Below are 55,720 nucleotides of genomic sequence, written 5' to 3'. Positions count from 1 at the left end.
CGGGGACGACAGCACGCTCTGATGCAGCCGCGAAGGCTCCGACGCCCAGGCGGGCATCCCGCGGGTCGGGGTGGGCCGCGCGGACGTCGGAGCCTTCGAGTTCGGCGGCTCAGGAGCTCCGCCGGTCGGCCTTCCGCCGGACGCGGCGGCCCGGCCTCTCATCCGTCGTGGCGACGGCGGGCGTCGAGGATGTCAGGGGCATGCTGTTCAGCCCATTCGCGCAGGGGGATGAGGGCTTGGAGCAGCGAGCGGCCGAGCGGGGTCAGCGAGTAGTCGACCCTCGGGGGCATGGACGGTGTCTTGGCGCGGTCGATCAGACCGTCATACTCCAGGGCTCGCAGCGTCTCGGTCAGCGCCTTCGAGGTGACACCGTCGACGAGCCTCTTCAGCTCGGTGAACCTCATCGGACCCTTGTCCAGGGCGGTCAGCACTGTCGGCGACCAGCGGGCCCCGATCCGGTCGAGCACCAGTCGGCTCGGGCAGCCGGCGGCCAGCAGTTCGTACGCAGCGCCCATCTCGCGGTCCCTCCGGGTCGGTTGCCTTGAAGATACAGGCATGCGGAGAGCTACCTTCGCCCCCGGGAACAGCCCGAACCACCCCCTCCGCAGCACAGAACGGAACACCACCCACATGACCGTCGTCTTCGTTCACGGCGTGCCCGAAACTCCCGCCGTCTGGCAGTCCCTCCGTCGCCAGGTGGACGGTGACAGCATCGCGCTGCGTCTGCCCGGCTTCGGCAGCCCCCTGCCCGACGCCTACCGCGGCAAGGATGACTTCGCGCAGTGGCTGACCGACGAACTGCGCGCGATCCCTGGCCCCTTGGATCTCGTGGGGCACGACTGGGGAGCCCATCTCGTGCTGCGAGCGGTGACCACGACGACGCTGCCGATCCGCAGCTGGGTCAGTGACGTCATGCATGCATGGCACCCCGCCTACACCTGGCACGGCATCGCGCAGCAACTCATCGCGGACACCGGCGAGCAGTTTCTGGCGGCCCTGCGCCCGCCGGCCGGCTCGCTCGGCCCGCTCGTCGCGCCTCTCGGCGTCGACACCGCCCTAGCCGCACAGTTCGACGCCGCCCACGACGCCGGGATGAGCCGGGCGATCCTCTTGCTCTACCGCTCGGCCCCCGCGGGGTTCGCCCCCGACTGGGGTCATGACCTGCCCGCCGCCGCGCGTATCCCCGGGCTTGTTCTGATCCCTCAGGCCCACCCGCTCGGCGACGAACCACTCGCCGCGAGCGCCGGTGAGCGAGCGGGTGCGGCGATCGTACGGTTGCCAGGGCTCTCCCACCTCTGGATGGCGCAGGACCCCGAAACCAGCGCCCGGGTCCTGACCGACTTCTGGAACACCCTCGAACCGTGAGCTCCCGCGCCCTAAGGCCGTGTCCTACATGGTCAGTTCGAGGAACCGTTTGTAGCAGCAGAGGCGCGGTGAGCTGATCGAGACCGCGTCCGGTGAGTTCCGCCAGCGATCTCCCCTGGTGCGGCCACACACCTCCGACCGGGTCGAACTCGCGGGTCTCCGACAGCAGTTGGGAGAAGGTCAGTGATGACCGGATGACGTCGATCAGCTCCTGAGCGGTGTGACCCCCGGGCGGAATCGCACGTCTTACGTTCGAGACCGCATCCCGACGGCCCCCAACGGAAGGTTCTTCGATGGACAGTCAGATCGTGAAGGTGAAGATTCACCCCGCCATCGGTGTCGCCAGGGTCGGCAACAGTGTCGAAGCACCCTTCCTCGGCCCGGAATCACCGGACCAGAAACCAGGGGACCCCGGCTCCTACAAGGACGGTTCCGGGGCGCTCCGCAGGCAGGCCGCACGGTTCCGTGTGTACGGATACAACGCTGCGGGGGAGGTGGTGAGGGAGCTGAAGCCGGGCGCCGAGGGGGTCTCCGAGATCCAGTGGACGGTGCATCTGGCCAACAAGAAGGCGGCCTGGTACCAGTTCCATCTGGCACTGGACATACCCGAGGGCAAGACGCTCGCGGCAGAGCAATACGCTCTGCGCAACGCCGACGTCGTGGGCGCCGAGAGGAAGAAGCTGGTCAACGACCCCGGAAGCCGCACCGTCCGCGGCTCGAAGACCGAGACGCAGAAGTTCGACACCGGCAAGATCATGGGCAAGGCGGTGTACCTCGGCGAGATCTCCACCCGTTCCGACGGCCGCCTGGTGGTGCTCGGTGGCCGGGGAAACTCCGCCTCCTACAAGAACCAGCCGATCACCGGGGTCGCCAACAACAACACCTGGTACGACGACGTGTCCGACGGCCCGGTGACGGCGACGGTCCGTATCGACGGCAAGGATCTGACCGCCGCCCCGGCCTGGGTCGTGGTGGGGCCTCCGCACTACGCCCCCGGCGTGAAGTCCATACGTACCCTCCACGACCTGCTCTTCGACGTCTTCGTCCAGGCCGGTTCGCTGACCCGCCCGCAGCAGATCTCGTTCACCGATCACATCGAGCCGATCCTCCGCCGGTTCTGCGATCTGCAGTGGGTCAACCAGGGATTCGCGGCACACTTCGGCTGGAACGGCCCCCACTTCTTCCTCTCGCCCGCCATGCGCAAGAGGCTCGCCGATCCGTCCGACCGGAACCGGGAACTGCGCCGCCAGACGTACGCCGCCCTGCGCGACTACGACCGGGACGGAATGTCCCCGCTGCCGTGGCTGTGGATCTACGGCGACGCCATGGCCAGCAAGCCCAAGTCCGTGCGTCAGCACCTGGTGCTGACGCCGACCCAGGACTGGATGCTGCAGCGCTGGGCGGACGGGGCTTTCCGAGCCGCAACCCTGCGGCAGCCGCGCCCCACGGTCGACGACGCCCCTGTCGGCGAGCAGCCGGGGCTGCTGGACCGGGCGGCCCTGGAGAACTGCGCCGCCGACGCGTTCCACCCGGGGTGCGAGGTCACCTGGCCGATCAGGCACGCGACCATGTTCAGTGAACCCTTCCGCATCCGGCACCGCGCCGCCGGCACCGCGGAACCCGACTACGGGCCCACCCTCACCCCGCAGGAGGCGCTCGCCGCAAACGGGCCCCTGTACGCACAGGGGCCCGGAGACCTCACTCGCTGGATGGCCGCCCCCTGGCAGGCGGACACCGCGAGCTGCCGCTCCGGCTATGAGGTGCTGGCCAACCTGGGGCCCCGGTACAGCCCTTACCTGCCGACCTTCTGGCCTGCCCAGGTACCCAACCATGTCCTCAAGCTGGAGGACTTCGAGAAGGTCAACACGCCGTCGACAGGGAGCGACGACAGCGCCCGTGAAGAGGCGTTCGAGCGGCGGGCGACCTGGCTGCGCGGCCTCAACGGCACCATGAACCAGCAGCGCACACAGATGATCAAGGACTGGGCCAAGCTCGGCATCGTCGAGGTGCGCCCCTACACAGTGGGCGACGGGAAGTTCCCGGAACGGATCCTGGTGGAGTCGCGCCCGGGACAACCGCTCGACAAGGCACCGGACACGGCGAACCTCGTCAACCTGCACGTGCCCGAGGCGGGTCCGCACGTGTTGTCCGCAGGGGCGGGCATCGGGACCGAGGAAAGGCTCTCCCCCGAAACCGCCGAGGCCGCCTCCGCGGCACGGGTGATCGGCGAGGCCGCCCGGGCGACCGGCTACCGCGAGGAGGAGATCACCGCCGGATATCTCGAGATACTCGACCCCTTCCGCGACGCGCGGTGAGCGCCGCACTCGCTCCCGGCACGGACACCTACGACGTCGTGGTGGCGGGCGGCGGTCCGGCCGGCTGCGCCGCCGCGCTCGTGCTCGCCCGCGCCGGCCGTACTGTTCTGCTGGCGGACGCCGGCACCGGGCCGCCCAAGATCAGCGAGACGCTCGTGCCCGCCGCGCGGGTTGTGCTCGGCGACCTCGGCGTCGCCGACCGTGTTGTCGACTCCGGGCATCTGCCCTGCTACGGCAGCCTCTCGGCGTGGGGTTCGGCCGACCTGCACGCCGTGGACTTCATCAACGACCCCCACGGCCATGGCTGGCACCTCGACCGGCGGTTGTTCGACCGGCGTCTGCGCGACGCCTCGCGCGCGGCGGGGGCCGAGGTCGCCGAGGGCTCGGCCGTACGCGACACCGCGCGGACGCCGGACGGCGGCTGGACCCTGCTCCTGCGCGGCGGCACCGGCCCTGCCGGCACCCGGTCCGGTGGCGAGCGTCTGGTGCGCTGCCGCTGGGTGATCGACGCCACCGGCCGCGCCGCCGCGATCGCCGTTCGCTGCGGGGCCCGGCGGCGGGTCGGGGACCGGCTGACGGCTCTGTACGTGCCCCTGGAGGCGGACCCGTTGGACACCGACCGCCGTTCCCTCGTCGAGTCCGACGAGGACGGCTGGTGGTACACCGCCCCGCAGCCGTCCGGCGGGCGACTGGTCGCCTACTTCACCGACGCGGACCTGCCCGCCGCCTCCCACACCGCACGCCACTTCCGCCGACGGATGACGGCCACCCGCCACGTGTCCCGATGGATCCACCGGGACGGACCCCCGCCCATGTCACCTGCCGCGCCCCGCCGGGCCGCCGCGCACACAGCGCACCTGGACACGGTGTACGGAGACGGCTGGACCGCCGCCGGGGACGCGGCGGTCGCGTTCGACCCGCTCTCCTCCCAGGGCGTGCTGACCGCTCTCTACACCGGGCTGGGCGCGGGCCTGGCCGTCGACACCCGCCTGGGGCGCGCCCCCTACGGCGCGGACTCGGCCCTCGCCGCATACGCGGACAAGGTCGCGGCCGCACGGAGCGCGTATCTGCGCGGCCACCGTGTCATCCACGCTCAGGAGGCCCGCTGGACCGACCGCCCCTTCTGGGCGCGGCGCCTATCCGACCTCCCCGAGCCGTCCTGCCGACCGCAGGAAGGGTCCAGCAGGTCATGAACACGGAACGGAGCGGTCAGCACGACGCGAGTGAAGCGTGACGATCGGCCAACGGCTGCTGCGGGTACGCGGCTCCTGAACATGCGGGCCGACCGGTCTCGCGACCGGAGAGCACAGGCGCGGCCCTTCTCGGGTGCCTGCCGGACCGTTCTGGCAGAGGTCGACTCGTGGTGTGCGGGTGCGTGTCGCGGGTGGTCTGCGCACGCTGCGGATATGCCGGACATGGCACTGAGATCGCGGCGGCTCGGCAGCGGGCCGCCCCTGCTGGTCGTCCTCCAGCTCGACCCGGACGGCTGGGCGTCTGTCCTGGAGCAGCTCGCCCGCGCGTACGAGGCGGTGGGCGTCGACCTCCCGGGGCTTCGGTGACAGCCCGGACCTCGGTCACCGACTCGGTCGCCGGCACCTTCACCGCCCGCTACGACGCCGACGGTGACCCGGCCACCCCAACCCTGCCCGGCGGCTACACCCATAGCGACGAGCAGGACACCACCGGCTCACCCACCGCGCGCACCTACACCCGCACCAGCGACGGCACCGTTCTCGCAGCCGACACCGTCAGCGAGAACACCCACAGCCAGATCGTCGCCCACGGAGTCACCCCCGGCGTCACCGGCTCCCAGGCCTACACCTACGACAACACCGGACGCCTGACCCAGGTCCAGGACACCGGCGCCGACGCCGTGTGCACCACCCGCACCTACACCTTGACAGGAACAGCAACCGCAAGTCCCTGGCCACCGCCACTGCCGGCGTCGGTCTCGACTGCACCACCACCGGCGCCACCACACCCACTCCACGTACGACAGCGCGGACCGTCTCGTCGACACCGGCGACGTCTACGACAACCTCGGCCGCACCACCGCCCTTCCCGGCGCCACCCTCGCCTACTACAACCACCTCCGGACAGGCCGTCATCTACGTCGACGGAACCAAGACCGCGACCGTCGACTTGAAGTCGACGATCACGGCCTATCGCAACGCTCTCTGGACCCAAACCTGGTCCTCCGCCGGCAAGCACACCGTCAAGATAGTCGTCTCCGCGACGAGCGGGCGCCCCGCCGTCACCACCGACGGCATCGCCTCCTGCGGTAGGAGTACGAAGAAGCAACCGCGCCCTCGGCAAAACCGAAAGGGCTCGTGTCCGACCTGGGTCGGACACGAGCCCTTTCGGCTCGTCGGAAGCTCAGGCACGAACATCACGACAACGTCCCGAGAACACCACTGCAGGTGACCTGGGATCAGCGCGGATCATGCGGTCGGTGTCGGAGGGACGGCGGTGGCGGTGACGTCGCCTTCGTAGACCAGGGCGGTGCGGTGGTTGTACTGAATGGTGTACATGGACTTGCCGCCGACGACGACGGTGCCGCTGGACTTGAAGTAGTCGTCGGTGGGAGCGGCGGCCGCGGTGGCGACGTAGGCCTGGCCCGCCGGGATGGTGTACATGCTCAACGGCGCCTGGGTGGACGGTGACAGGCCCGTGGGGTACTCGGCGGCGTCGGGGTAGCTGGAGCCGTAGACCTTGACAGGCGGGTCGGCGGAGGTGCGGCCGCCCTTGACGACGGTCACGCCGCCGGCCGGGACGGTGTTGACGCCGCCCGGGTTGTGGAACCACACCTTGCTGCCGCTGAACCAGATCGCGGTCCAGTCGCCGCTCTTCTCCGCGACGACGAACTGCTGGCCGGCCTGGGCGGTGCCGCCCCAGTCGTTGATGCGGTCGGTACCGGCGGCGCCGGGGTGGACCGCCTGGTCGCCGAAGAGCGGCGCCGCGTCGCTGGGAGCGGTGCGCAGACGGACGAAGTTGGAGGGCTGCTCCCCACGCGTGCACGCGGTGGTGGCCCCGGTCGGATCGTCGGCGGGGCAGACCTGAACGGTCTGCCGGTTGCCCGCGAAGCCGGGGGCGATGGTCACCACCGACCCGACGTCGCCGACCCCGTGCTCACCCGTGACGGGGGCGCCGACCAGGGCCATGAAGTGCTCCCAGTCCCAGGACGGCCCCGGATCCCAGTGCATTCCGGACACAGTCCCCGACGTCGGACCAACAACGTTGTCGTGGCCGATGACGTGCTGCCGGTCCAGCGGGATGCCGAACCGCCCCGCCAGATACTTCACCAGCTCCGCGGTCGCCTCGTACTGTGCCTCCGTGTACCAGGTGGCGCCGTGCGCGGCGTACCCCTCGTGCTCGATGCCGACGGTGTGCATGTTCGTCGAGTAGTTGCCTGCATGGAAGGCAAGATCCTTCAGGGGCACCATCTGCGTCACCGCCCCGTCCGACGCCCGCATCACGTAGTGAGCCGCCCCACCACCAGGGGTCTGGAAGGTGGAAACGGCTGAAGCGTAAGAGGACTCGGTGTCGTGGATGACGATCGAGTCGATCCTGATGCCGTTGGCCGGCCGGTTGGACACCTGACCGTTGGAGGCCGCCGCCGGCACGAACGTGCACTCCACCATCGTGGGACACTCGGTGCCCGCCACCGCCGCCGACGTCAAGTGCAGCCGGGCCAACTGGCCCCTGTCCGGGCTGACCTGAGGCTCGGCCGTCAACGTCACGCGCTGCCCGTCCGCAGTCGTGCGCCCAGCCCCCTTCTTCAGGGTGGCGAAGACACGGTCGGCGAAGGCTTGCGCGCCCTGCCGCTGGGGCGACTGACTGTAACGCGCCACGGCCGCGTACCAACGACCCGGATCAGCCGACAGCTCCTCGCCGCCCGCCCTCTGATACGACGCCAGCAGCGCCGCCCCACCGCGAATGTTCGCCGCTGCGTCAGCGCGCAGCGTCTGTTCCGCAAGCCCGGTCAGCCGGGCCGCCGCCTGCAATGTGTGCAGCGCCGGATCCGCGGCGGTCTTCGCCAGGTCCGCCCGTCCCGCCGCACCGGCGTCTCCGGCGGCCAGCATGGACGCCGTCACGTCCGTCAGATGCATCGGACCGTACCCGCCGCCGACGCTGTGGCCGCCGGCATGCGCGTCCCACGCCGACTCCTGATAGGCCACCGCCAGCAGCACTTGTTCCGGCACATCGAACTCCGCCGCCGCAGCCGCGAAAGCCTCTTGTCGTACCGTTCCGGCCGGGTTCTTCCCTGCCTTCGCCTGTGCTGCCGTCGGAACGGCGATGCTCCCGGCTATTGCGACTACCGCCGCCGCCAGCACGAGCGGCCGAGGCCAAAGGACGCCTCGCTCGCGCCGCTTTGCATCTGTCGTAATCAAGGATCCTCGAATCTCAACTGAAGGAGCACGACAGCCCCTCCTCGATAGGGCTGATTGACACGGCACAAGCCGTTCGAAGGTGTGCGGAGTCATCACACGAGATGTCTCTGCTGCCTGGTTACGCCGAAGTGCAGCCGACATCCGCCCATGCTCGGCCCAGGGCCGATCGCATCGCGAATCTAGCAGACAGAACTACTCGTGATCACCTGCACCCTCGCTCCAACTCTGCTGCGATCCCGCGGAGTTGGGCCGGATTGCGATGGCCGGGATGACATCGTCGCGGGTGTATAGGCCGAGCCATAGGCATCGCGGATCTGCTTGAGGAGCTCGTTTTCCTGCGGGCCGTCCAGGCCGACGCCGACGCCGAGGACCGCATCGCCAGGAGCATGGTCAGCGTGGATTCCTCATCCTGCCGGGTCCATGAGCAGCGGGCCGACGCTCGCTCGCGCCTGCTACGAGTGCCCGGCCGGCGAAGGACGGCGGCCGCGCACCCGACCGGACAAGGCCCTGGACCGATCAAGGAGCGGGCTGACCTGCAAGATCCATATGAGTGAGGACTGACTTCGTCCACTGGCAGCGCGTGGGAGACAGAGTCGATGCCCGGCGGGCGGACAGCAGCTCACGCCAGGGTGACGTGCATGCCGCCCTGGGCCAGGACATCCAGGACCACGCCGAACAGGTCGTAGGGCTGGCCGTCTGGTGTCAGGGCCTGAGCCAGGTGCTCGCGTGCTGTCGCGGCTTCGCGCCAGAGCAGGGTTGCGGGGGCGCTGTAACCGAAGGTGCCGCGCAGGCAGTCGTCGAGGGCGGCCAGACAGCCGCCGAAGTAGCCGCCCGGACCGTTCACCGACTCGCCGAGCGCCAGGTAGAGGCCCGGTTCGTCGGTGACATGTCGGCCGTCGAGTTCGTAGGCGTGACCGGCTGGCCGGTCACGGCGGGGGCGCCGGCAGGCTCGCTCTCGGACGAGGTCGAGCCAGGCTCCTCGGCGCCGGGTGTCAAGGCTGGCCCAGGCAGCCTGAGTGTCCGGCGGCCCGGCGAACCACCGCTCCCAGATGGGCCGGGCGTATCGGGGAACGGGCGTGAAGAGCTTTCCATCGAGTTCCAGGTCGATGCGATCCGTTCCGTAGGAGGATGGGTGCCAGGCGCTGACCCTGGCCCAGAGCAGGCGTTCGGTGAGCGGCTCGCCCTGGTCGTCCTGTATCTCCAGGGCGGCTTGCTCCAGATCCAGCGCCCGCCGGGTGCCTTTCATCAGGGCCGCCTGCAGCTGATCACCCGGAGCGAGCCCCCGCAGGACAAGCGGGGGCGCCGACTGTTTGGGCGGCAGAACGCGTCCGAATTCTCGGCAGGACCCCAGCCGACGGTGCCCGTCGTGCAATCGAACTCGGCCCCTGTGACCCTCGGGTGGGCCTTCGTAGTCGTCCAGGCCGGTGAGTACGAGACTGTCCGTCCCCAGGGGCCGGCCTACGCTCTCCGCGTCTTCCAGCAGCCAGGGATCGAGCGTCTCATCGTCCGGCACCAGCCACACTCGGTCGCCGACCCGACTGCGCACTTCTGCCTGGGGAACCCAGCCGAACAACTCGTAGGTCCCCCGCTGGGGCTCCCCGAACAGCCCTTCCACCTCGGCGCAGACGCCCCGGGCGTGCCCGTGCTCCTCCTCAACCAGCGTGTACCGCACGCGCTCGCCATGGCCATCGTCTTCATGCACGGTGGGAATCATGCCGGGACCAGGTTTCTACGGCGAAGGCATTTCTCGCGTAGGGCCGCCACGACCGCGGCCGGCGGACTCCTGGCGGCCAGGACCGCCCGCGCCACGAAGAGGTGACTGCAGGGATGGAACGAAGCCGCACGCAGGTCGCGGGCATCGGCGCGAAGTAGCATCGTCATCGGCGGACACCCTCCGCTGGGTAGGCAATCCTGACGGCTCCTGACGGCTCCTGACGGCTCCTGACGGCTCCTGACGGCTCCTGACGGCTCCTGACGGCTCCTGACGGCCCCACGGCCCCGTGCAGGCCACGCCGAATTCCGTAGCACCGCCCGCGTTCGCTCCCTGCAGTCGCCGCATGGCCACCCAGGACGAGGGCCCAAGCCAGCCCGACATCACCGCATTGGACGTGAGGCGCAGCGGCCGGTGTGCGCCCGCTGCGGGACGAAGTTCACCGACGAACGCTGGCAGGAGACCCAGTCCTCGTGGCGCGGCGAGTGGGTTCGGCTGTGCGGGCCGTGCGTGAAGGAGGCTGCCGACCGTGCGGAGGCTGAGCGCGTCGCGCGCCGCCGGGCGGAGGAAGCCGAACGCGCAGCGGCCGAAGCGCCAGCGGTGAAGCCTCGCAGCCGGTTCGGCATCGGGCGCCGCCGGTAGCCGGCGGCCTCGGAGGCGGGGGTGGTTGTCGGTGGCGGCTGGAAGGCTGGCCGGATGAACGCCGATGACGAGCAGCTGCTGCGCGGCCGGGCGTACGGCTGTGACGACGACGACCCCTACCCCCGGCCCGCTGCAGCACGAGACGTACGCCGCGCTGGTCGGCCGTCCGCTGGACGGGCTGCTGCTCGACATCACGGGCTGGCGGCCGGAAGAGACAGACGACGGCGTCGCCCTGATGACCGAGCTGGGGCGGTGGCCCGGCGGCCGGGCGCTGTACGACCCGTGCCCCGACGACCCGCGTCCATCGGGCGGCCCGGGTGTGGTGTGCCGCTTCCACTACTCCGGCGACACGCCTTGACGCCCGTCGGTCCCGGCGCCCGGCCTGTCCTCGGTCAGCTGGCTGGCGGTGTTCTCGATCCACAGCAGCGTCCACTCGACACCGGAGCGCCACCCGGGCTCCGCGCTGTCGTACCGGCCTTCGAAGGCGCCGGTACGCCTGAGCATCACCGCCAGGTCGAAGGGCAGCACCTGGACCGTCCCGCTGGAAGTCCCCGTCACCACCGAGGGCACCGCCTGACCCCACGGCACCCCGGTCTCGGGTGGCGCCGCACCCGCCTTGCCGTCCGCTCGGTCAGGCGTTGAGGGCCTGGCGGAGGGTGTCGTGGCAGTCGATCACGGCATCGACGCCGACGATCTGGATGGTGCGCAGCACGGCCTCGGTCGGTGCGGCCAGGCGCAGCCAGCGGCCTGCCTCGGTGAGGGCACGGTGGGCGGCCAGGAGGATGTTGATGCCGGTGGAGTCCATGAAGCCGACGCCGCGCATGTCGACCACGACACAGGGGCCGGGGACGCCGGTGACGTCCAGGGACTGCCGCAGCGCCTCGCCCGTGTGATGGTCGATCTCCCCGCTGAGCGTCACGACGCGGACGCCTTCGCTGGCGGTGGAGACGACCGATAGCTGGCCCGGCTGCTCAGCATGTTCGGTATCCGCCATCTCTCCCTCAACCATGTCGGTGAAACTGGCACACAGGATCTTCACCCCGGGCCGCCCAGCATCGAACGGGTGATCCCTTTGGATGGTGGAGCCAACAGCCAGGCGCGACGGGCGTGGACCCCGCCTGCGCGGGTACGTGCGCATAAGCGCCGGGACGCGCGGGAACGGCGAGTGAAGGCAGCAGATGAGGGAACCAGAGCCGCTGAGCGGTAGCGGCACAGGTCCGGCCGCCGGCCTCCCCTGGCAGACCACGGTTGCCCTGGAGGGCGACGGCGCCGACATCGCCCACGCCCGTCATCTGGCCGCCGGCTTCCTCGCCCGGAGCCAGACCGAGCACGGGCTGCTGGTCTCCCATCGCGGCATGGACCTGACGCAGCTGGTGGTCAGCGAACTGGTCACCAACGCCCGCAAGTACGCGCCGGGCCCCATCCTGATGGACCTGCGGACAGACGGCGACGCGGTCGAAGTGACGGTGTGGGACTCCGACCCGGTGCTGCCCGTCGCCCGAGCCGCGGACGCCGACCGGGTAGGCCAGCACGGGCTGGAAATCGTGATGGCCGTCGCCCAGGGCTTCGAAGCCCACAAGGAACCGGTCGGCAAACGCATCACCGCCCGCATCGCCCTCGCACATGAGCCTGTCACCGGCCCCGCCGCACGGCGGCTCTAGACCGCGGGCCGTTCAGAGCGCTGTCTCATCCGAATGTCAGCTCTGCCTGGCCGTCCGAACCTGCTCAGCGCAGCGCGGGGTGGCAGCTGGTTGCTGCCACCCCGTTGGTGCTCACAGGCCCGCAAAGGGAGCCTGCCGGCCGCTGTGTCCGTCAGTTGCAGGCGGCCCAGGCCTGCTGGTTGGAGTTGGTCTGGGCGGGGCAGGACGCGTTGCCCTGGTTGAGCTGGGCGGAGAAGGTGTTGACGTTGACGCCGCAGAACGTGGCGGCGACCGGCACCGACACGTTCTGCAGCACCCGCCAGGACGACGGCGGCGATGACCTTCTTCACCTTGAGCATGAGCGTTGTCCCTTTCCGAAGGATCGAACAGGACCTGCGGTGGCTGGCCGGCTGTCCGGGAACCTACCTGGTGGCTGGATTAGGCGACTATCGTCTCTTTGTTCGGAACTTCCGATATCTGCCAATCGAAGTGAGGGTCCGACTTGCAGTCAGCGAACCGCGATTACCTGCATATCGGGCATATCGATGGTAGGGGAAACGTCAATGCAGCCGACGAAAAAGCAATGGGCTAGGCCAGTGCCTCCCGCGCGGGCCCGCTCTTCTCAGCGGAATCTGTCCACGGGCAGATCGCCCTAGCGTCCGTGCCCGGCGTGGGTGTCCGCTTCTCGCGACACCGTTGCGCCCCGCACAACCGGCACGAAGGGCGCTCAACGGCATGGCACAGACGAAGTTCGACAAGCAGGTGGATGAGACCGCCGAGTCCCTCATGTCGGCATCGGCCGGTTCCCGGCCGGCCGACCGATGGACGGGGTGAAGCGGACCGACGCGACGTTCTGGCGATCAGTACCTGTTTCTGAGCCGCCTGACTCCGGTGCCATCACGTTCGGGTTGGCGCATTTCGGAGATCGATATTCCGTTTTCTGTCGGTATTCTGTGACAAATACAGGATCAAATTGCGGTACGCGCGTACGTACCGTGTTCCTGTCGTCTCCTCCCCCTCTTGCCTCGCGCCGAAGCACGCACGCCCCACGCAGTGCCGTTTCCAGCGCCGCCACGGCAAGGAGCGGCATGTGATTCCCAGTTCCACGGCCACTATTTCGAGGAGTTCTTCCATGCCCGTCGTGCAGGCAGGCCGCCGTCGCTCGCTGCTGGCTACCTCTGTCCTGGTGAGCGCCCTGGGCGCCACCGCCCTTCTGCCGGTGACAACCGCCTCTGCCGCTTCGGCGGCCCCCGCCGCCAACCCGGCTGCCCGCTACGCGGGCCAGTCCGTCGCCATCGGCCAGAACATGGTGGCCGTCCTGCGCAACGATCCCCGCGCCGGCGGCCCCGAAGCATGGATTCGCGCCGTGCAGCCTCACTGGCGGCAGGGCGACGCCTACATGTACCGCGTTCTGGTCAAGCTCGACGTCTCGCACCGGACAGACAAGGAGCGCGGCCTCTCCCTGAGCCTGGTGGGCGCCAAGGGCTCCGCCCCCGCGCTGCGGGTGACCACCGGCAAGAACCGAACCCAGACCTTCCCGCTCCCGAAGGTCGGCACCCCCGACGCGCGGGGCTGCACCATCATCAGCGAGCGCTTCATCGGGGCCGGCACCGTCGCCGTGCTGAGCAACGGTCCGAAGGGGCCGTCGGCCTTCTTCAAGGACGCCGGCGACGGCACGCGCGCCGGCGGCGTCGTGAACCGGGCGCACCCCGCGCTGCCGAAGAGCGCCGGCTTCGTCGCTCGCATCACCCACCCGTACGGGCCGGCCCCCAAGCTCATCACCAACATGGAGGGCGGCGGCCACCCCGCCAGCACGACGGCCTTCCCCGTCCCCGGCTGCACGAAGTGATTTGCTGGAAACGGAAGTTGTGTGCGGGCCACCGCCGACGGTCATCGCCACACATGGTTGTGTCGTTCAGGCCGTGAGCAGCTCCTACGGACGCTCGCTTGAGGTCACCCAGCCGAGCGTTGAGGGACCGCCGTGCCGACCTTCCACCAGGGCGTTCGCCCGGCGAGGCTCTTCCAACACCCCGCGGGAACGACGCAACGACTGCGGCTCGTAGAAGGTCCCGTCGTGGAGCAGCGCCGAGGACGCCCTGCTCACTGGAGGAGGGGCATGGCTCAGGCTGCTGCTGAACGAGGAATGCGGGACGTCGCGAACCGGCGTCCCGCATCGCCCGGTGGGGACAGAACCGTCGAACAGTGGTGCACAGCACGAGGATCACGCCGAACGACCGGTTGATCCACAGCAGCATGCTCCGGTCCGCGCGCGCAGCGCGCGATCGGCCAGTACGCGTGGCCGATCTGCCGGCTGGCGAACATCGCACCGGGAAGGCGGGCGTGCGGGCAGCAAGCAGACCACGAGTCGCAGGTACAGCGGTGCGACCGGCATGCAAGGCAGTGGCGACGTCCGTCTCCGTGAGCCACTCCCTCTTGCTGCTGCCACGCCGGGGACAGCAGATCGTCTCGAGACGGCTTCGTCGGCGGCGCAGTCACGGCGTGCGGGCCAGACGGGCTGCGCGGCACAGCGAGCACAGGAATCCAGTGCCCGTGAACCCGCGCCGAGCCGGGCGGGGGTCGGTGGTGGCCTCAGGCCGAAGCCGCGCAGGCCCCTCTCGGCGGTGACAAACAGGACTTCGCCGGGCCGCGCGGTGAACCCGCCGCGCGCGGAGGCGGTGCCGCCGGTGGAGAAGGCACCCCGACGCAGATGGAACGGGGCGCCGTCCGGTCCCGGCTTGAGCTCGGTGAACGCGGGCCGCCTGGTGCGTGGCTGGAGGGCGCTCGGCACGACCTCCAGGCCGTCCGGCCTGCCGCGGACCACCCCGTCTGCCTCAGAGACCGTCGACCGGGCGCAGCCGCCATGGCGCGCCCGGTCCCTCGGTTTCGCTCGACAGTCGTGAGGGCGGTGACAGCTGCGGTGCCCCGGGCGATCTGGCTGTCCCGCTCGGCTTTCAGCGCGCACGCTTCGGCGATCCGGTTGAAGGAGATCCCCACGTGGTGAGCCATGGCGAACACCGTGGTCAAGTCCCGCTCACGCAGGGCCCGGACGGACGCCGGGCCGGTCAACGGGCGGTGCGGCACTTGGGCGGGTGACGGCGGGTCGCGTGCGGGCTGGCCGACGCCGATGAGTGTGGGGGAGGCGGCGCCGGTCCAGTTGCCGTAGCCGAGCAGGTGCAGGCGCGGCTCGTCCACCGCCCGGGTGCCGGTCGTGGTGATGTGGCCGCGTCGGCCACGGAGCTTGAGCGGGGCCAAGTGGGACAGGGCGGGCCTGAACTCGGTGCCCCAGATGACCGCGTCGGCCTCGGCCCGGGTGCCGTCGGCTCACTCGACACCGCCGGAGTGGATCCGGGTGAACATCGGGCGCACGGCGAGTTGTCCGGCGTCGCGGGCCTGGCGTACGGGCTGGACGGCGACGATGTCGCCGAGCGACGCGACGCCCCCGACGTCCATACGCCCCTCATCAAGGGCCCGAGGGCGGGCAGTTGCCACGTCGAACAGGACACGGCCGTCGATGTGGTCGGCGAGGAAGCGGGGCGGCCGCTGGGGCACCTAGGTCGTGTTTTAGAAGTCGGTGACTCTGCGGGGTGGCCGGCCGGGGAAGCTCCGCCCGGCTATCCAGATGGTGAGGTCGTGGGCGATGTCGTTGATGCTGATCGCGGTGGTGACCTCGTGCTCGCGGCGTGAGCTGTCGCGGCGGACGATCTCGTAGCCGCCCTCGTCAAGCACGGCGACTGAGGCGAACCACACGGGGTCGTCCCCGTCTGGCTGGACGACCACGAAGGTGTTGTCGGTGTCGTTGAGGTCGTCGATCAGCATGAACAGCGCGTCCTCGGACGGGTCATCGATGCGGTCGCCGTTTTCGCTGTCGGCGCCGTAGTACTGAGCCGCCACCATGCCTCTCCCTCGCCTCGCTCGCTCTGGCCGCGTCAGCATGGCATGCGCGACCGACAGCTCAGGTCGGTCATAACCATTCGCCGATCGAGGCGATCAGGACGGCCGCTTCGAAGCGGACGGCGAGTTTGTCGAAGCGGGTGGCCACGGCCCTGTTGTGCTTGAGCCGGTTGATCCCGCACTCGACGGCGTGCCGGACCTTGTAGTCCTCGCGGTCGAAGGCCGGTGGCCGCCCGCCGGCCTTGCCGCGCTGTTTGCGGTGGGCGGCCTGGTCGGCGGGTTCCGGGATCGTGCAGCGGATTCCTCGCTTTCGTAGGTAGGCACGGTTGGCGCGGGAGGAGTACGCCTTGTCGCTGCGCACCCGCAGCGGCCGGACGCGGGGCCGACCAGGCCCCGTGCGAGGAACGCGGATGCTGTCCAGGACGGCGATGAACTGAGGACTGTCACCGCGTTGACCTGCGGTCACCAACAACGCTAGTGGCCGTTGACCCTGTTCACAGGCGAGGTGAATCTTGGTGGTGAAGCCACCCCTGGATCTCCCCAGTCCATGGTCGTCGGGCTCAACGCGGATGCCGCCTGGGGGTTCCTTCTGGGCATGGCTGTCGCGACGGGCGCCTGCGGCGTGTTGATGGGCCCGACAGATCGTGGGGTCGACGTTGACCTCCCAGGTGATCAGCCCGTTCGCATCCGCGCGGGCCTGCAGGCTAGTCAACAGCTAGCCCAGGTGCCGTCACGCTGCCAGCGTCGGAAGAGTCCGTAGACCGTCTGCCACGGCCCGTACTCCGACGGCAGATCCCGCCACGGCACACCGGTCCGCACCCGCCACCGGATCCCATCGATCAGCCTCCGTCGACCGATTGACGGCCTGCCCAACAGCGCGACCGGCAAAAGCGGTTCCAGCACCGCCCACTGCTCGTCCGAAAGATCCCCTCGCCCCACACCGAGATCATCACGGCGCGAGATGAGGGACCGGGTCAACTTTCAAAACACGACCTAGGTCAGGTCCGCGTCGTAGGTGAGGCTGGCGGCGATCTGGGTGCCGGAGTTGCCGCCGCCCACCACGATCACGCGCTGGCCTGCGAAGTCGGCGGGACCGCAGTACTCCACCGTGTGCAGCTGGCGTCCGCGAAAGCCCGACCGGCCGGGGACGGCGGGGAGGAAGGCCGGCACCAGGTGCCTGTCGCGCCGACCACCCCGCGGGCGCGCCAGGTTCGGGACTCCACGCGCAGGAGTTGGCCCTCCCGGTGGACGCAAGGACCCGTACGGGCCGCTCGACAGGGATCTCATAGCGATTCTCGTACTCGGTGAGGTACTCCACCACGTACTGCGCATCGGGGTACGTCTCGCGGGCTGCGCCGGCATGAGCCGTCCCGGGAGGGAGGAGAGCAGCAGCATGCGATCCACCACAAAACGTCGGCGCCATCTGGCCGTGCTCGCCCTGAGCCGACCACGGCCGTCACCGTCGCGGGCTGCGCGTCCAGCTCGGGATCCGACGCCTCGGAACCCCGGACCTCGAAGGCGGCATCCACGCCTGCACCGAAGGGCGTTGTGACGAAGGAGTTCGCCGAGTCGGCACTGTCTGCGTATGAGAAGACCAACAACAAGGCCAACAACAAGGCCAACGACCTGGCCAGCAAGGCTCGCACCGTACAGGCCAGGGAACTGCTCGGCAGGGTCGGGGGCGGTCAGCTCAACGAGCAGAGCCAGGCCGATTATGCGCATTGGAAGACGTGGTTCGCTAAGTGGTCGGCTCCGGAAATCCTTCGGGGGTTGATCAGGCGGCCAGGGCAACAGAGGATTCCTCTTGTCGGTCGGCGGGTGCGTACCGGTCGAGTCGGGCCAGCAGATCGTCCAGGTCGGTGGTGGTGAACTTCCACTGGAACGGCTGTGCCGTGGCGTTGTACCGGTCTTCGAAGGCGCGAAGCCGGTTCCGGACCTGGGACAGGTCCGTGAAGTCGTTGGGTTGGACGACCTTTCGCTGGACGATGGAGAAGAAGATCTCCATCTGGTTCGTCCAGGAGGCGTGTACGGGGGTGTGGACCATGACTGCGTTCGGAAAGGCCGTGGTGAGACGGTCGATGGCCTTCTTCCCCCCGTGGGAGGAGCCGTTGTCGACGATCCAGAAGACGTGTCTGGCGCTCGCGTAGGGCTCCTGGGCCATGACCTGGGTGACCAGGGCATAAAGGGCACGACTCCGGTCTTCGGCTCGCAGCGGCCGAAGACCTGCGCGCGGTGGACGTCGTAGGCGGCAAGGTAGGCCAGCGCACCGCCGCGGCCGTACTCGTGGTTGACCCGCATCGCCCGGGCCTGCCCCGGGGCCAGGGTTGGATGGCAGCGGCAGCGGGCTTGGACGGAGGTCTTCTCGTCGCTGGAGATGACATACTCGTTCGGCCCGAGCGGGACACCCTCGAACGTACGGGCGTACAGGTCAAGGACATGCCGGGCCATGGCGCGGAAGTCCGGGTCACGGATGAAGATCCAGGACCGACACTGCCAGGGCTTGAGCACGTCCTCGCGCAGCCAGCGGCGGACCGTGGATGCGGAGACTGTGTCGGTGATCCCGCGCGCGGTCAGCTCGGCGGCCAGTTCCGGGCAGGACCAGCGCGACAGCGGCACACCGGTCTCGGCGGGTAACTGGCATCTGCGCACGGCACCGCAGCCGGTGCTCGGTCTTGTGGCCATAGGCCAGCTTCTTCAGTCGCTCGCGCTCGGCAGCGGTCGGGACGATCGGGCAGGCCGGCGCAACGGGCATGTCAGACGGGCCGATCGGGAGAAGCGGAACACGACGGGTCGCAGCTCTCCGGGCCTGCGCCAATATCCAACAGACTCAGCTTTCCGCGACCGCCGACTCGATCAGGGACAGCGTCTGGTTGTCCGCGTCCACGTCTGCGCGGACGCCGAGAGGGAGCGGCAGGTTCGGCGAGGTGTGACCGAAGTCGACCTGTGCGAGAACCGGGATGTCACGTCCAGCCAGGACATCGAGTACCACGTCGCGTAGATCTGCGCGCTCTCCGCCGCCCTCGTGGGGCGTGACCTCGGTCGGGATGCCGACCACCATGCCCGCGATCCGGTCCAGCACACCCGACAGCCGCAAGGTATGCAGGTCGTTCCAGATCCGCGAGACCGGCCGCTGCAGCTCCTCCCAGAACAACACGGCGCCCTCGAACCGTTCGGCGGCCGGCGCGAATGGTGTCGCCTGCAGTAGGACCAGGCGGTTCAACAAGCCGCCGATCAGTGGTCCCTGCGCGCGGCCCGGCCGCCAGGTTTCCCAAGCCCCCATTGCCGGCAGCACGCCCGGCGCCTCGGCCTTGGTGAGCACACGGGTGTAGAGGTCGATGAGCTCGGAGCGGCGGGCCTCGTCGCCCAGCGTGTACCAATCGCTGCCGAAACCGTGGGTGACGATGTCGGCGTGGAAGCCGACGAGGCCGGTCTTGGCGTACAACGCCATGTGCAGCAGCGAGATGTCGCTGTAGCCGAGGATCGGCTTCGGGTCGGCCCGGATCGCGTCCAGATCGATCAAATCAAGATAGCCGATGGTCGCCTGTCCACCGGTATGCGCGACGATGGCCCGCACCTCCGGATCCCGGAGCAAAGCATTGAGGTCGGCGGCCTGCTCCGCCGGAGTGCCCGACGCCCACCAGCGGTTCCGCGCCGGGTCTACCATCGGGCTGACTCGTACGCGGAAACCCATCCGCTCCAGTATCGCCACACCGCGGGCGAGCAGTGGTTCCTCACCCGGCTCAAGCTGGGCCGAGGGTGCGGTAACGACCACGAGGTCGCCGGAACGTAGCGCGCGGGGCCGAAGGATCACAGACACGGGGCCTCCTTGTTGATCAACAATGGCGAGCAACAAGGCCAGTGCCGTCGATATTCCGCCTTCCCGACGTGATCAAAGCCCCGGAACTCCGGCTGGGCCCACAGACCGCCTCCACACCTTTGACTGTGCCTGACAGCCCCACTTCGCCACCCAGACCACCAACGGACCGATGTGGAATCACGCCCCGAAGTCAACCCCCGAAGGATTTCCGGAGCCGACCACCAAGGAACAGAGGGATGACGGCACCCCGTTCTTCTGTACCGATCGTCTGCGGGCACCGTCGCCGTTCACGGCACCGCCCACAGCCATCGGTTCATTGTGTTGGTGGCGGTCACGGAGGACTGTTCCAGCTCCGCGGTTGCCACCAGTGCGCGCTTTTGCTTGCGGTCAGTGTCCGAGTACGTGCCTGATCTTGTCGGGGAAGTCGGTGGTGAAGCCGTCCACGCGCAGATCACGCAGGCGGAGGGCCTGGGTGGAGGAGTTCACCGTGTACGGCCACACCTTCAGGGGTGTACCGTGCGGGCCCTTGAGGGCGTGTGCGCGGCGCACGAAGTCCGCAGTGGTGGCCGTGTGCTGGGGGTTGACCGCGTCGGCGAACCTCGCGTACGACGCCAGCTTGCCGGTCGACGCCCTGTCGTCGCAGATGCCGAGCTTGATGTCCGGCCTCTCCTTGCGGACGGTCTTCAGGGCGGCGGCCAGGAAGCTGATCACGTACAGCCGGTTGTGGACGTGATGGGCGTCCAGCCAGCCCTTGCGGCCGAGGACCCGCAGCGTGTCCTGGACGACTCCGGGGAAGTTGCCCGGCCACTTCAACTCCAGGAGGAGACCCTGGTTGTTGCGGTCGAGCCGGTCGAGGACCTGTCCGAGGGTGGGGATGCCCGCCCTTCCGTATCGGGAGGCCTTCCACTGCGGGGATGCTCCGGCGCGCAGCCTGTTCAGTTCCGCGTAGGTGAAGTCGCCCACCTTCCAGGGCGCGCGGTGCGGGAAGACCTTCTCGGCGTCGGTCGTCCGGACGAGGTCCTGGTCATGCATGAGGACGAGCACCCCGTCCTTGCTGCGCTGCACGTCCACTTCGACCCAGTCGATGCCCGCCCGGTCGGCCCGGTCGACGGCTTCCAGAGTGTTCTCGGGGGCCAGCCCTGCGGCCCCACGGTGACCGATGACGAGCGGGGTGGCGGGATCCGCGTGTGCTGGGGGAGCGAGCACGGACACGGACAGGGTGAGGGCGACGGACGTTGTGATGCAGGTGCGTTTGAGCATGGGTGTGGTGCCTTCCAAGGCTTTCGGGGAGGTTCACGACAAGCTTCGAGTGGTCGGCGAGCGCTTGCCCAGCGGTGCTGCTCCGTAGGGGAGGACGCGGGAACAATGGGGGACAGGCAGGGAAATATTGGCGAACATATGGAGAATTGCTGACTGACTCGAAGAGTGGTGGTTGCGGAAGCGGCTGGTCGGCTCGAGGGTGCGCGGGATCGCAGGGGCAAGATGTGCCAGGGATGGCGGCTGCCAGGATCCAGTGCGCTGGACCCCCACAGGCGCCGTACCTGCTCCCCCGCGAGGGCACGGCCACCTGGTTCGCGGTCGTCGGCAGGTCTTCGGGCAGCGACAAGGGCGAGGCGCTGATGATCTTCGACCGGGTGGACGGTACCTACAAGAGGGTGGCCTCGGCCTACGCCGAGTCGACACCGATTCCCGAGGTCGCCGTGGACCGCAACGGGCTCGCCACGGCCGTCGAACCGTCCCGGCGTGTGGGCGCCCTCGCGCCCGACGGCCCGGCGGTCGCCTTCGAGGACCTCTTCGAAACGGGCGGGAAGCGTTCCCGCGCCCAGTAGGCGTCCACTCGGCCGGCGAAGGTGAGCGTGGGCTCCTGCAAGGATCGCAACGACAACAACGGCGGGAAGGCGGCCACCGAGTTCACGTACGCCGACCCGGCGCACTCGAAGGCGTACGCCCTCAAACTGAAGAACGGGGGCGTGCTGACCATGTTCCCCCAGGGCGGATACGAACGGCACCCAGGCCGCACGGCTCAGCGCCAGCCGGGGACCTTCGGCGGCGTTCTTGGAGTCGCGGACGTGAAGGGGGGCGAGGGCTGTGGCTTCTCGACGCAGTCGCCCACATCAGGGCTGTTGCTGTAGCCGCTCTTGAACCAGCGGAGCTCACACCTCCCGTTCCTCTTTCAGACAGCGAGGCCGTCTCGCAACTCGCGTACGGCGTGCTCGCGGTGGTGCTGTGCGGGGATCGCCTGTTCGGCACGGAAAACCTTCAAGGTCCCGGGCGAGCCGTTCTTCCAGCACGAGGTGCACGGGCGCGACTTGATCGGGGGTGGTGTTGGCGCGCGGGTTCGTTGACTTTGTCCGCCCGCGGGACTGGCTGCGACGCCTGTGGACAGACGTTGGAGACCACCAGGCGGGCGCTCCAGCGGCTGGTGTCGCCGTTCCAGGTCAGGAGAGAGAGTGGCGACCGACCAACCCGAGGAAGAGGCCATCCAGGCACTCACCCAGCGCCTCACCGCCGCATACAGCACGACCCGCGATCCCCCGCCGAGGTCGAGGCTGCTGTCGGTCATCGATGGGCGGATCGAAGGGGGCCGTCACTCGGTGTCCAACCGGTGGTCTCCATAGTGGATACGGTGTTGCTGTTATGGTGCTGTCCGAGGAGGTGGACATTTCAGTGGCAGCAGCTGATCCTACGCAGGCGACCCCGGCATCGGGTCGGGGCCCGGGGCGTCCGCCAGTGCCGCTGGAGCGCATCGTCTCCACCGCCCTGCAGATCGTGGACGACGAAGGGGTCGACGCTCTCTCGATGCGGACGCTGGCCCAGCGCCTGGGCTCGGGCACAGCGACGTTGTACCGGCATTTCGACAACCGGACAGCGCTGGTCGCCCATGTCGTGGACCGCATGTTCGGCGCCGTGGAACTGAATGGCGACGAACTCCTCGCGATGGGCTGGCAGCAAGCGCTGCGGACGGTTGCGCACACCATGTTCGATGCCCTGGCCCGGCACCGGAACGCGGCGCGCCTGATGGTCGAAGAGATACCCCTGGGGCCGAACGCCATGGCGCTGCGGGAGCACTGTGTCGCGGCGCTGCTCGACAGCGGCTTCCCGCCGCGACTGGCCGCGCATGCCTTTGCCACCCTCGCCCGCTATGTCCTCGGATTCGCCATACAGGTCAACGGTCATGGCGGCGGGCAACTCGACGACGCACAACTGTCCGCCGTCTTCCAGAGCGTCGATCCCGCCCTGTTCCCGGCAACGAGCACCGTCGCCGGGTCGATGCCCGTTCCGATCGAGGACGAGTTCTCCTTCGGACTCGAACTCCTCCTCAGCGGGCTTGCCCACCTGCACGACGACGCCTGACCCGGCCAGGACGATGCGAACCTGAGCCGCCCGCCTCCGGAGTCATCTCGGCCGGCGCGCAGGCGTCCGGGGGCAACCGGTCGCCGGACAGGCAGGCCCACAGCTGTCGTGACCCGCGTGGCCGGCGCTTCGTCAGCGGAAGGCGAAGTGCTCGGCGTGGAGATGCCGGCGGGGGACGCCCTGGCGATGGAGGCCGCGAGTGAGGCTTTCGATCATGGAGGCGGGGCCGCAGAGGAAGACGTGCGTGTCGGGGGTGATCGGTCCGGCCTCGGCCTGGATTCTTTCGGCGGTCAGACGGCCGTGGCTGCGGCTGAACGTCGGGTGGAGCCGGAAGTCGGGGCGGTGCGCTGCCGCTGCGGTGAGTTCCGGGAGGAACGGTGCGTCTTCGGCGGTGGGTGCGCAGTAGAAGAGGTCAGTGCGGGGCGGCGCTGCACCGGGGTGGGTGAGCCAGCCGAGGAAGGGTGCGATACCGATGCCCCCCGCGATCCATATCTGCCGGGGTCCGCCCAGGGTGTGGTCGAACATGCCGTAAGGACCCTTGAGGGTTGCGGGATCTCCTTCGCTCACGTCCGTGTAGAGGCCGCGTGTACCGCGGCCCAGGGCACGGATGGTGAGGCGTACCGAACCGTCGGCCTGCGTTCCGGCGACGCTGAAGGGGTGTTCGTGCCAGCCGCCGACCCGCAGGTAGACGAACTGACCTCCTGTCACGGGAAGCGCCGTCTCGCCGGTGGGCGTGAGGGTGAGGTCGAGGATGTCGGGTGTCGGCCGCTCGACACGGTCGACGGTGTAGTCCGCCCGGGGTTCCCTGTGCCGTAGCACCAGTTCGTCGTAGGTGTAGGCGGTCATGCCGATGGTGGCCATGGTGACGTAGATCGCCAGGAGGGGCGTGGATCCGTTGATGATGAGATCGAGGAACCAGCCGTGCAACAGGGCCGACAGGAGCAGCAGGCCGGTGAGGCGATGCAGGAACAGCCAGCGCTCGTAGGGCAGTCGGAGGATGCGGCCGACCCGGCCGAGTGAGATGAGGACGAGCAGCAGCAGGCCGATGGCGGAGACGGCGCCGAGGAGATGGCCCATCCCTACCGAAGCGGTCCGGTGGGCGTAGCCGTACTGGCTCCCGTCGAAACCGGAGAAGAAGTGGAGGAGCAGGTGGGGGGTGAGCAGGAGTATGGACCGTACGGCGTACAGCTTGTGCTGACGGTACATGCGGTCCAGGCCGCCGAACCACTGCTCCAACCACATCAGCCGGGTGGCCAGCACCAGGGTGCAGGACATCAGGTAGACGGACAGGACACCGGCGAACTCGCCGACGAAATAAACAGCGCTGAGGCCCTCGGGCCTGAGCCAGTCCCAGGCCAGGTAGAGCATGACCGCTCCGGTCGTGACCGACAGGGGGCCGACGTGGCGCTTCTTCAGGCGCGCGTCCAAGGGAGCGCGCGCGATCCGGACAGCGTGGATCGCAATCACGATCAGGATGGGCATCGTCTACCCCTTGGGAGTCGGCACTGTGGACGAAGGGGCGCGGGGGAAGTCGGGCGGACCGTGCGGTCGCGGCTTGAGTGCCATCGGGCCCAGGTGGCTGCGGTTCCTGCCATTCTAATATTGGCTACACCGTAGCCGTTTATCTGCTTTCAGGGCGACTGCTGGCGCTACCCATCCGTGGAGGCGTGGACTCGATCCGCAGCGCTTCAGTCGAACAACGCCGCGAGGTATGAGGCGACAAGCACCGCGCACACGGCGGCGGGCACGAGTTTGGCAACCGGGTCGCCCTTGCGCAGGTGCACGACCACAGCTCCGGCGAGCAGCAGGAGAAGCCCGGCCCCCGCGAGGCCGCCGAGCGGCGGCACGGCGAGGCCGAGCGCCACGCCGGCGACTCCTGCCAGTTGGAGCACGCCGATGCGGCGGTAGGCGGCGACGGTCCACTCGTGTGCATTCGTCGCGCAGCGTGCCCCGCCCCGGCCCGGAGCCTGGGCGCCTCGATGGTTTCGCCGACGGCTGCGATGGTCTCGCCGTCGACGAGGATGTCGACGTGCTCGGCGGCCGGCCGGTGCGGCGTCATCGTGATGACGTGCGCTACGCGCAGCAGGGTGCGGCTCATTCGGTGGCCCCCGAACCGGGGTGGGTGTGGCTCGGCTGGGACAGCTGGGACATGGTGCGGCTCCTCGTCTGCGGCGTCATCGCCCGCACGGCGGCTTGGGTGGTGCTGAGGAAGTCCCGGGTGGCGATGTGCCCGATGTAGCCGTCGGGGCGGATCAGCAGCAGCGTGTCGCCGGTCAGGCCGTAGGTACTGCGCAGCGTGTTCCTGGGGTCGGAGAAGGCGCGGCCGTCGCCCGCGGCCGGTCCGACGGTCAGCCGCTTCAGCTGGGCGCCCGTCGTCGGCCAGTCGAGGAGTTCGAGGTCCCGGATGGCGCCGGGGCCGTAGGCGATGGCGGTGAAGTGCGGTCCCTGGAAGAGGTTGAACAGGCGGGTCTCGGCGCCGTCGGCGCCGAGCAGTCGGGCGTCCGGGGCGCGGTCGCCCACGTGCAGCGTGCCGGTGTCGCTGCTGTCGCCGTCGGCGGGGGAGAGCGGGCCGCCGTAGTAGGTCAGGGAGAGCTGCTGCTCGTCCTTGCCGCGCTTCATGCTGGAGGGGTCGAGCTTGGCGATGCCGCCCCATTTCGCCGTGGACAGGCCCAGGACCCCGGCGGCGATCGGCTGCCGCTCGGCCTCGTAGGTGTCCAGCAGGGCCGGGTCGGCTCCGGCGAGGACCTGGCCGAGCTTCCAGCCGAGGTTGTAGCCGTCCTGCATACCCGTGTTCAAGCCCTGGGCGCCGGCCGGGGTGTGGACGTGCGCGGCGTCGCCGACGAGGAAGACACGTCCGCGTCCGTAGTGCTTCGCAAGACGGATGTTGGGCCGGAACACGGACTTCCAGTGGATCTCGTGCAGCTGGATGTGCCGGTTGCGGGTGTGGGAGTGGATCCGGTCGACGATGGCGCCGATCTCCTGGGGCGGCTTCTCGTCGGGCGTGAGCCGGATCATCCACTGGAACATGTCGCTGTGGGGCAGCGGGCAGGCACCGATGAGCTTGCCGCCGAGGCCGGGCCACATGTGCCACCGGTTGCGGGCCAGGCCGCTGACGGAGGCATCCACGATCAGCACGCGGTCGGACTCGTCCGTCGTCCCCACGAAACCGATGTCGAGCTGCTTGCGCACCGCACTGGAGCCGCCGTCGGCCCCCACGGCATAGCGGGTGACGATCTCCTCGACCCCGTCCGCGCCCACCACCGTGGCGACCACCGTGTCCTCGTCCTGCGTCAGCTCGGTGAGTTCCTTGCCGAACTCGACCTCGCGGCCGAGCTCACTGAGCCGGGCGTGCAGGGCGCGGTCCGTGCGGAACTGCGGGATCAGCCAAGTGTTCGGGTGTGGGACGTCCGGGGTTGCCTCTTTGTGGGGGAACATCTTCCACGGCACACCGATGGGTCCTGCATGGAGCCCGAGCTTGGGATAGATGTCGCCGCCGGCCAGCACGTCGTCGAGAGCGCCGAGGTCTTCGAGGACTTCGAGGCTGCGGGGCTGGACGCCCTTGGCGCGCGAGCCGTCGAAAGCGTGGGGGGACCTGTCGACGATCCGGACGTCGAGTCCGCGGCGTACGAGGTCGATCGCCAACGCGGAGCCAGATGGGCCGGCACCGATGATCAGTACGTCGATGGCCTGCGGGCTGTTCATGAGTCGAGCCTTTCGGTGCGTGCGGACACGAACGGGACGAGCTGATCGGCGACGTCGCGAGGCCGTTCGAACGGGGCCATGTGCCCGCATCTGGTGATGACGTGATGGTGTTGAGGCTTCAGCAGGGCGCGCGCCGTCTCGAAGTGCACCGGCGGCGTGACGGTGTCCTCGTCGCCCCACAGCAGCAGCGTCGGAATGCCCAGCGCCCCCGTCCGCCGGAAGAGGTCGTCGCGGCCGGTGACCGGTAGGTGCTGCAGGGTGTCGAAGACCGCGTACAGCGAGCCCTCGAAGCGGAGGGTGCCGAGGACCATCTCGGTCAGTTCCGCGCCGAGCTCGGGGTCCCGGACGTTGTGCCCGAGGTGCCCCTGGAGCAGCTGAAGGCCGCGACGGCGGGCGACCACTCCGGCCAGCAAGTCGTTGCGCAGCAGCCGGTCGGGGGAGGCCAACCGCGGTCTCGCGAGACCGGCGGGCCCGACGATGGTGAGAGTGGACACCGACGAGCGGTACCGGGCGGCGTACGTCATGCTGACCAGCGCGCCCATGGAGGTGCCGACCAGGTGCAGGGGCCGCGCCGTCAGGCCGAGCCGGTCCGTCAGCTCGGCCAGCTGCCGCGTGAACAGCGTCTCGTCGTATCGCGCCCGTACCCGGTCGGAGTAGCCGCGGCCGTAGGCGCTGCAGGTCAGAGTGCGCAGCCCGCGGGCGTGCAGCTCGCTGACCAGGCCGTCCCAGTAGAACAGCGGGATGGTCAGACCGCCCGCCATCAGGACCACGTCCCCGTCCTCGGGCCCCGTCAACTCGTAGTGGGTGACGCCGTCGGACAGCTCGATGAAACTGCCGCGCAGCGCCTTGCGCGAGTCGGCGGTGAGCTTGAGGTTTTCGCCCGGGGCGACGAAGTACTTCATGGAACGGGCCTCCTTGCTCTCAGTTCGCGGGGGTGTCGGCGCAGGAGCCGAGGAACTTCGCGATCGCGTCCGCGACCCACTGCGGTTCCTCCTCCGGCAGCAGATGTCTGCCGTGGGGGTGGACGAGCTCCTGGGCGCCGGGGATGTCGCGGGCGAAGTACTGGCCGTCGATGCTCGCGCTGCGCAGCACCAGCGTGGGCACCGTGATGCGGGGGATCTGCGCGCTGCGGTCCGGCTGGTCGGTGTTGCAGAAGTCGACGAAGGCCGAGCGGTTACCGGGGCGGCTCATGAGCTGGTAGGCGCGGTCCACCATGGCGTCGTCCACGATCTGCGCATGCGGCCCGACGGCCTCGCGCAGGTTGCGCTCGATGGCCCTGCGCGGCATCACCCGCCTCAGCAGGGGCCGCACCAGCGGGTTGCGGGTCAGGCGCATCCCCGCGGGCACCGTCTTCTCCGGGTAGCCGGTGGCATTGACCAGCACCAGGCCGGTCAGCCGCTCCGGATGGTCCAGCGCGACGTTCCAGGCGATGTTGCCGCCCAGGGAATTGCCGGCCACCGCGTAGTGCGGCACGCCCAGCGCCTCCGTGAAGCCCGACACCGTCGCGGCGTACGCCGGGATGCGGTAGTCGCGGTCCGGGCGCGGGCCCGTCAGTCCGAACGCCGGCAGGTCGGGACGGATGACATCGAACGAATGCGACAGCAGATCCGTCGCGCGGTCGAAGTGCTGCAGGGACGAGGCACTGCCGTGCAGCAGCACGAGTGCCGGGCCGTGCCCGACGCGCTTGTAGTGGATCCGCAGGCCGTTCACGTCGACGAACCGGGAGTCGGGCTGGGGCTCAGACCAGGTGCTCATAATGGCTACACTGTTACCGATAAGGTAGTCGTGTCAAGAGGAGGCCTTCGTCGCGGGCGCGGCGCCCCGCCTCGGCCGACTCCTGCACGACAACTACGAACGCGGCGACGCCGAAGCGGCCGACCAGGTCGCCGAAGATCCGCTGCGGATGTTCGGCCTTCCCGGCGACGAGGCCCACGAGATCTGCCGGCAACCACTGCCCGACCTGGAGACCGCGGCCGACCGGCAGGGCACTACCCCTTGAAGCCGAGAACCGCGACCACCCGAACGAAAGGTGATCAGCACATGACACTCCGACGCGTTCTCAGCGGACTGGGCGCCGCAGCGACCCTCGGCGCTGCTGCGGCGATCAGCACACGTCGCCGCGCTCTGGCGGCAGTCCCCCGCGAGTTGCGGCACCCGGTGCTCTTCCTCCCGCTGAACTTCGGCAACCCAGTCACTCTGGCCATCGCCCGCCGCGTCGTGCCCTTGGCGGGAGCCGCCGTGAGGCCCGGCGTCCGCGTCGAGCGGCGCACGCTGCCGGCCACGACCGACGACCTGCCCGTCGAGGTGCTCACCTACCAGGCATCAGGCCAAGCGCCGCGCGCAGCGCTGCTCTGGGTCCACGGCGGCGGAACCGTCATGGGTGCCGCTCGGCAGGAGAACACCTGGTGCAGCCGTGTTGCCGACGAACTCGGCGCTCTGGTCGTCAGCGTCGACTACCGCCTCGCACCCGAAAATCCGTACCCCGCAGCTCTGGACGACTGCTTCGGTGCGCTCCGCTGGCTTCACGCCAACGCCGCCGCCCTCGGTATCGACCCCGCCCGCATCGCCGTCGGCGGCGAAAGCGCCGGAGGCGGACTCGCCGCCGCCGTGGTCCAGCGCGCCCACGATTCAGGAGTACCGGTCCGGTTCCAACTCCTCCTCTACCCCATGCTCGACGACCGCACGGCTCTACGCGTCGACCCTCCCAACAGCGCCATCTACACGTGGACCCCGGACTCCAACCGCTTCGCCTGGACCTCCTACCTCGGCCGCCCGCCACAGGACCGCGACGATCGCCCCTATGTTGCGGCGGCAAGGCGTAGGAACCTCGACGGGCTGCCGCCCGCGTGGATCGGCGTGGGCGACCTCGACCTGTTCCACGACGAAGACGTCGACTACGCCCGACGCCTGAGCGAGGCCGGCGTCGCCTGCGAGCTGCGGCTCGAATCAGGCATGTACCACGGCGCTGATGCCTTGCTCGACGGCAAAGCACCTTCAATGACCGCTTTCCGTACTGCCGCCCTCGACGCTCTGCGAACTGCCCTGTCAAAGCCCTGACCGCCCCGGACATGCCGAACCAGCCTCGGCGACCAGGCCAGCTCGGTCAGTCGAGAGCAGGAACGCCACGGCCAACGCCTTCTCGGCACCCACGCGCCCGAGCACGCGCGCCATCGCACCAGCAATCGCATGCCGCTCGAAGCTGATCTCCAACGAGCAGCGGGTGACAGAAAGGCTGAGCATCGGCCCCAGGTGACAAGAAGCGCGCCCAGATGGTGACAACCATCGTGCTTCAGATCCAGCTTCACCATGAGCGCTCAGCGCGCGTGGTGACAGCTATTGTGCTTCGGCACACCGCCCATCGACCGCGACAGGAGCCCGCTGTTCGACGCCGACCACGACCCGGTCCGCGTCGCCGACCCGCTGCGCCACAGCCCGCACTTCGCGGCCGCGGACGCCGACCCCGGCGGCGACACGGTGTGGTTCACCACCGAAGCCGGCATCAACTACACGCTGACTTTCAAGGAGGCGGAGCCCACCAGGACCAGGACGCCGAACACGGCCGCAGACTCGGCACGGTCAGCGCGCTCGCCCACCGGGTCGTCGTCCACGCCAGCGAGGCCGGCCACACCATCACCGCGGAGCTCTTCACCGACGCAGGCAGGACGCCATGAACCACGCCCAGTCCACGGTGTGTGTCGACGGCGGACGGGATGGGAGCTGGGGTGGTGGGTGGGTGGGTGCGAGTGAGATCATCACTTATGGCGTTGATTAAGTACATGACAAGAGCCAGAGATGAGCGATGGTGGATACAGGGCCTCGGGTTCATGGCCGCAGCGGCCTGGGCCGGCTTCCGCGCTCTGAGTAACGGACGACCGCCACTACCGCGGGTGGGGTTCGGCGTAGCAGCGATCGGCTTCCTGGCTGCAGCAGTGGGGCTCATCATCGACCGAATTCGGGCGACCACGCGAGGCCGCGGAGGTCGCACGGATGACACTGCCGCAAGCGAGCCGCAAGTTTGATCGCTGCCGGTTCAAGGGGGCCGCGAAGCGTGCCACTTCTGTGCCAGAACGGGCGGGGAGTCACGAGGAATCGGGGTACACCGAGGCGCGTGCCGCCGGACTCTGCTCAGGTCGCCGGCTGCCCTGTGGCTGCCCTCGACCCTCGAGTGGAGCCACGCGTCTATGAGCGTGACGGCTTTGCGGTCACACTATGGACCTACTACGAACCCGCGGCACCTCAAAAGGTCTCACCAGCCGACTACGCCCACGCGCTTGAGCGGCTGCACGCCGGCATGCGCAAGCTCGATGTCCCGACGCCGCACTTCACGGATCGAGTCGAGCAGGCCCAGCAACTCGTGGCGAACCGCGACCGCACTCCGGCGCTCGCCGACGCGGACCGGGAGCTGCTCGGCGACACGTTGCGAAGCCTGAGGCTTGTGATCGGCGAGCGCGGCAGCGCCGAGCAGATGCTGCACGGCGAGCCGCACCCGGGCAACGTGCTCACCATCAAGAACGGGCTGCTGTTCATAGACCTTGAGACTTGTTGCCGTGGGCCCGTCGAATTCGACCTCGCCCATGCCCCCGAAGAAGTCAGCGAGCACTATCCGGGTGTCGATCAAGACTTGCTGCGCGAGTGCCGGATCCTCGTGCTGGCGATGATCACAACCTGGCGCTGGGATCGAGGCGACCAGCTCCCAAACGGGCGCCAGTTGGGCACAGAGTGGCTCTGCCAGATCCGCGCAGCACTCGATCGAGGCGGCCTGGATACCCATGGCTGATCGCCGACCTTCGAGGCCGTAGCCGGTGGCGCACCAACTGCAGGGTGTGGATCACGCGGCCGGCCTCGCAGAAAAGCCGTGCAGGTGGCGTTTTTGTGCGAGCCAGAACGCAACCGCTCGCGCAGCGTCGCCAAAGAGATCGGGATCGCCACGCGCACCAGATCTCAGTGAGGCTCCCGAGAACTCAAGGAATGTCGAACAAGTGGCGTAACACCGAGGCCGATGGTCTCCTGCTGGCGGGACTGCTCCAGTTCTATGGACAACTCCGTGATGACACGCCGCAGGTAGGCGTTGGTATCGCGTTCACGTTGGAGGTCCGCTTTGACATCCTTCAGCTCAGTGTCGAGGGAGGCAGCGTGACCGGCGATTTTCTGGGCCGCTTCGGGAACGCCATGCCGGGCCTTGACCTGGGCTTTGAATTCGTCGACGAGATCACGGTGTTCGTAGACGACGTCACGCCGCAGCCCGGACTTGTTGATCAGCTCGGTCGAGGTGAGCTTGCCAGAGGCCGAGTGCAGTGGAGTGCCGGCCAGTAGTCGGTCCGCAGCAGCTTGGATGGCAGAGCGTTCAGCAGCGCGGTCGCGTGACGTGCGGTTCATCGTCGCGGGCGTGTACGTCCCCGTACACGCGGAGGTTCTCGTCCGTGGCCGGACAAGTCAGCTCCCTCCGGAAGTCATAGAAGTCGACCGTCCAGGAACCCGGTTTGTTGTCCAATGCAGTGCTCTCTCCGCCCCAGAACCGACAGTTCATGGAAGGCTAGAGAAGCGCTGGCCCGACGAGATCCGCGACTCTGCCGAGCTGCTCCCACCGCCGGTGGAGGTGGCGGAAGAGGAGATCGAGGGCGCGCTCGCCCTGATGGACACGATGAGTCGCGACGACCTCGAGGGCGAAGAGTTCCAGGATGCCTACACCGAGGCCGTCGCCAGGCTCGTCGAGGCCAAGCGCGAAGACAAGCCAATGCCTCAGGCTCCCGAGCCGGAGCAGCCGAGCCAGGTCGCCGACCTCATGGCCGCCCTCCAGCAGTCCGTTGCCAAGGTGAAGGCGTCCCGTGGCGAGGACGCCGACGTGCACGAGTTGCCGGAACGCAAGAAGTCCCCGGCGAAGAAGGCGACCGCGAAGAAGCAGCCGGCCAAGAAGACTGCGGCCAAGAAGACGGCCGCCCGCAAGCCGCGCAGCGCCTGACGTCAGCCGTTCAGGAAGCCGAGCTCGGTGTCCGGCCGACAGTGCCCGCACGCGGGAACACCCTCGGCGAGCCGCCGCAGCGCCTCCTCCCGGTTGACGCCGCGCGGCCGCTTGCCCGCCGGGGGGCAGCCGCCGGCGTGGACCTGCACCGGGTGACGGCCGCCTGGGCTCAGCTCCACCAGCCAGTCCGGGGCCGGCGGGCGGGCCTCGATGCCGCGCCGCCGCTCGGCGGCCTTCCGCTCCTCTTCGGCGATCCAGTCGTCGACCTGCGCGATCTGGTGCTGGAGGAATCCGCGGACGATGCGGAGCCGCTTTAGGCAGGTGGGCGGCCGCGACTCGGTCATGAGTTTGATATTAGGCTCGCGGTCGCACACCACAACCTCGGGGGCCGGATGAACGACCAGCGCTACCACCTGCTCCTCACCGTCGACGGCCGGCGTGCGGTGGCCGGCCGTGGTGGACCGGGCGCGGGAGATCGTGGAGAGCTACGAGGGCGGGGTCACGCTGCGCCAGGTGTTCTCTGCATGCTTTGAGGGTGTCTCACCGCTCGGGCGAGTGTGAGTCCCGTCAATCCATCGACGGACGGGACTCCCTTCTCAGGCGGCGCCGGCCTTCGCGGCCTCTGCGACGTTGGCCGCCTTGGCGGCGGCCGGTCGCGGCTTGCGGACGAGCGGGACCGTCGCGCATGCGGCGAGCAGGGACGCTGCGGCGACCGCGTACCAACCGTGCTGGAACGCGGCGACAACGTGTCCGGGGGCCGGGGTACCGAGGATGCCGACCAGAATCGCGACGCCGAGGACCGCGCCGATCTGGCGGCCCATCGAGGTGATGGCCGAGCCGGTGGCGAAGCGGGCCGGCGGCAGGGCGGCCGCCGACGCCCCGGTCAGGACCGGGAGCGTCATGCCGACGCCGAGGCCGGTCAGCATCATGCCGGGCAGGAGCGAGGCCGCGTAGGCCGAGCCGGTATCGAGCGTAGCGGCCCACCACAGGATGCCGGCCGCGAACAGGACGGTTCCCGCCAGCGCGATGCGGCCCGCACCGAATCTGGCGACGGCGGGCCCGATCCGCAACGCGACCGGCGGCACCAGCAATGGTCCCGGCGCGATGGCGAGGCCGGTGCGCAGAGCTGAGTAGCCCCACACGCCTTGGCACCACAGCACCGCGCCGAGCAGCATTCCGGCGAACGCGACGGTGAACAGCGTCAGGGCTGCCGCGGCGGATGCGAACGCCGGAACCCGGAGCAGCGGCAGTTCGACGATCGGCACGGGGTGGCGGGCCGAGCGCAGGACGAACCAGACGCCGAGCAGCACCGCGGCAGCCAGGCTGCCGAGGGCCCCGGCGCTCGTCCAACCCCAGTCAGGAGCCTTGACCAGGCCGAGCGCGAGCGTTGCGATCGATCCGGTGAGCAGGGCGGCGCCGAACAGGTCTGGCAGCGGACTCTTCTCCGCCCCAGCGCGTCCGGGCGACGGCAGCACCTTGACCCCGAGCGCGAACGCCGCGATCCCCACGGGCACGTTGACGAGGAACACCCAGCGCCATCCGGCCTCGGCCAGCAGCCCGCCTGCCACCGGCCCGAGTCCGGCGGCGATCCCGCCGATCGACGCCCAGGCCCGCACCGCCCCGGCGCGCTTCTCGGGCGCCGTCGTGTCGAGCAGCAGCGCAAGCGACGTCGGCATCAGCAGCGCAGCGCCGGCGGCCTGCACGAGCCGTGCCGCAACCAGCGTCCCGACGTTGGTAGCGAGTGCGCAGCCGGCCGAGGCGAGGGTGAACACCGCCAGTCCGGTCAGGAATACCGGCTTGTGGCCGGAGCGGTCGGCGACGCGACCGGCGACTATGAGGAGCGCCGCGAAAGCGATCGCGTAGCCGTTGAGGACCCAGGAGAGGGAGCCGAGGCCGCTGCCGCCGAACGAGCGGCCGATCGCCGGGAGGGCCACGTTGACGATGAAGAGGTCGAGGTTCGACATGAAGACCGCGGCCGTGACCGTCGCGAACACGGCTCGGGACACCCTTTGTGGGTTTGAAATTCCAACTGACATGGCCCGGAGGCTATCCGTGTGGGTTTGAAAACGCAACGGACTCGGGGGAGAATGGGGACGTGAACTCGAACGTGAAGCAGGGCAAGGACTCGGTTCCGCACCCCGAAGTGCCCGGTCGGCCGTGCTCCGTGGCCGCCGCGCTGCAACTCGTCGGCGAACGCTGGGCCCTCTTGGCGATCCGCGAGATCTTCTACGGCAACCAGCGCTTCGACCAGATCGTCCGCAACACCGGCGCACCCCGCGACCGCCTCGCCGCCAGACTGCGCGCACTGGAAGAGGCGGGCGTAGTCGAGCGCCGCGCCTACAGCGAGCGCCCATTGCGCTTCGAATACCACCTCACCGAGGCCGGCCGCGATCTCGCACCGGTGATGCGCGCACTGCTGGCCTGGGGCGACCGCTGGGCGGTGGACACGCCGCCGGTCGCCTTCCGCCATCGCGGCGGGCCCGGCTCGGAGCACGACACCGAGCACGACCTCGATCTGACGTCGACGTGCCGGACCTGCGGTGAGGAGGTCAGGTCGGGAGGTCTCACGATCGACGTGCGGGCGCCTGGATGGGATCGGGCCGGGCCGATCGAAGGCTCCTGAACCGAGCAGCGATCAGGAGTGTCGGGGGTGGGACCAAGCCTCACCGACTTCTCAGCGACTATCCGGGACTGGCCCCCGGTCCTCACACAAGGCTCATCCTTGTCTCGTGAGACAGGGGAACGGTGGAGAACAGGTGAAGTACCGGCTGGTCTCCGAGGGCGTGCTGCCGCACACCCCGTCGATGTACCGGCACCTGTCCTCCCACCTCGCCCAAGCCCGCCGCGAGGCCGCTTCCCGGATCTGATCGACACCCTGCGCGAGGTCCGCGTCCCGCCGGCCTGGCCGGACGTCGCCGCGTTCCTGCGCGAGGCCGTGGACTGGTTCGCTCCCGACCGCACCGAGGGCCAGCACCCGGTGTACGTCGCGGCGGAGAAGGACACCCTCCGGCAGATGTTCACCACCTGGTTCGCCGAGTACGGCATCACTGTCCTGGTGGTCCGCGGCTTTGCCTCCCAGTCCTACGCCGAAGTCGTGCACCGCCGCACGACCCGGCACGGCCGCGCCTGAACCGCTCCGGGGCTGATGGAGGCTAGACCTCTGAGGTGACCGTCGACGTCATCGACTCCCTCCTCGAGCGCGCCCGTGCCGCAGCCCGGAGCGATCCGGGCCCGGGTCGCCGCCGTGGTCGACGTCGCCCTGGCCGCCGTCGTGAATAAGGACGGCTTCTTCCACCGTCGGCACCTGCTCGCCGAAGCCCGCCGTCACCTCGCCCTCGTCCTGCGCGGCCGTCGCCGCGAACCAGGCCTGGATGAGAAGATCGTGGACGCCGCCATCGCCACGCACTGCCTGGACATCAGCGAGCCGAAGACGCTGCGAGGCCGCATGCCCGCCTACCGCTTCTACACCCGCTGGCCCATGGCCGACCCGCCAACCCGCCGCCCACCGGACGCGGAACCCGAGACCGGCCACCGGCCTCCGGCCGGCCCCGACGACCCGGGCACGCCCCGCCTGCCCCTGGAGCCGGGGGAGTGGGCCATCTCGCGCGCCCCGCTCCTCTACCAGCGCGCGGTCATCGCCTCCACCGTTCTCAACGCCCGGCTACGCGCCGCGCGCCGCACCGGCCGCGCCCTGTACGACGTCGTGGCGCACCAGCAGGCCGCGATGCCCGATCAACTCCTCATCCCGTTCCCAGACGCCAGCGAAGACACCGACACCGAACCCCGGCCGGCACTCGACATGACGGCACTGCGGGCCCTGAAGAAGTCCCGCACGGACGTGGAAGCCCTCGATCTCACAGCCGAGCGGCTGCGCCACCTCCAAGACGCCTTCACCACGGCGGCCGACCGCGCCCGCGCCACCATGGACCGCTACGCCGGCCGGAACGATGCCGAGGGACCGCACCCGGTGCGCGAGGCCGACCAGCAGACGCACCACCCGTAGCAACCCGGTGCGCACCGCGGCCGGGATGCCAGCCACTGAGTGCATCCGATGCCACGCACCCGATGCCGGGGTGCGCACCGACGATGCGCGGCATCCACTCCACCCGGTGGCCTCCACTCAGTGGAGTGGAGGCCGTGCACGGTGTCGTCCAATCGCGTGGACTCGGTGCGCACCGGATGGGTGCGCACCGCCGCACCGGTGCGCATCAACTCCCACGGTGGGTCGGCTACCGGTGCGCACCGGGTGCGGAGTGCACAGCGTGCGCCAGCACCAGGCGCTCATGGCGCATCGCCTCCAGGGTGTCGGCGGTGTCGGGTGGTCGGGGTCCGGGATGACGTTCGCGGTGAACCGGATGATGCTGCGGGCGATGCCCACCGCCGCCGTGGTGGGGAAGTCCTGCTCCCAGTCCCGCAGCGCGGACAGCAGGACGCACCCGACCTCGTCCCCCGCCGATTCCGTATGGGAGGCAAACAAGCGGAGGCAGTGCAGCACCGCGTCGAGCACAGAACCACTTTCTGCTACTGGGAACTTGGCGAACTGATCAACCAGGTTGTCGCCGCTGATCAGACGGGCGTGGTGCAGGCCAGGAGGTGAGGGGGAGCGGGCCGCGGTCGATGACGGTGCGGATGCAGAAGGTGCTGCGGGCGTCGCGAACGGGACCGATGGCCAGGATCTGGTCGGTGAGCACTCTCTCGAAGGTGCGCAGGTCCGGCACGGCGAGTTCGACGAGGAAGTCGGCGTCGCCGGAGACCACGTGGCAGGCGACCACGTGTTCGATCGCCTTCAGCGCCTCTTCGACTACCTGGGAGGTGGTGCGGGAGTGCTCGACCTTGAGGGAGAGGAACACCGTCAGCCCGAGGCCGAGGCGTTCGCGGTCCAGGTCGGCCCGGTAGCCGGCCAGGACCCCGTCCTCCTCCAGCGCTTTGGTGCGGCGCAGGCAGGACGAAGGTGACAGGCGTACGGCCTCGGCGAGGTCGACGTTGGGGGTGCGGCCGTGGCGCTGGAGGTGGTTCAGGATCGCCCGGTCGATGCGGTCGTACAGGGGGCGTGGCATGAAATGCAGCGTACTGGCCGGATTGGCGAACGATCCTGCGCCGCAGGCCCGCCTGGGCACCTCCTTCGCCATCGTGTGCCGGGGTTGGCGAGGCACTCTGGTCACGTGCCCCGGCCGGTACGCCAGACCGTGACTCCCCAGCCCTCCCACGCACATCGGACTTCCTCATGCACTGTTTCCCTCTGGAACCCGACCGCACCGCGATGACCGAAATGGGTCGCCTTGTCCTGGACCGTGTCGTCGATCGCACCGAGAACCTCGCGGCCCGCCCCGCGAGCAGCCCCCTGTCCCCGCAGGCCGAGGCCGACCTGGTGGAGTCCTTCCTTGCGCCGCCGCCCGACCGGGGCGGCGACCTGAAGGCTCTGCTCGCGCGCCTGGACGAGGCCGCCGACTGCGCTCTGGAGACGGCCGGGCCGGGCCACCTGGCGTACATCCCGGGCAGCGGTCTGTACTCGGCCGCGCTCGCCGAGTTCTACAACCGTGCCGTCAACCGCTACGGCGGCCTGGCCTCGGTCGCCCCGGCCTTCGCCGCGCTGGAGGAGAGCGTGATCCGCTGGATGGCCCGCGAGGTGTGCGGTCTCCCGGAGGGCAGCGGCGGCCTGCTGACGAGCGGTGGCTCGATGGCCACGTTCTCGGCGACGGTCGCCGCCCGGCACGACAGGCTCGGCGAGGATCTCGCCGGCGGCACCGTCTACACCACCGCCTTCGCCCACCACTCCGTCGCCAAGGCCGCCCGCCTCGCCGGCATCCGCGCGGCTCACATACGTACCGTGCCGCACACACCGGACCTGCGGATGGACCCGGACGCCGCCGCCGCGATGATCCGCGCCGACCGGGACGCCGGGCTACGGCCGTTCCTGCTGGTGGCCACTGCCGGCACCACCGACACCGGCACCGTCGACCCGCTGCCCCAACTGGCCGACCTGGCCCGCCGCGAGGCCGTGTGGTTCCACGTCGACGCGGCCTACGGAGGCTTCTTCCGGCTCACCGCACGCGGCTCGGAGCGCCTCGCCGGTTTCGAGGATGCCGACTCGATCACCCTGGACCCACACAAGACCTTGTTCATGCCGTTCGGCACCGGCGCGCTGGTCGTCCGCGACCTCGCCGCCCTGCATGCCGCGCACGACGGCACCGGCAGCTACCTCCAGGACATGGGGGCGGCGGGGAGCGTCCCGGACTCCGGCCGGCTCGGGCCCGAGCTGACCCACGAGATCCGCGGTCTGCGGGCCTGGCTTCCCCTGCACCTGCACGGGGTGGACGCCTTCCGCGAGGCTCTGGACGAGAAGCTCGACCTGGCCGAACACGTCCACGCCACGCTGTCCGGCGTCGCGGAACTGGAGGTACCGCAGCGCCCGGACCTGTCCACCGTCATCTTCCGCGTCCGCCCCGCCGACGGCAGCCGGGCCGCCGGCGAGCGGGCCGACGAGGCAAGTCGCCGACTGCTGGAGCGGATCAACGGCCACCAGCGCATCGTGCTCTCCAGCACGGTCGTCGACAGCCGCTACACCCTGCGCGTCTGCGTGGTCTCCCACCGCACCCACCACGACCGCATCACCGAGGCGCTGCAGATCATCACTGCCGAGGTCGAGCGCCACACCACCGCGTAGCAGGCGACGGCCCCGGACCTGGGTGGGGTCCACCTGAGGGTCGCCCCCATCGCATCACCAACACAAGGAGGACCTCGTGACTGTCCATCCCGAATCCCTTTCCGCCAGGGGAACAGCCATCGTGACCGGTGCCTCCTCGGGCATCGGTGCGGCCTACGCACGTCGGCTCGCTGCGGACGGCCATGATCTGGTGCTGGTGGCGCGTCGCGCAGAACGCCTCTCGCTCGGCAGCGCATGGACTCCCTCCTGTTGCTGCCGAACCGAGTGCGCGTAGTCCTGGAGGACGATGGCCAACAGCACTACTCAGTCGACGGCAAAGCGATCCCACAGCTCTACGCCCAGATGGCAGCGGAGGATCGGCAGCTGAGCCTTTCGGGCTACGACGTCTACCGCTTTGGCGGCCATGAACTGGACCGGAACAACGACCCGCGCATAGTCGCAGGCTTCTTCCGGGAGCTCTTCCAGCGCTACGACATTCTGCTGCCGCCCTCAGTCACCGACTGATAGCCAGCAGGGCGCGCAAGCAGTGAGGGAAGAACGTGCTGGGCCCGTGCGCTCCTCACGCACGGTCGTGAATTCCACTCGCAATCGCACTGTGCCCCCATGGCATCCGCTCCGGCCGGCGCGTTCCGCCAGGTCCGCGGTCGGGGACGGGTCCGCCCCGGCCGTTCGGTGACGACCCTGACCGACCGGCGCCCCTCACCCGCCCTTGAGGGAAAGCCCGGTTTCGCCGCGACGGAAGGCCCTGCCCGTCGCGACGGATCCGACGGCGACCGCGACGGATCCGCGGCAGTGGCCGCCACGGATTCGGCAGTGGCCGCGACGGATCCCGCGGTTGCCGCGACGGAACGCCCGCCTCTCCCCGTAGAGCAGAGCAGATGACCGATTTCGCGCAAGGAGGGGACCGCAGACATGGTGATGCGGGCAGGCAGACGGGCCAGGGCAACGGCGATCGTGGTGGCGGCCATGGCCGCTCTGACCGCCTCACAGGCGCCGGAGGCGGTGACCGCAGGGGCCACGGGGCCCGCGCCCGGGGCGCCCGCCGAGCGCGGGCCGAGCGTGTCCGGCGACACTCCGTACCGCACGGAGCTCCCGCCGCTGCGGGCCCCGGAGCTGGAGGCCCCGCACAGGGCGGCCGGGGTGGGCCCCGTCCCCGGGGCGCTGCCGGCGAGCGTGTTCGCCGCGTACCGCCGGGCCGAGGAGACACTCGCGCGGACCGACCCGGGCTGCGGTCTGCGCTGGCAACTGCTGGCCGCGATCGGCCAGGTGGAGTCCGGGCAGGCGCGCGGCGGCCGGGTCGCCGCGGACGGCACGACGCTGACGCCGATCCTCGGCCCGCGGCTGGACGGCAACGGCTTCGCCGAGATCCGGGACACCGACGGCGGCGCACACGACGGCGACACGGCGTACGACCGTGCCGTCGGACCGATGCAGTTCATCGCGTCGACCTGGGCGGTCTGGGGCGCGGACGGCAACGGCGACGGACGCGCCGACCCGAACAACGTCCACGACGCCGCGCTCGCCGCCGGACGCTATCTGTGCGCGGGCGACCGGGACCTGTCCGACCCCGCCGACCTGGACCGCGCGATCCTCGGCTACAACCACTCCCGGGCGTACCTGCGGACGGTCCGCGCCTGGTACGCGTACTTCCTCGGCGGCCACCGGGTCGTTCCCGACGCCGCCGGCTCCCCCGCCGGGCCGCCCCCGTCCCCGTCCCCGTCGTCCCGGACCGCGTCCGCCACGCCCTCACGGCAACCGTCGAAACCGTCGGAACGGCCCGGCGCCTCGCCCGGGCCGACCGCTCCGGCCTCGCCGTCCTCGCCCTCCCCCCGCCCGTCCGGTACGGCGCTCGCGCCCGACGAGCCGGAGGAGCCTCTCGCCCCGCTCCCCGGCGCCGGCGTCGACCTGCCCGCGGACGACGCGCTGCCGCTGGTCGGAGGCGATGACGGACCGTTGCCGACTCGATAGCGACGGCCCCCTCCACACCGCGGATACTCGGCGGTAATGTCGCGACCCGCCGGGCGGCACGAGCCCGGCGGGTACGTGCGAAGGGGCTCTCATGGCGACGACGGACATGCCTGCGGAGACACAGGCGGCCTACGACCGCTGGCAGCGTATGTGGTGCCATCGCGAGCATCTGCTCAAGGTGGCGCGCCGCAGGTCGGTGAGCCTGGAGGACGCCGAGGACGCCGTGCACGAGGCGATGCTGCGCGCCGCGGAGCGTCCGGACCTGGACGACGAGCGGCTGGCCGCCTGGCTGACCACGGTCACGATGCGGCTCTGTGTGGACCGCCACCGCCAGGTCAGCCGGGAGGCGGAGGTGCACCGCAGCCCCACGCTGGTGGAGCCGGGTCCGGTGCCGGTCGACGAAGTGGTGTGCGACCGGGCCGAGGCCAGGTGGCTCGCCGTCCGCAGCGGCGAACTGCCGGCCCGCCAGGCGGAGGCGCTGCGCCTGAAGTCGGAGGACCTGGACGTCAACCAGGTCGCCGTCCGGATGGGGCTGAGCTACCGGACCGTCGAGTCGCTGCTGGCCCGCGCCCGGCGGACGCTGCGCAACTCGCTCGCCGGCACGCTGGGCCTCGTCCTGTTCCTGTCCGGGCGCGGCAGGCCGCGGGCGGGCGGCCACGCCCAGTCGGTGGCGTTGGCCTCGACGGCGGCGACCCTGGTCGTGGCCGGGTTCGCACTGCCGCACGTCCACGACGGGGACGGCCGGGGCACGGGGCCGGGCTCCTCCGTCTCGCCGGCCCCGGAGGCCTGGCAGCGGCCGTACGCCGAGGGCGATGTGCCGCCCTCGGAGGGTCGCGGGCGAACGGCGGCCTCGAAGCCCGCGGCTCCCCAGCCGTCGCGGGCCCCCGGCGCGGAGTCGCTGCTGCCGCTGTCGGTGCCGTCCCTGCGGGAGGTCGGGCTCTCCCCGGGGACGGAACTGGCCGCTCCCGAGGTGCCGGACGTCGTAGCGGACATCCCGGACGTCGTAGGGGTGGTCCCTGAACTCCCCCATGTCCCCCAGGCCCCGGACCTGAGCGACCTCCCGCAGGACGTTTCGGACAGCCCCGCTGCGCCCCCGGTCACGGACGTCCCGGACGCCCCCGCGCTGCCCTCCGCCCCGGTGGACGCGCTGCCGTAACCCCGTCCCCGGAGGACTTCGAAAAAAATCCGGAACCGTCGCGACGGACGACCCGGCCCTCCCCGTAGAGCAGATGTCGAAGCTGCTCAACGGCCGGCTGAAGGGTGATCCGGATGGGTGTCGAGATCTGTGTGGAAGGACTGACCAAGTCCTTCGGCCACCAGGTCATCTGGCAGGACGTCTCGCTGACGCTGCCCGCCGGGGAGGTCTCCGTGCTGCTCGGCCCCTCGGGAACGGGCAAGTCGGTGTTCCTCAAGACGCTCGTCGGGCTGCTGAGGCCGGACCGGGGTTCGGTCCGGGTCGCGGGCCAGGAGATCACCAAGCTGCGCGAACACGACCTGTACGAGGTGCGCAAGCTCTTCGGCGTGCTGTTCCAGGACGGCGCGCTGTTCGGCTCGATGAACCTGTACGACAACATCGCCTTCCCGCTGCGTGAGCACACCCGCAAGCCCGAGAGCGAGATCCGGCGCATCGTGCTGGAGAAGATGGACATGGTCGGGCTGATCGGTGCCGAGGAGAAGCTCCCCGGCGAGATCTCAGGCGGGATGCGCAAACGGGCCGGGCTGGCCAGGGCGCTGGTGCTCGACCCGGAGATCATCCTCTTCGACGAGCCGGACTCGGGTCTCGATCCGGTGCGCGTCGCCTACCTCAACCAGCTGATCGTCGACCTCAACGCACAGATCGACGCGACCTTCCTGATCGTCACGCACGACATCGCCTCGGCGCGCCAGGTCCCCGACAACATCGGGCTGCTGTTCCGCCGTGAGCTGGTGATGTTCGGGCCCCGCGAGAAGCTGCTGACCAGTGACGAGCCCGTCGTACGGCAGTTCCTGAACGGCCGGAAGCAGGGGCCGATCGGCATGGCGGAGGAGAAGGACGCCGCCCAGGTCGAGCAGGAGCTGGCCCAGCTCGGCGAGGACGAAGGCCACCGCGGCGACGGCAAGGATACCGGGACTCCCGGCGGCCGGGCACTGACTCCCCGCCTGCTGCCGGGCCCCGGCATCACCCGGCCGCCCCGCTGGGAGGCGATCGCCAGACGGGAGAGCGCACCGCACCGCAAGGAGGTGGCGGACGCGTGAGCCTGTCTCCGACCGGGGCGCTGCGGCACTCGGGCAACCTCTTCGCGATGGCCCTGGACATCCTGCGGACCGTGCCCCGGCGCCCCTTCCAGGTGCGGGAGTTCATCCAGCAGGCGTGGTTCATCGCGTCCGTGACGATCCTGCCCACCGCGCTCGTCTCGATCCCCTTCGGTGCGGTGATCGCGCTGCAGATCGGCAGCCTGACCCGGCAGCTCGGCGCGCAGTCGTTCTCGGGCGCCGCCTCGGTGCTGGCGGTCCTGCGCGAGGCTTCACCGATCGTCACCGCGCTGCTCATCGCGGGCGCGGGCGGCACGGCGATCTGCGCGGACCTCGGGGCGCGGAAGATCCGCGAGGAGATCGACGCGATGCAAGTGCTCGGCATCGACCCGATCCACCGGCTGGTGGTGCCGCGCGTGCTGGCGTCGATGGTCGTCGCGGTACTGCTCAACGGCCTGGTGTCGGTGGTCGGTGTCGCGGGCGGCTACTTCTTCAACGTCGTCCTCCAGGACGGCACGCCCGGCGCCTACCTCGCGTCCTTCACCACCCTCGCCCAGCTGTCCGACCTGTGGGCGGCCGAGGTCAAGGCGCTGGTGTTCGGGGCGATCGCCGCGATCGTCGCCTCGTACAAGGGGCTGACGGCGAAGGGCGGCCCGAAGGGCGTCGGCGACGCCGTCAACCAGTCCGTGGTGATCACCTTCATGTTGCTGTTCGTGACGAACTTCGTGATGACCGCGGTGTACTTCCAGGTCGTCCCGCCGAGGGGTTAGCGCATGAGAATCCTCGAACGCCCCCTGCGCTCCCTGGAGGAGCTGGGCGCCCAACTCGCCTTCTACGGACGGTCGCTGGCCTGGACCGGCCGCACCCTTCGCCGTTACAAGAAGGAGATCCTGCGGCTGCTCGCCGAGGTGAGCTTCGGCCGGGGCGCGCTCGCCGTGGTCGGCGGCACGGTCGGCGTGATCGCCTTCCTGTCGTTCTTCACCGGCACCGAGGTGGGCCTGCAGGGCTACGCCGCCCTGAACCAGCTCGGCACGTCCAACTTCGTGGCGTTCCTGTCGGCGTACTTCAACACCCGCGAGATCGCGCCGCTGGTGGCCGGGCTCGCGCTGTCGGCGACCGTGGGCGCGGGGTTCACCGCGCAGCTCGGCGCGATGCGGATCAGCGAGGAGACGGACGCCCTGGAGGTGATGGGCGTGCCCTCGCTGCCGTTCCTGGTGACCACCCGCATGATCGCCGGCTTCGTCGCGGTGATCCCGCTGTACGTGGTGGGGCTGCTGTCCTCGTACCTCGCCGCCCGGACCATCACCACCGGCTACTACGGGCAGTCGACGGGCACGTACGACCACTACTTCCAGCAGTACCTCCCGCCCGTCGACGTGCTCTGGTCGTTCGGCAAGGTGATCGTCTTCGCGGTGCTGATCATCCTGGTGCACTGCTACCACGGCTACTACGCGAGCGGCGGCCCCGCGGGCGTCGGCGTCGCGGTGGGCCGCGCGGTGCGCACCTCCATCGTGGCCGTCAACGTCGTGGACTTCTTCCTCTCCCTGGCGATCTGGGGCGCCAGCACGACCGTACGGATCGCGGGGTGAGGTCGATGAAAGTGCTGAGACTGCGGCTGTACGGAGTCGCCTTCCTCGCGGTGCTCGCGCTGCTGCTGTCGCTGGCCGTGGCCGTCTACCAGCAGGCGTTCACCCCCGTCGTGCGGATCACGCTGGAAGCCGACAGCCTCGGCAACCAGCTCGACCGGCGCGCGGACGTCAAGCTGCGCGGGCTGCTCGTCGGGGAGGTGCGCGAGGTGCGCGCGGACGGCAGGAAGGCGACGCTCGACATCGCGCTCAAGCCGGAGCACGTGCGGTTCATCCCGTCGGACGTGCGGGCGCGGCTGCTGCCGAAGACGCTGTTCGGCGAGAAGTACGTCGACCTGGTGGTGCCGCGCGGTTCGTCCACCCGGGCCATCCGCGCCGGCGACGTCATCACCCAGGACCGCACGCGGGTCGGCATGGAACTGCAGCAACTGATGAACGACCTGCTGCCGCTGCTGCGGACCGTGAGACCGGGCGAACTCAACGCGACGCTCTCGGCGTTCGCCGGCGCGCTCGAAGGACGCGGCGACCGGATCGGGGACAACCTCGTCCGCGTGGAGGGCTATCTGCGGCGCCTCAACCCGCATCTTCCCTCGCTGGAGGAGGACATCGCGCGGTTCGCCGACGTCGCCGAGATGTACGGCGACGCGGCGCCCGATCTGATGGCGATCCTGCGCAACACCGTCACCACCAGCCGCACGATCGTGGAGAAGCGGGACCGGCTGGCCGCCGCGCTCACCTCGACCACCGGCGTCGCGGGCACCGCGGAGGACTTCCTGGACACCAATGGGGATCGGCTGATCACCCTCGGCCGGGTCTCCCGGCCCACGCTGGAGCTGTTCGCCCGCTACTCGCCCCAGTACCCGTGCCTGCTGGAGGGCCTGGTCCGGCAGGAGAAGGCGTCGGAGGAGGCGTTCCGGGGCGGAAAGATGCGGATCACCCTCGAAGTCGTCCGCCAGAGGCCCGCCTACGAACCGGGCGAGGAGCCGCGCTGGGGCGAGCGGTCCGGGCCCGACTGCCGGGGCCTGCCGCACCCGGCGGTGCCCGCGCCGCCCACCAAGCTCGACGACGGTACGACGTCAGGAGGTTCCGGCAGTGCGCTGCCCGCAGGGGTCAAGGTGTCCGCGACCGAGGCCGAGCAGCGGGCCGTCGGCTCGCTCGTGGCACCCGTCATGGGCGTGCCGGCGGACGAGGTGCCGCCCGTGGCGACGCTGCTGTTCGGGCCACTGGCCCGTGGGACGGCGGTGAGCGTCGCATGAGCGTGCGGACGACGACAGCGCGCGGGACCGCCGCGCCCCTGGTCAAGTTCAGCCTCTTCGCGGTGGTGACGACCCTGGCGACCACCCTGCTCGCCGCCACCATCGTCAACCTCGACTTCACTCCGGAGCACACGTATCGCGCGGTGTTCAGCGACGTCACGGGACTGGAGGAGGGCGACGACATCCGGGTCGCCGGGGTGCGGGTCGGCGAGGTCGAGGACATCCGGATCAAGGACCGGACGCTGGCGGAGGTCGACTTCACGGTCCGCGCGGACCGGCCGCTGCTCACCAGCACGGGCGCCGTGGTCCGCTACCGCAACCTCGTCGGGCAGCGGTACATCGCGCTGACCGAGGGCACGGGCGACGGCACCCGGCTGCCGCCCGGCGGGCGCATCCCCCTGTCGAGGACCCAGCCGGCGCTGGACCTCAACGCGCTGCTGAACGGCTTCAAGCCGCTGTTCGCCGCGCTCAGTCCGCAGGACGTCAACCAGCTCGCCACCGAGATCGTCAAGACGCTGCAGGGCGAGGGCGGCACCGTGAACAGCCTGCTCGCCCACACGGCGTCCCTCACCACGACGCTCGCCGGGCGCGACCAGCTGATCGGATCCGTGATCGACAACCTCAACTCCGTCCTGAAGACGCTCGACCAGCGCGGTGGCCGCTTCTCCGACCTGCTCAAGGAGCTGCGGCGAGTGATCTCCGGTCTGTCCGCCGACCGCAAGCCCCTCGGCGAGTCCCTGGTCAGCATCGGCGATCTGACGGAGGCCACCTCCGGGCTGCTCGCGGACGCCCGCCCGCCGCTCAAGGACGACATCGCCGGGCTGACCGAGCTCACCGGAACGCTGAACGACAACGAGAAGACCGTGGAGGGCGTGCTGAAGCGGCTGCCGAACAAGCTCGAGAAACTGACCGGGACGGCGTCCTACGGCTCGTGGTTCAACTTCTACCTCTGTGACTTCGACGGCCGGATCGTGCTGCCGAAGACGCAGGAGGTGCTCACTCCCGAACTGCACGTGGCCCGGGCGAGGTGCGGCGCATGAGGATCCGCATCGTGCCGCGCGGGGCGCGGAGCCGCCGCCCCGAGCCCCTGATGAAGGTGCGCGTCCTGCCACCGAAGCTGCCGAGGATCAGGCTGCGCCGGAAGGTGGGCCGACCAATGAAGCCGTTCCGGGACCGCAACCCCGTGGTCGTCGGCGCCGCCGGGCTCACCACGCTCGCGCTGCTGACCGCCGTCGCGTTCAACGCCGACAGCCTTCCGGTGATCGGCGCCGGCGACACCTACAGCGCCGCCTTCACGGAGGCGGGCGGGCTCAAGCCGGGCGACGAGGTGCGCATCGCCGGGGTCAAGGTCGGCAGGGTCGAGGAGGTCGACCTGGACGGCGACCACGTCAAGGTGACCTTCAAGGTCAAGGGCGACCCGGAGTTCGGCAGCACGACCGGCGCCTCGATCCGGGTGAAGACGATCCTCGGGGCCAAGTACCTGGCCCTGCACCCCGAGGGGCCGGGCCGGCTCGCACCCGGCAGCGAGATCCCGCTGAGGCGGACGGTCCCCGCGTACGACGTCGTGGAGGCGTTCAGCGACCTGACGACCACCACGGAGGAGGTCGACACCCAGCGGCTGGCCGACGCCCTGGACACGATCTCCACCACCTTCGAGGACTCGCCCGAGGAGGTGCGGGCCTCCGTCAAGGGCCTGTCGAAGATCTCCAGGACGGTGGCCGAGCGGGACAAGGAGCTGCGCGGGCTGCTCGACCACGCCAACGGAGTGACGGGGGTGCTGGCCGAGCGGTCGAAGGACTTCACCGCGCTGGTCAAGGACGGAGACGAGCTGTTCAGGGAGATCAGCAAGCGGCGCAAGGCGATCCACAAGCTGCTCACCACCTCGGCCGCGCTCGGCATCCATCTCTCCGGGCTGGTCAAGGACAACGACAAGGAGATCGGGCCCGCGCTGAGCAGCCTGAACCGGGTGGTGGAGATGCTCGAACGGAACCAGTCGAGCCTGGACCGGAGCGTCAAGCTGCTCGCGCCGTACGTGCGGGTCTTCACCAACACCCTCGGCAACGGCCGCTGGTTCGACAGCTACGTGCAGAACCTCGTCGCCGCTCCGGTGGTGCCGCGGACAGGAGACGACCAGTGAAGAAGCCGAGGGTCCCGAGGCGCCGGACGACCGCCGTGGTCGTCCTCGCCCTCGTCGCCGGCGCCGTGTTCGCGCTGTGGCCGCGGGCGCAGACCGTGCGGGTCACCGCGTACTTCCCGCGCACCGTCGGCATCTACCCCGGCTCCGACGTGCGGGTCCTCGGCGTGCGGATCGGGGAGGTCGCGGAGATCACACCGGAGGGCGAGCGGGTGCGGGTGGTGCTGGAGTACGACGCGGGCCGCAAGGTCCCGGCGGGCGCCCGGGCCGCCATCATCAACTCCTCGGTGGTCAGCGACCGTTACGTGCAGCTGCTGCCGGTCTACCGCACGGGCCCGGCGCTGCGGGACGGCGCCGTCATCCCCGAGTCGCGCACGGCGGTGCCCGTGGAACTGGACCGGGTCTTCGACAGCCTGCACACCACGTCCGAGGCGCTCGGCCCGGAGGGCGCCGGCAAGGACGGCTCGCTGGCGCGGCTGCTCGGGGTGAGCGCGGACAACCTCCAGGGCCAGGGCGAGAACCTCCACCAGACGGTCGAGGACCTGTCGCTGGCGGTCACCACGCTGTCCGACGGCCGGAGCGATCTGTTCGGCACCGTGCGGAACCTTCAGGTGTTCACCGCGGCGCTGGCGGCCGACGACAAGAGCGTGCGGTCGTTCAACACCACGCTGACCGAGGTCGCCGGTCAGCTCGCCGACGAGCGCACGGACCTGGCGGAGGCGCTGAAGCACCTGGGCACGGCGCTCGGTGACGTGTCGGGGTTCGTGAAGAAGAACAAGACGTCACTGATCGCGAACGTGAAGGGGCTGAGCAAGGTCACCCAGGTGCTCGTCACCCAGCGGGCGGCGCTGGAGGAGCTGCTGGAGGTCGCCCCGGCGGGCCTGTCGAATCTGCAGAACGCCGGCAACCCGTCCTCCGGCACCCTCGACACCCGCAACAACCCCGACCATCCCCAGGACCCGGCCGCGCTGCTGTGCTCCATCCTGCGCACGACCGGCGACGAGGGCGGCAAGAACCCCGACTGCGGGGAGCTGGAGAAGCTGTTCGACTCCCTGCCCGAGGTGCCGAAGGCCCCGGCCGTGCCGAGCACGGGCACGGTCGACCGGACGCTGGGCGGAATCCTGGAGGCCGACGCATGAGCCGGATCCGCGGGCCGAGGGCCCTGGCGTGGACGGCGGCCGGCTCCCTGATGCTGTCCGGCTGCCAGATCAACGGCTGGTACGACGTGCCGCTGCCCGGAGGCGCCGCCACGGACGGTGACGCCTACCGGGTCACGGTCGAGTTCCGCGACGTCCTGGACCTGGTGCCGCAGTCCGCGGTGAAGGTCGACGGCGTCACCGTGGGCGCCGTCGAGAAGGTGGAGCTGGACGGCTGGCACGCCAGGGTGCGGCTGCGGATCGCCGACTCGGTGAAGCTGCCCGGCAACGCGGTCGCCGAGCTGCGGCAGACGAGCATGCTCGGCGAGAAGTACGTGGCGCTCGTCGCCCCCCTGGACACCGCGCCCGTCGGCCGGCTCGGCGACGGCGACCGGATCCCGCTGGCCCGCAGCGGCCGGAACCCGGAGATCGAGGAGGTGCTGTCCGCGCTGTCCGCGCTGCTCAACGGCGGTGGCGTGGCCCAGCTCAAGACGATCACCGTGGAGCTGAACAAGGCGCTGGCGGGCCGGGAGAACCGGGTCAAGGGGCTGCTGAAGGAGCTGAACACGTTCCTCGGCGGCCTGAACGGGCAGCGCAAGGAGATCGTCCGGGCGCTCCAGGGCATCGACCGGCTCGCCAAGCGGCTGAACAAGGAGAAGAAGACCATCGCCGTGGCCGTCGACACCCTGCCCCCCGCTCTGAAGGTCCTCGCCGACCAGCAGCGGGATCTGACCAAGATGCTCACGGCGCTGTCGGATCTCGGCAAGACGGGCACGAAGGTCGTGAACGCCTCGCACGACGACACGGTCGCCAACCTCAAGGCGCTGCGGCCGATCCTCGAACAGCTCAACAAGGCGGGCGCCGACCTTCCCAACTCCCTGGAGCTGCTGACCACCTACCCGTTCCCGCGCAACGCCGTGGACGCCGTCAAGGGCGACTACGTCAACCTGGCGGTGACCGCCGACCTCGATCTGTCGAGCATCTACGGCAACCTCGCCGACGAGCCCGACGGCGACGGGGACTCCCCGAAGACACCCGGACTCCCGGACACGCCGGACCTGCCGGACCTGCCGGACCTCCCGCAGGTGCCCGGCGTGCCGACGCCCGCGCTGCCGGGCACCCCCGGCCTGCCGGGCACGCCCGCCGAGCCGTCGGCACCGCCCGGCGACGGCGGCGGCCCGCTGTGCCCGCCCGTGTGCACCGGCACACAGGCCGCCTACGGGGACGCCGGCGGCCTCCCGCCGGGCATCGACCTCGCGCTCGCGGAGCTCTTGCTGAAGGGGATACTGCCGTGATCACACGTACGGTCAAGGCGCAGCTGCTGGCTTTCGCCGCCGTCACCGCGGTGGGGGTGTCGTACGTCGGCGCCGAGTACACGGGCCTGGTGGACGGGCTGCTCGGGCGCGGCTACACCGTGCGGGCCGACTTCGCCGACTCCGGGGGCATCTACACCGGCGCCGAGGTCACCTACCGGGGGGTGCCGGTGGGCCGGGTCGGTGCGCTGCGGCTGAGCGGCGACGGCGGCGTCTCGGTGGCGCTGGAGATCGAGGACGGCGCGCCGGGCATTCCGGCGGACACCCTCGCCGTGGTGGCGAACCGTTCGGCGGTGGGCGAGCAGTACGTCGATCTGCAGCCGCGCCGGTCGGACGGCCCGTACCTGCTGGAGGGCAGCAGGATCCCGCGCGGCCGGACCCGGGTGCCGCTGCCCGCCACGGAAATGGTGGTGAGCCTGGACAAGCTGGTGAATTCGGTCGGCAAGGACGATCTGCGGGTCACCGTCGACGAGTTGGGCAAGGCCTTCGCCGGCACCGGACCGCACCTCGGCCGGCTCGTGGACTCGGGGAACGCGCTCGTCGAGTCGGCGTCCGACGCGCTGCCGGAGACGATCGACCTCATCGAGGACTCGCGGACGGTCCTGAAGACGCAGGCCGACCAGGGGTCGGCGATCAAGTCGTTCTCGCGTGATCTCGCCGCGCTGACCGCGCAGTTGAAGGCGAGCGACGGGGACCTGCGCACGCTGATCGGCAACGCGACGCCGGCCGCCCACGAGGTGAACTCGCTGCTGAAGTCGACCGGCCCCCGGCTGTCGGTGCTGCTGGCGAACCTGATCAGCGGCGGCCAGGTCACGCTGGCGCGGCTGCCGGGAGTGGAACAGGCCCTGGTCACCTTCCCGGTGGTGGTCTCCGACAGCTACACCGTCATCCCCGGCGACGGCACCACCCACTTCGGGCTGGTGGTCAACGCCGACGACCCGCCGCCGTGCACACGGGGATACGACACCCCGCGACGCGACCCGGCGGACACCAGCACCCGCCCGGCGAACACCGAGGCGCGCTGCACGGAGCCGCGCGGCAGCGACACCTCGGTGCGGGGCGCGCAGAACGCGCCCGGCGCGCAGTCCCGTTCGGGCGGCGCGGACCGGGCCGCGTACGTCTCGCCGTACGACCCGGAGACCGGTCTCGCCACGGGGCCGGACGGAAGATCCGTCGAGATCGGCTCGACGGGCGGCCAGCAGGCCGTGTTCGGAAAGGAGTCCTGGCAATGGCTGCTCGTCGGACCGATGGCGTGAACGGGCGCCTGTTCGCGATGCTCCGGAACGCATTGGCACGGCTGGTACGGCCGCTGCGGCGGCCGGTGACCGGGCGGTCGGACGCCCGTGGTCACGGCCCCGTGCGCAGCCGGTTGCTGCCGGCGGCACTGGTGGCGGCGACGGTGCTGACGACGGCGGCGGCCGTCTGGCTGAGCGTGCGGGTGTACGAGCAGCGCCAGGCGGAGCAGCGCCGCCAGGACATCCTCGCGGCGGCCCGCCGGTCGGCGCTGAACTTCACCTCGCTCGACTACCGGCACTACGACCGGGACAGCAGGAACGTGCTCAGGGGCGCCACGGGCGACTTCAAGGAGCAGTTCGCGGCGCAGACCGCGGAGCTGACCGAGTTGGTCGCGCGGAACAAGTCGGTGTCAGAGGGCCAGGTCCTGGAGGCGGGCATCGTCCGGGCCGACGAGCGCTCGGCGCGCGTGCAAGTGGTCGCCGACAGCAAGGTCACCAACACCGCCGTACCCCGGGGCGAGGCCCGCACGTACCGCCTGCAGCTCGACCTCGTCCTGGAGAACGGCCACTGGCTCACGTCCGACGTGGAGTTCGTCGGCTGACGCGCCGCCCGCCCCGATGTACGACCAGTAAGGAGAACGACCGTGGCGAACCTGACGTCCAAGCCCCGCCCCTCCGGCTCGCCCGCCCGGCGCACACTGAACGCGGCGGCGCGGGCGGCGGCCAAGCGCGCGGAGCGCGCCGTGCGGATCGACGCGAACGACGCGAACGACGCGAACGACGCGAACGGCTCGAACAGCTCGAACGGCTCGAACAACGGGAAGGCACCACGGCGGGCGGAGGACCGGAAGTCCGGGCGGACCGTGCTCATCGAGCCGCCGGACGGCTGGGACGACCCGCCGGAGCCGCGCCCGGACTCCGGCGAGGACGACGTGCTGCCGGCCCGCCCGGGGCGGGGGCGCGGGCTGCTGACGGCGACCCTGGTGCTGCTCCTCGTGGCCGGCCTGGTCGCGGTGGCCTTCCTCGGGTGGCGGTTCCGCGAGGGGCGGGCGACCGAGCAGGCCCGCGGGCAGGCGCTCGCGGCGGCGCGTGAGGCGGCGCCCGTCGTGCTGTCGTACGACCACCGCCGCCTGGACCGCGACTTCGACCGGGCGCGCGCCCGGCTGACCGGGAAGTTCCGCGACGAGTACGGCAGGACGACGAAGGCGGTGGTGGGGCCGACCGCCCGGAAGTACAAGGGGGTGGTGAAGGCGACGGTGGTGGAGCCGCCCGGTGGTGGCGCCCCGGCGGCCTCCGTGGTGTCGGCCTCGCCGGACCGGGTCGTCGTGCTGCTCTTCGTCAACCAGGTCACCGAGAGCACCCGGATCACGGGGTCCCGCGTGGATCTGAACCGGGTGCGGATGACGATGTCCCGTACCCCCGGCGGCTGGAAGGTGAGCGCCGTCGACGCCCTCTGACCCGCTCCCCGGCAGAGCCCCCGCGCGAGACCGCGCGGGGGCTCTTTCTCCGCCGTCGGCGGCACAGCCGCCGGGTCCGTCGCCGAGGCCGTCCGCGACGCCGACGTCGTGATCACGATGGTGCCCGCCTCCCCGCAGGTCAAGGCCATCGCGTGGGTAACTGCCGCTCCCAGCACGGTGATCGCACCCACTCACCGACTGCCGCTGGAGAAGACCCATGCCCGAAACCACCACACCCACCGCCTCGGCCCCGCACCTGTTCACCACCCGTTCCGCCCTCGACCACGAACTGACCGCCACTGCACCTGGAAGGCTCTGCACGCCGCAGTGCACGCCTCCACCCCCCGCCTGACCAGCCACGCCCACCGCAGCCAGGGCAGCGAGCCGGTGACCGGCCTGCGCTTCACCGAAGACACTCCGCACACCGGTCAGGCCCGCACCAGGGAGGTGTTTTTCCACCGCTCGCCGGTGGTCCATCGGTCGTATCCGATCCGCCAGGCCCCGGCGTCGGCCTCGGGCAGCACGATGCCGGCCGCGTCCCGCTCCTCGGGGAACGTGAAGGCGGGGAGCCCGTAGAGCTCGGTGAGGTGGTCGTCCTTGGTTCGCATGTGCCTGCCTGCTCCCGCCGTACGGGGTATCCGGCGCGTCCAGCGCCCTTGATCCGCACGGCAGTTCTACCAGCCGCAAGTGACAACGCCGAGGTTCACCCTTCCGGGGCGCCGGTCGGCCCTGGGTCAGACTGCCCGAAGCGCGCTCCTATCCGTTTCGGTCAGCCGGTGCGGCGGAGCGGGTCACAGCCAGCCCACCCGTGCACACGCCAGTCAGCGCCAGCAGCGCGGCGGGCGGGATGGCGGCAGCGGCCGCCATTGAAAAGCCGCTTGAGGATCAGGACGGCAGAGTCCCGCCGTCTACCTCGCGCCAGAAGGCGTCGACCCGTGCGTTGAACACGTCCGGGACCTCCTGGAAGGGCTGATGGGCTTCCCCGGGCAGTACTTCGAACTCGGCGCCAGGAATCCCCTCGGCGACCACGCGACCGAGGCGCGGTGGCGTGACACGGTCGAGTTCGCCGGCCAGGACGAGCGTCGGCGCGGTGATCCCTGCCAGGCGGCCGAACGTATCGTGGCTGCTGAACGCAGCGACCTGGCGCTGGAAAGCTTCAACAGACTGCGGGTGCGAAAAGGCCAGCGTCTCCTCGATGATCCGGTCGACCGTGCCGTCGGCGTGTCCACGCGGCGTATAGACCCACAGGAAGAACGCCTCGAGCATGGCACGCTCGCTCGGGGCGCGCTCGGTCATCCAGTGCCAGAAGCGCATCACAGAGCGGAAATACGCGTCGGGGCGAGCGCATGTGCTCATGAGGACGAGACTGCGGACGAGCTCGGGATGGCCCAGCGCCAGCTCCTGGGCGATGAAGCTGCCTCCCGAGAAACCGGCGACGTGCGCTCTGTCGACCCGGAGCACCCGGAGCAGTTCCGCGGCGTCGTCGGCCATCATGGCCACGGACATGGGCCCGCCGGGCAACGGCGTCCGCCCTGCCCCTCGGTTATCGAAGGCGATGACCCGGTACCGGTCCGACAGCCCGTCGAGCTGCGCCTGCCACGCCTCTGCGGGATCGCCCAGCCCCGCGATCAGCAGGACGTCGGGTCCTAGGCCACGGCTCTCGGTCCAGATCGTCGTTCCGTTGGCTTCTAGGTACTCGCCCATGGAACACACCTCCCGCCCCCATCGTCTCCTCTGCCGGTCCGTGATCGGATACCGCCGCGCCGCACGCACTCCCGGATGCCCTCGACCCACCCGGCCGATCCCGAACACCCACACCGCTGGAGTCTCGAGTAGGTCGTCGGATGCCTTGGGCAGGGTGTGAGTGGGCGGTGGGGTGGCAGTGGGTGGGCGTCAGCGGGATCGCGGGGTGGATGTCCTGGTAGGGGGTGCAGGACGGGGCTGTGGTTGCT

The 55,720-nt window shown here is 70.1% G+C and carries 55 protein-coding genes and 9 pseudogenes (1 of these 64 cut by a window edge); 37 read left to right on the top strand and 27 right to left on the bottom strand.

The genetic code is table 11. The features are described from left to right. On the top strand, positions 1–22 hold the 3' portion of the coding sequence (locus ACFYXA_RS26965; protein WP_389037336.1) for a thiamine pyrophosphate-dependent enzyme. 1,742 nt of this gene lie to the left of the window's left edge; the window shows 22 of its 1,764 coding nt (coding positions 1,743–1,764); its start codon lies beyond the left edge, outside the window; the stop codon is at positions 20–22. A 136-nt stretch (positions 23–158) separates the two neighbouring features. Here ACFYXA_RS26965 and ACFYXA_RS26960 read toward each other — a convergent pair whose 3' ends face one another. Next, positions 159–515 (bottom strand): winged helix-turn-helix transcriptional regulator, encoded by a 357-nt coding sequence (locus tag ACFYXA_RS26960; protein ID WP_389037332.1) that lies wholly within the window; start codon positions 513–515, stop codon positions 159–161. Positions 516–630: 115 nt separating this feature from the next. Between ACFYXA_RS26960 and ACFYXA_RS26955 the strand changes: the two genes are divergently transcribed. The 5 genes and pseudogenes from ACFYXA_RS26955 to ACFYXA_RS26935 all read left to right on the top strand — a co-directional run. After that, on the top strand, positions 631–1,365 hold the full coding sequence (locus ACFYXA_RS26955; RefSeq protein ID WP_389037329.1) for an alpha/beta fold hydrolase: 735 nt from the start codon (positions 631–633) through the stop codon (positions 1,363–1,365). A gap of 293 nt (positions 1,366–1,658) precedes the next feature. Further along, positions 1,659–3,680 carry a LodA/GoxA family CTQ-dependent oxidase gene (locus tag ACFYXA_RS26950; protein WP_389037326.1) on the top strand — a complete coding sequence of 674 codons (2,022 nt, stop codon included), beginning with the start codon at positions 1,659–1,661 and terminating at the stop codon, positions 3,678–3,680. Continuing rightward, positions 3,677–4,873, top strand: a complete 1,197-nt coding sequence (locus tag ACFYXA_RS26945; protein WP_389037323.1) for an NAD(P)/FAD-dependent oxidoreductase — start codon at positions 3,677–3,679, stop codon at positions 4,871–4,873. The genes ACFYXA_RS26950 and ACFYXA_RS26945 overlap by 4 nt, the downstream gene beginning before the upstream one ends. A 222-nt stretch (positions 4,874–5,095) precedes the next feature. Further along, positions 5,096–5,239 (top strand): hypothetical protein, encoded by a 144-nt coding sequence (locus ACFYXA_RS26940; protein WP_389037320.1) that lies wholly within the window; start codon positions 5,096–5,098, stop codon positions 5,237–5,239. Positions 5,240–5,765: 526 nt separating this feature from the next. Continuing rightward, positions 5,766–5,951 (top strand): annotated as a pseudogene (locus tag ACFYXA_RS26935) (hypothetical protein); the annotation flags it as partial. Between the two features lie 170 nt (positions 5,952–6,121). On the opposite strand, the gene ACFYXA_RS26930 reads toward ACFYXA_RS26935, so the two are convergent. Next, on the bottom strand, positions 6,122–8,014 hold the full coding sequence (locus tag ACFYXA_RS26930; RefSeq protein ID WP_389037317.1) for an N-acetylmuramoyl-L-alanine amidase: 1,893 nt from the start codon (positions 8,012–8,014) through the stop codon (positions 6,122–6,124). A 392-nt stretch (positions 8,015–8,406) separates the two neighbouring features. Between ACFYXA_RS26930 and ACFYXA_RS26925 the strand changes: the two are divergent. Continuing rightward, positions 8,407–8,623, top strand: a pseudogene (locus tag ACFYXA_RS26925) (IS5/IS1182 family transposase); the annotation flags it as partial. A gap of 67 nt (positions 8,624–8,690) precedes the next feature. On the opposite strand, the gene ACFYXA_RS26920 reads toward ACFYXA_RS26925, so the two are convergent. Further along, positions 8,691–9,785 (bottom strand): barstar family protein, encoded by a 1,095-nt coding sequence (locus ACFYXA_RS26920; protein ID WP_389037314.1) that lies wholly within the window; start codon positions 9,783–9,785, stop codon positions 8,691–8,693. 693 nt (positions 9,786–10,478) lie between these two features. Here ACFYXA_RS26920 and ACFYXA_RS26915 point away from each other — a divergent pair. After that, positions 10,479–10,782, top strand: a pseudogene (locus ACFYXA_RS26915) (hypothetical protein). On the opposite strand, the gene ACFYXA_RS26910 reads toward ACFYXA_RS26915, so the two are convergent. Next, positions 10,761–10,982 carry a hypothetical protein gene (locus ACFYXA_RS26910; RefSeq protein ID WP_389037311.1) on the bottom strand — a complete coding sequence of 74 codons (222 nt, stop codon included), beginning with the start codon at positions 10,980–10,982 and terminating at the stop codon, positions 10,761–10,763. The pseudogene ACFYXA_RS26915 and the gene ACFYXA_RS26910 sit on opposite strands and share 22 nt — an antisense overlap. Before the next feature lie 73 nt (positions 10,983–11,055). Beyond that, a complete protein-coding gene (locus tag ACFYXA_RS26905) occupies positions 11,056–11,418 on the bottom strand; it encodes an STAS domain-containing protein (protein WP_389037309.1) in 363 nt (120 codons plus the stop codon). Between the two features lie 184 nt (positions 11,419–11,602). Here ACFYXA_RS26905 and ACFYXA_RS26900 point away from each other — a divergent pair, with 184 nt between their 5' ends. After that, positions 11,603–12,085: an ATP-binding protein gene (locus ACFYXA_RS26900; protein WP_389037306.1), complete on the top strand. Its 483-nt coding sequence runs from the start codon at positions 11,603–11,605 to the stop codon at positions 12,083–12,085. A 151-nt stretch (positions 12,086–12,236) separates the two neighbouring features. On the opposite strand, the gene ACFYXA_RS26895 is transcribed toward ACFYXA_RS26900, so the two are convergent. Continuing rightward, entirely contained in the window at positions 12,237–12,380 is a 144-nt protein-coding gene (locus ACFYXA_RS26895) for a hypothetical protein (protein ID WP_389037303.1), read from the bottom strand. A gap of 816 nt (positions 12,381–13,196) precedes the next feature. On the opposite strand from ACFYXA_RS26895, the gene ACFYXA_RS26890 reads away from it, so the two are divergent. Beyond that, complete coding sequence (locus ACFYXA_RS26890; RefSeq protein WP_389037300.1) at positions 13,197–13,913, top strand: hypothetical protein; 717 nt, start codon at positions 13,197–13,199, stop codon at positions 13,911–13,913. A gap of 372 nt (positions 13,914–14,285) precedes the next feature. Here the strand turns inward: ACFYXA_RS26890 and ACFYXA_RS26885 are convergent, their stop codons facing one another. The 8 genes and pseudogenes from ACFYXA_RS26885 to ACFYXA_RS26850 all read right to left on the bottom strand — a co-directional run bounded on the left by ACFYXA_RS26885 (position 14,286) and on the right by ACFYXA_RS26850 (position 21,032). Further along, the gene (locus tag ACFYXA_RS26885; RefSeq protein ID WP_389037297.1) at positions 14,286–14,885 is read right to left on the bottom strand and encodes a DUF6081 family protein; all 600 of its coding nucleotides are present in this window, start codon (positions 14,883–14,885) and stop codon (positions 14,286–14,288) included. A gap of 278 nt (positions 14,886–15,163) precedes the next feature. Continuing rightward, a pseudogene (locus ACFYXA_RS26880) lies at positions 15,164–15,613 on the bottom strand (pyridine nucleotide-disulfide oxidoreductase); the annotation flags it as partial. Between the two features lie 12 nt (positions 15,614–15,625). Then, positions 15,626–15,958, bottom strand: a complete 333-nt coding sequence (locus ACFYXA_RS26875) for a hypothetical protein (protein WP_389037294.1) — start codon at positions 15,956–15,958, stop codon at positions 15,626–15,628. A gap of 67 nt (positions 15,959–16,025) precedes the next feature. Further along, a protein-coding gene (locus tag ACFYXA_RS26870) for an IS5 family transposase (RefSeq protein ID WP_389038261.1) occupies positions 16,026–16,894 on the bottom strand; the annotation gives its coding sequence in 2 pieces (ribosomal slippage) (positions 16,026–16,672 and positions 16,672–16,894; 870 coding nt in all). A gap of 57 nt (positions 16,895–16,951) precedes the next feature. Next, positions 16,952–17,338: pseudogene (locus ACFYXA_RS26865) on the bottom strand (NAD(P)-binding domain-containing protein); the annotation flags it as partial. A gap of 391 nt (positions 17,339–17,729) precedes the next feature. Further along, positions 17,730–18,116 (bottom strand): hypothetical protein, encoded by a 387-nt coding sequence (locus ACFYXA_RS26860; protein WP_389037291.1) that lies wholly within the window; start codon positions 18,114–18,116, stop codon positions 17,730–17,732. A 666-nt stretch (positions 18,117–18,782) separates the two neighbouring features. Then, positions 18,783–19,772 carry an LD-carboxypeptidase gene (locus ACFYXA_RS26855; protein WP_389037288.1) on the bottom strand — a complete coding sequence of 330 codons (990 nt, stop codon included), beginning with the start codon at positions 19,770–19,772 and terminating at the stop codon, positions 18,783–18,785. 387 nt (positions 19,773–20,159) lie between these two features. Beyond that, positions 20,160–21,032: a glycerophosphodiester phosphodiesterase gene (locus tag ACFYXA_RS26850; protein WP_389037285.1), complete on the bottom strand. Its 873-nt coding sequence runs from the start codon at positions 21,030–21,032 to the stop codon at positions 20,160–20,162. 233 nt (positions 21,033–21,265) lie between these two features. Between ACFYXA_RS26850 and ACFYXA_RS26845 the strand changes: the two genes are divergently transcribed. Further along, entirely contained in the window at positions 21,266–21,601 is a 336-nt protein-coding gene (locus ACFYXA_RS26845; RefSeq protein WP_389037282.1) for a hypothetical protein, read from the top strand. A 201-nt stretch (positions 21,602–21,802) separates the two neighbouring features. On the opposite strand, the pseudogene ACFYXA_RS26840 reads toward ACFYXA_RS26845, so the two are convergent. Next, positions 21,803–21,877 (bottom strand): annotated as a pseudogene (locus tag ACFYXA_RS26840) (hypothetical protein); the annotation flags it as partial. 625 nt (positions 21,878–22,502) lie between these two features. Between ACFYXA_RS26840 and ACFYXA_RS26835 the strand changes: the two are divergent. Further along, positions 22,503–23,126, top strand: coding sequence for a TetR/AcrR family transcriptional regulator (locus ACFYXA_RS26835; RefSeq protein ID WP_389038258.1), 624 nt, complete (start codon positions 22,503–22,505; stop codon positions 23,124–23,126). Positions 23,127–23,258: 132 nt separating this feature from the next. On the opposite strand, the gene ACFYXA_RS26830 is transcribed toward ACFYXA_RS26835, so the two are convergent. The 6 genes from ACFYXA_RS26830 to ACFYXA_RS26805 all read right to left on the bottom strand — a co-directional run bounded on the left by ACFYXA_RS26830 (position 23,259) and on the right by ACFYXA_RS26805 (position 28,776). Beyond that, the gene (locus ACFYXA_RS26830) at positions 23,259–24,608 is read right to left on the bottom strand and encodes a ferric reductase-like transmembrane domain-containing protein (RefSeq protein WP_389037279.1); all 1,350 of its coding nucleotides are present in this window, start codon (positions 24,606–24,608) and stop codon (positions 23,259–23,261) included. A gap of 206 nt (positions 24,609–24,814) precedes the next feature. After that, positions 24,815–25,024: a DoxX family protein gene (locus ACFYXA_RS26825; RefSeq protein WP_389038255.1), complete on the bottom strand. Its 210-nt coding sequence runs from the start codon at positions 25,022–25,024 to the stop codon at positions 24,815–24,817. Positions 25,025–25,220: 196 nt separating this feature from the next. Further along, positions 25,221–26,828: an FAD-dependent oxidoreductase gene (locus ACFYXA_RS26820; protein ID WP_389037276.1), complete on the bottom strand. Its 1,608-nt coding sequence runs from the start codon at positions 26,826–26,828 to the stop codon at positions 25,221–25,223. After that, positions 26,825–27,730 carry an alpha/beta fold hydrolase gene (locus tag ACFYXA_RS26815; RefSeq protein WP_389037273.1) on the bottom strand — a complete coding sequence of 302 codons (906 nt, stop codon included), beginning with the start codon at positions 27,728–27,730 and terminating at the stop codon, positions 26,825–26,827. Before ACFYXA_RS26815 ends, ACFYXA_RS26820 begins: the two co-directional genes overlap by 4 nt. A gap of 19 nt (positions 27,731–27,749) precedes the next feature. Continuing rightward, on the bottom strand, positions 27,750–28,583 hold the full coding sequence (locus ACFYXA_RS26810) for an alpha/beta fold hydrolase (protein WP_389037270.1): 834 nt from the start codon (positions 28,581–28,583) through the stop codon (positions 27,750–27,752). Between the two features lie 13 nt (positions 28,584–28,596). Then, a complete protein-coding gene (locus ACFYXA_RS26805; RefSeq protein ID WP_389037267.1) occupies positions 28,597–28,776 on the bottom strand; it encodes a hypothetical protein in 180 nt (59 codons plus the stop codon). Positions 28,777–28,868: 92 nt separating this feature from the next. Here ACFYXA_RS26805 and ACFYXA_RS26800 point away from each other — a divergent pair, with 92 nt between their 5' ends. The 3 genes and pseudogenes from ACFYXA_RS26800 (at position 28,869) to ACFYXA_RS26790 (ending at position 31,605) form a co-directional block, all read left to right on the top strand. Beyond that, a complete protein-coding gene (locus ACFYXA_RS26800; protein WP_389037264.1) occupies positions 28,869–29,885 on the top strand; it encodes an alpha/beta hydrolase in 1,017 nt (338 codons plus the stop codon). 476 nt (positions 29,886–30,361) lie between these two features. Further along, positions 30,362–30,499: pseudogene (locus ACFYXA_RS26795) on the top strand (ATP-binding protein); the annotation flags it as partial. 344 nt (positions 30,500–30,843) lie between these two features. After that, the gene (locus tag ACFYXA_RS26790; RefSeq protein WP_389037261.1) at positions 30,844–31,605 is read left to right on the top strand and encodes a phosphotransferase; all 762 of its coding nucleotides are present in this window, start codon (positions 30,844–30,846) and stop codon (positions 31,603–31,605) included. A 164-nt stretch (positions 31,606–31,769) separates the two neighbouring features. Here ACFYXA_RS26790 and ACFYXA_RS26785 read toward each other — a convergent pair whose 3' ends face one another. Continuing rightward, positions 31,770–32,204, bottom strand: coding sequence for a hypothetical protein (locus tag ACFYXA_RS26785; RefSeq protein WP_352248955.1), 435 nt, complete (start codon positions 32,202–32,204; stop codon positions 31,770–31,772). Positions 32,205–32,424: 220 nt separating this feature from the next. Between ACFYXA_RS26785 and ACFYXA_RS26780 the strand changes: the two genes are divergently transcribed. Beyond that, entirely contained in the window at positions 32,425–32,787 is a 363-nt protein-coding gene (locus ACFYXA_RS26780; RefSeq protein ID WP_352248957.1) for a hypothetical protein, read from the top strand. A 2-nt stretch (positions 32,788–32,789) separates the two neighbouring features. Here the strand turns inward: ACFYXA_RS26780 and ACFYXA_RS26775 are convergent, their stop codons facing one another. Then, positions 32,790–33,131, bottom strand: coding sequence for a DUF6233 domain-containing protein (locus tag ACFYXA_RS26775; protein ID WP_389037257.1), 342 nt, complete (start codon positions 33,129–33,131; stop codon positions 32,790–32,792). Between the two features lie 252 nt (positions 33,132–33,383). Further along, positions 33,384–34,781 (bottom strand): MFS transporter, encoded by a 1,398-nt coding sequence (locus ACFYXA_RS26770; protein WP_389037254.1) that lies wholly within the window; start codon positions 34,779–34,781, stop codon positions 33,384–33,386. 101 nt (positions 34,782–34,882) lie between these two features. On the opposite strand from ACFYXA_RS26770, the gene ACFYXA_RS26765 reads away from it, so the two are divergent. The 4 genes from ACFYXA_RS26765 (at position 34,883) to ACFYXA_RS26750 (ending at position 36,790) form a co-directional block, all read left to right on the top strand. After that, positions 34,883–35,410: a helix-turn-helix domain-containing protein gene (locus tag ACFYXA_RS26765; RefSeq protein ID WP_352248963.1), complete on the top strand. Its 528-nt coding sequence runs from the start codon at positions 34,883–34,885 to the stop codon at positions 35,408–35,410. A gap of 106 nt (positions 35,411–35,516) precedes the next feature. Then, positions 35,517–35,654: a hypothetical protein gene (locus ACFYXA_RS26760; RefSeq protein WP_352248965.1), complete on the top strand. Its 138-nt coding sequence runs from the start codon at positions 35,517–35,519 to the stop codon at positions 35,652–35,654. Positions 35,655–35,722: 68 nt separating this feature from the next. Further along, the gene (locus ACFYXA_RS26755; RefSeq protein WP_389037250.1) at positions 35,723–35,917 is read left to right on the top strand and encodes a hypothetical protein; all 195 of its coding nucleotides are present in this window, start codon (positions 35,723–35,725) and stop codon (positions 35,915–35,917) included. Positions 35,918–35,992: 75 nt separating this feature from the next. Beyond that, complete coding sequence (locus ACFYXA_RS26750; protein WP_389037247.1) at positions 35,993–36,790, top strand: hypothetical protein; 798 nt, start codon at positions 35,993–35,995, stop codon at positions 36,788–36,790. A gap of 541 nt (positions 36,791–37,331) precedes the next feature. Here ACFYXA_RS26750 and ACFYXA_RS26745 read toward each other — a convergent pair. Then, positions 37,332–37,844 carry an Lrp/AsnC family transcriptional regulator gene (locus ACFYXA_RS26745; protein ID WP_389037244.1) on the bottom strand — a complete coding sequence of 171 codons (513 nt, stop codon included), beginning with the start codon at positions 37,842–37,844 and terminating at the stop codon, positions 37,332–37,334. A gap of 203 nt (positions 37,845–38,047) precedes the next feature. Between ACFYXA_RS26745 and ACFYXA_RS26740 the strand changes: the two genes are divergently transcribed. From ACFYXA_RS26740 to ACFYXA_RS26660, 17 genes and pseudogenes are all read left to right on the top strand, one after another. Continuing rightward, complete coding sequence (locus ACFYXA_RS26740) at positions 38,048–39,451, top strand: pyridoxal phosphate-dependent decarboxylase family protein (RefSeq protein WP_389037241.1); 1,404 nt, start codon at positions 38,048–38,050, stop codon at positions 39,449–39,451. Between the two features lie 76 nt (positions 39,452–39,527). Then, positions 39,528–39,671, top strand: a pseudogene (locus ACFYXA_RS26735) (SDR family NAD(P)-dependent oxidoreductase); the annotation flags it as partial. A gap of 14 nt (positions 39,672–39,685) precedes the next feature. Further along, positions 39,686–39,955 (top strand): hypothetical protein, encoded by a 270-nt coding sequence (locus ACFYXA_RS26730; protein WP_389037238.1) that lies wholly within the window; start codon positions 39,686–39,688, stop codon positions 39,953–39,955. A gap of 408 nt (positions 39,956–40,363) precedes the next feature. Next, complete coding sequence (locus ACFYXA_RS26725; RefSeq protein ID WP_389037235.1) at positions 40,364–41,419, top strand: lytic transglycosylase domain-containing protein; 1,056 nt, start codon at positions 40,364–40,366, stop codon at positions 41,417–41,419. A gap of 91 nt (positions 41,420–41,510) precedes the next feature. Beyond that, positions 41,511–42,575 carry a sigma-70 family RNA polymerase sigma factor gene (locus tag ACFYXA_RS26720; RefSeq protein WP_352248993.1) on the top strand — a complete coding sequence of 355 codons (1,065 nt, stop codon included), beginning with the start codon at positions 41,511–41,513 and terminating at the stop codon, positions 42,573–42,575. Positions 42,576–42,688: 113 nt separating this feature from the next. Further along, on the top strand, positions 42,689–43,654 hold the full coding sequence (locus tag ACFYXA_RS26715; protein ID WP_389037232.1) for an ABC transporter ATP-binding protein: 966 nt from the start codon (positions 42,689–42,691) through the stop codon (positions 43,652–43,654). After that, positions 43,651–44,421, top strand: a complete 771-nt coding sequence (locus tag ACFYXA_RS26710) for an ABC transporter permease (RefSeq protein ID WP_352248997.1) — start codon at positions 43,651–43,653, stop codon at positions 44,419–44,421. Before ACFYXA_RS26715 ends, ACFYXA_RS26710 begins: the two co-directional genes overlap by 4 nt. Positions 44,422–44,424: 3 nt before the next feature. Beyond that, positions 44,425–45,240, top strand: coding sequence for an ABC transporter permease (locus ACFYXA_RS26705; protein ID WP_352248999.1), 816 nt, complete (start codon positions 44,425–44,427; stop codon positions 45,238–45,240). Between the two features lie 5 nt (positions 45,241–45,245). Next, positions 45,246–46,493, top strand: a complete 1,248-nt coding sequence (locus ACFYXA_RS26700) for an MCE family protein (RefSeq protein WP_389037228.1) — start codon at positions 45,246–45,248, stop codon at positions 46,491–46,493. Next, a complete protein-coding gene (locus ACFYXA_RS26695) occupies positions 46,490–47,533 on the top strand; it encodes an MCE family protein (RefSeq protein WP_389037225.1) in 1,044 nt (347 codons plus the stop codon). The genes ACFYXA_RS26700 and ACFYXA_RS26695 overlap by 4 nt, the downstream gene beginning before the upstream one ends. Positions 47,534–47,649: 116 nt before the next feature. Further along, complete coding sequence (locus tag ACFYXA_RS26690) at positions 47,650–48,630, top strand: MCE family protein (RefSeq protein ID WP_389038252.1); 981 nt, start codon at positions 47,650–47,652, stop codon at positions 48,628–48,630. Next, complete coding sequence (locus ACFYXA_RS26685) at positions 48,627–49,766, top strand: MCE family protein (RefSeq protein WP_389037222.1); 1,140 nt, start codon at positions 48,627–48,629, stop codon at positions 49,764–49,766. The genes ACFYXA_RS26690 and ACFYXA_RS26685 overlap by 4 nt, the downstream gene beginning before the upstream one ends. Next, complete coding sequence (locus ACFYXA_RS26680; protein WP_389037219.1) at positions 49,763–51,058, top strand: MCE family protein; 1,296 nt, start codon at positions 49,763–49,765, stop codon at positions 51,056–51,058. The genes ACFYXA_RS26685 and ACFYXA_RS26680 overlap by 4 nt, the downstream gene beginning before the upstream one ends. Continuing rightward, positions 51,055–52,332: an MCE family protein gene (locus tag ACFYXA_RS26675; protein WP_389037216.1), complete on the top strand. Its 1,278-nt coding sequence runs from the start codon at positions 51,055–51,057 to the stop codon at positions 52,330–52,332. Before ACFYXA_RS26680 ends, ACFYXA_RS26675 begins: the two co-directional genes overlap by 4 nt. Beyond that, positions 52,305–52,913: a hypothetical protein gene (locus tag ACFYXA_RS26670; protein WP_389037213.1), complete on the top strand. Its 609-nt coding sequence runs from the start codon at positions 52,305–52,307 to the stop codon at positions 52,911–52,913. The genes ACFYXA_RS26675 and ACFYXA_RS26670 overlap by 28 nt, the downstream gene beginning before the upstream one ends. Positions 52,914–52,955: 42 nt before the next feature. Next, the gene (locus ACFYXA_RS26665) at positions 52,956–53,768 is read left to right on the top strand and encodes a hypothetical protein (protein ID WP_389037210.1); all 813 of its coding nucleotides are present in this window, start codon (positions 52,956–52,958) and stop codon (positions 53,766–53,768) included. Positions 53,769–53,816: 48 nt separating this feature from the next. After that, positions 53,817–53,924, top strand: a pseudogene (locus tag ACFYXA_RS26660) (NAD(P)-binding domain-containing protein); the annotation flags it as partial. Positions 53,925–54,196: 272 nt separating this feature from the next. On the opposite strand, the gene ACFYXA_RS26655 reads toward ACFYXA_RS26660, so the two are convergent. Continuing rightward, on the bottom strand, positions 54,197–54,376 hold the full coding sequence (locus ACFYXA_RS26655; RefSeq protein WP_389037207.1) for a hypothetical protein: 180 nt from the start codon (positions 54,374–54,376) through the stop codon (positions 54,197–54,199). A 277-nt stretch (positions 54,377–54,653) separates the two neighbouring features. Next, positions 54,654–55,472: an alpha/beta fold hydrolase gene (locus tag ACFYXA_RS26650; RefSeq protein ID WP_389037204.1), complete on the bottom strand. Its 819-nt coding sequence runs from the start codon at positions 55,470–55,472 to the stop codon at positions 54,654–54,656. Between the last annotated feature and the right edge of the window lie 248 nt (positions 55,473–55,720).

Source organism: Streptomyces sp. NPDC002566 (genome assembly GCF_042889585.1).
GTDB lineage: Bacteria > Actinomycetota > Actinomycetes > Streptomycetales > Streptomycetaceae > Streptomyces.
Note: the sequence above shows the minus strand (reverse complement) of the source record. Positions and strands in the feature narration are given on the sequence as shown.

Bases quoted from the DNA above. Each gene is read 5' to 3' on its own strand.
- ACFYXA_RS26745 (WP_389037244.1), bottom strand. From the start codon at position 37,844: ATGCCACGCCCCCTGTACGACCGCATCGACCGGGCGATCCTGAACCAC.
- ACFYXA_RS26830 (WP_389037279.1), bottom strand. From the start codon at position 24,608: ATGCCCATCCTGATCGTGATTGCGATCCACGCTGTCCGGATCGCGCGC.
- ACFYXA_RS26730 (WP_389037238.1), top strand. From the start codon at position 39,686: ATGGACTCCCTCCTGTTGCTGCCGAACCGAGTGCGCGTAGTCCTGGAG.
- ACFYXA_RS26940 (WP_389037320.1), top strand. From the start codon at position 5,096: ATGGCACTGAGATCGCGGCGGCTCGGCAGCGGGCCGCCCCTGCTGGTC.
- ACFYXA_RS26800 (WP_389037264.1), top strand. From the start codon at position 28,869: ATGACACTCCGACGCGTTCTCAGCGGACTGGGCGCCGCAGCGACCCTC.
- ACFYXA_RS26715 (WP_389037232.1), top strand. From the start codon at position 42,689: ATGGGTGTCGAGATCTGTGTGGAAGGACTGACCAAGTCCTTCGGCCAC.
- ACFYXA_RS26890 (WP_389037300.1), top strand. From the start codon at position 13,197: ATGCCCGTCGTGCAGGCAGGCCGCCGTCGCTCGCTGCTGGCTACCTCT.
- ACFYXA_RS26920 (WP_389037314.1), bottom strand. From the start codon at position 9,785: ATGATTCCCACCGTGCATGAAGACGATGGCCATGGCGAGCGCGTGCGG.
- ACFYXA_RS26860 (WP_389037291.1), bottom strand. From the start codon at position 18,116: ATGGCCCAGGAGCCCTACGCGAGCGCCAGACACGTCTTCTGGATCGTC.
- ACFYXA_RS26785 (WP_352248955.1), bottom strand. From the start codon at position 32,204: ATGAACCGCACGTCACGCGACCGCGCTGCTGAACGCTCTGCCATCCAA.
- ACFYXA_RS26845 (WP_389037282.1), top strand. From the start codon at position 21,266: ATGGCGGCTGCCAGGATCCAGTGCGCTGGACCCCCACAGGCGCCGTAC.
- ACFYXA_RS26820 (WP_389037276.1), bottom strand. From the start codon at position 26,828: ATGAACAGCCCGCAGGCCATCGACGTACTGATCATCGGTGCCGGCCCA.
- ACFYXA_RS26670 (WP_389037213.1), top strand. From the start codon at position 52,305: ATGGCTGCTCGTCGGACCGATGGCGTGAACGGGCGCCTGTTCGCGATG.
- ACFYXA_RS26810 (WP_389037270.1), bottom strand. From the start codon at position 28,583: ATGAGCACCTGGTCTGAGCCCCAGCCCGACTCCCGGTTCGTCGACGTG.
- ACFYXA_RS26655 (WP_389037207.1), bottom strand. From the start codon at position 54,376: ATGCGAACCAAGGACGACCACCTCACCGAGCTCTACGGGCTCCCCGCC.
- ACFYXA_RS26720 (WP_352248993.1), top strand. From the start codon at position 41,511: ATGGCGACGACGGACATGCCTGCGGAGACACAGGCGGCCTACGACCGC.
- ACFYXA_RS26650 (WP_389037204.1), bottom strand. From the start codon at position 55,472: ATGGGCGAGTACCTAGAAGCCAACGGAACGACGATCTGGACCGAGAGC.
- ACFYXA_RS26950 (WP_389037326.1), top strand. From the start codon at position 1,659: ATGGACAGTCAGATCGTGAAGGTGAAGATTCACCCCGCCATCGGTGTC.
- ACFYXA_RS26960 (WP_389037332.1), bottom strand. From the start codon at position 515: ATGGGCGCTGCGTACGAACTGCTGGCCGCCGGCTGCCCGAGCCGACTG.
- ACFYXA_RS26695 (WP_389037225.1), top strand. From the start codon at position 46,490: ATGAGCGTGCGGACGACGACAGCGCGCGGGACCGCCGCGCCCCTGGTC.
- ACFYXA_RS26725 (WP_389037235.1), top strand. From the start codon at position 40,364: ATGGTGATGCGGGCAGGCAGACGGGCCAGGGCAACGGCGATCGTGGTG.
- ACFYXA_RS26850 (WP_389037285.1), bottom strand. From the start codon at position 21,032: ATGCTCAAACGCACCTGCATCACAACGTCCGTCGCCCTCACCCTGTCC.
- ACFYXA_RS26875 (WP_389037294.1), bottom strand. From the start codon at position 15,958: ATGGTGGCGGCTCAGTACTACGGCGCCGACAGCGAAAACGGCGACCGC.
- ACFYXA_RS26740 (WP_389037241.1), top strand. From the start codon at position 38,048: ATGACCGAAATGGGTCGCCTTGTCCTGGACCGTGTCGTCGATCGCACC.
- ACFYXA_RS26900 (WP_389037306.1), top strand. From the start codon at position 11,603: ATGAGGGAACCAGAGCCGCTGAGCGGTAGCGGCACAGGTCCGGCCGCC.
- ACFYXA_RS26905 (WP_389037309.1), bottom strand. From the start codon at position 11,418: ATGGCGGATACCGAACATGCTGAGCAGCCGGGCCAGCTATCGGTCGTC.
- ACFYXA_RS26775 (WP_389037257.1), bottom strand. From the start codon at position 33,131: ATGACCGAGTCGCGGCCGCCCACCTGCCTAAAGCGGCTCCGCATCGTC.
- ACFYXA_RS26700 (WP_389037228.1), top strand. From the start codon at position 45,246: ATGAAAGTGCTGAGACTGCGGCTGTACGGAGTCGCCTTCCTCGCGGTG.
- ACFYXA_RS26680 (WP_389037219.1), top strand. From the start codon at position 49,763: ATGAGCCGGATCCGCGGGCCGAGGGCCCTGGCGTGGACGGCGGCCGGC.
- ACFYXA_RS26955 (WP_389037329.1), top strand. From the start codon at position 631: ATGACCGTCGTCTTCGTTCACGGCGTGCCCGAAACTCCCGCCGTCTGG.
- ACFYXA_RS26690 (WP_389038252.1), top strand. From the start codon at position 47,650: ATGAAGCCGTTCCGGGACCGCAACCCCGTGGTCGTCGGCGCCGCCGGG.
- ACFYXA_RS26705 (WP_352248999.1), top strand. From the start codon at position 44,425: ATGAGAATCCTCGAACGCCCCCTGCGCTCCCTGGAGGAGCTGGGCGCC.
- ACFYXA_RS26815 (WP_389037273.1), bottom strand. From the start codon at position 27,730: ATGAAGTACTTCGTCGCCCCGGGCGAAAACCTCAAGCTCACCGCCGAC.